Origin of the sequence: Flavobacterium silvisoli (genome assembly GCF_004329815.1) — a bacterium.
GTDB lineage: Bacteria > Bacteroidota > Bacteroidia > Flavobacteriales > Flavobacteriaceae > Flavobacterium > Flavobacterium silvisoli.
This window is the reverse complement of sequence record NZ_SJPE01000017.1, coordinates 1-54,625: the sequence shown is the minus strand read 5'-3', so window position 1 is coordinate 54,625 and position 54,625 is coordinate 1. Positions and strand designations below refer to the sequence as shown.

Genomic DNA, 54,625 nt, shown 5'->3' with positions numbered 1-54,625 from the left:
GGGAGCAGCGCTCTTTGTTAAACTTTGTTTTTTTCTTTATCTCAGTATGTTAAGATATTAGCGGCTATGCCGCGGTTGATAGTTGATGGTTAGTAGTTGATGGAAACACCAACAACCAAGAACCAACAACCGACAACCAAAAGCTTAAGGTGGTTATTGCGTCGGGGCTCACCTCTTCCCATCTCGAACAGAGAAGTTAAGTCCGACTGCGCAGATGGTACTGCAGTAATGTGGGAGAGTATGTCGCCGCCTTTTTTTGGAAACCCTTACTAGAAATAGTAAGGGTTTTTTGTTTTATGCAAATTCTCTGTAAAAACAGTAAAAGAATAGAATGGATAGCCCGGTCCCCTTCGGCCAGGCTCAAGGCAGGCCAAGGGGACACGTCATAATTATGTAAATTATAGTTGTAGTTCTGTAAAAAGGCGTTCTTAGTTTATGTCGAAATTTACCGTATTGTTTTTTATGAAGCAGCAAATTATAGGCAATTAACTTAAGACAGAAACTATGAAAAAAGCAATTTTAATCATCGGAATGGTTACGTTTGTTGTAACAAATGCCATAGCACAGACTGATCAGTTGCCAACGGCAGACAACCGTGACAAGATGTTCATGGGGATAAAGGGCGGAATTAATTTATCTAACGTTTATGACTCAGAAGGGAAGGACTTTGTGGCGAATTCAAAATTTGGTTTTGCTGCCGGAGGGTTTATCGTTATTCCTATAGGCAGGTATTTTGGGGTGCAACCCGAAGTGTTGTTTTCTCAAAAGGGGTTTAAATCGACGGGTACATTCTTAGGGAATAGCTATGAAATGACCAGAACTACAAATTATATTGATGTGCCGCTTTTGGTAGCTTTTAAGCCTGCTGAAACTGTTTCACTTTTATTTGGACCTCAATTTTCTTATTTGTTGAAACAGAGGGATAATTTTAAAGGCGGTACCATTTCGTCAACTCAGGAGGATGAATTCAGTAATGACAATATTCGTAAGAACATTTATGGTCTTACGGGAGGAGCCGATTTTAACGTAGATCATTTGGTGATTGGTGTCAGAGCCGGTTGGGATGTAAAGCGTAATAATGGCGATGGCACTTCGACAACACCGAGGTATAAAAACATGTGGTATCAGGTCACCCTTGGTTACCGATTTTAGAGAATACTTTTCATATATATGAAAAAACCTCCTGAATTTCAGGAGGTTTTTCTTTTATTGTTTTTCAAGCCATTCCCGGGCATTGACAAAGGCTTCAATCCAAGGGGATACTTCGTCTTTTTGACCGCGGTCAGGATAGTAGGCCCAGTTCCAAGGGAACGTAGAACGCTCAATGTGAGGCATCATGACCAAATGTCTTCCGGTTTTATCGCACAACATGGCCGTGTTATAATCAGAACCGTTGGGATTTGCCGGATAGCCTTCGTAGGCATATTTGGCCACGATGTTGTATTGGTGTTCTTCATAAGGCAATTGGAATTTCCCTTCGCCATGAGAAACCCATACGCCAAGTGTAGTCCCGGCTAAGGTTTTGAGCATGACCGAATGGTTCTCTTGAACGGTTACCGAAGTAAAAATACTTTCGTGTTTGCGGCTGTCGTTATGAGCCATTTTACCATGCACTTCGTGCTCCGGATTGATCAATTCTAATTCCATAAACAACTGACAACCGTTGCAGATACCAACCGATAACGTGTCTTCTCTCTGGAAGAAATTCTTTAAGGCTTGGTTGGCTTTTTCGTTGTATTTGAAAGCGCCGGCCCAACCTTTGGCAGAGCCCAACACATCCGAATTCGAGAAACCACCCACGGCACCAATGAATTGAATGTCTTCTAAGGTTTCACGTCCCGAAATCAAATCGGTCATGTGTACGTCTTTGACTTCAAAACCGGCCAAATACATTGCATTGGCCATTTCACGTTCGGAATTACTGCCTTTTTCACGAATGATGGCTGCTTTCGGACGCGGTTTACTCTGGTCAATAACTGGTTTTAAACCGGTAAAATGATTTGGGAATTGGTAGTGTAGTGCCTGATGACTGTAATTGTTAAAGCGCTCCCGGGCTTTATCGTTTTGGGTTTGTTTTTGATCGAGTAAGAATGAAGTTTCAAACCAATCGTCCCGTAATGCCGGGATATCAAGTATCATATCTTGAATACGCAAAGTTGCGGAAGACACTACTTTTCCAATTTTGAAATACTCGATACCGTCTAATGCGTTTTCAAATGTGGCATCATCCTTGGCCTGAAGAACCAGACCAATATTTTCGGCAAACAAAATCTTCACTAAATCTTTTTCGGGCAATGCATGGAAATCGATTTCAGCGCCCAGATTCACATCGGCAAAACACATTTCCAGTAGTGTAGTGATTAAGCCACCGCTTCCAATGTCATGTCCGGCCAAGATTTGCCGGTCTTTGATTACGTCTTGTACCGCATTGAAGGCGGTTTTGAAAAAAGTAGCATCTTTGACGGTTGGTGTTTCGGTACCAATTTTATTTTGCGTTTGGGCAAACGAACTGCCGCCCAGTTTGAAATCGTCTTGTGATAAGTTGATGTAGTAAATAGATCCCCCGTTTTTCTGGAGTACCGGTTCCACCACTTTGGTAATGTTGGAACAGTTTCCGGCTGCCGAAACAATCACGGTACCCGGCGCGATGACTTCCTCATTCGGGTATTTTTGTTTCATCGAGAGTGAATCTTTTCCGGTCGGAATGTTGATGCCCAGTTCAATGGCAAAATCCGAACAAGCGGCAACGGCTTCGTACAAACGCGCGTCTTCGCCTTCATTTTTACACGGCCACATCCAGTTGGCGGATAAAGAAACACTTTTCAGGTTGTCTTTTAACGGGGCAAAAACGATGTTTGATAAGGCCTCGGCTATGGCATTTCGACTGCCGGCTTTCGGGTCGATTAAAGCGGAAATCGGCGCGTGGCCTATAGACGTTGCAATGCCTTCTTTACCGTTAAAATCCAGTGCCATCACTCCCACATTGTTTAGCGGTAACTGTAACGGCCCCACGCATTGCTGCTTGGCGACTCTACCGCCCACACAGCGGTCGACTTTATTGGTTAACCAATCTTTGCAAGCTACCGCTTCTAATTTTAAAACATCTTTTATATAGTCCTGAATATAGTCTTTTGAATATTCTAATTCGGTGTAATTTCTTTCTATGGTTTTGTCGGCCATGATGGTTTTGGGCGAACTGCCAAACATGTCTTCCAAGGCCAAATCCATCGGTTTGAAACCGGTTTGGCTGCCTTCAAAAGTGAAACGTTTGTTGGCGGTGACTGCTCCCACTTGATACAACGGTGCCCGTTCTCTTTCGGCAATGCGTCGCAAGGTATCGATGTCTTTTGATCCAATGACCAAGCCCATTCTTTCCTGAGATTCGTTGCCAATGATTTCTTTGGCTGAAAGCGTGGGGTCGCCCACCGGTAATTTATCCAAATCAATTAACCCGCCGGTTTCTTCTACCAATTCGGAAAGACAATTTAAATGTCCGCCTGCGCCGTGGTCGTGTATGGAAACAATCGGGTTGGTAGCGCTTTCCACCAAACCGCGAATGGCATTGGCGGCTCTTTTTTGCATTTCGGGATTGGAACGTTGGATGGCGTTCAACTCAATACCCGAACCAAAGGCTCCGGTATCGGCAGAGGAAACCGCGGCACCGCCCATTCCGATTCTGTAGTTTTCCCCGCCGAGAATAACGATTTGATCTCCTTCGCTCGGCTTCTTTTTGAGGGATTGGTCTAATTTTCCGTAACCGATTCCCCCGGCTTGCATGATGACTTTATCGTAACCTAATTTTCTGTTTTCTTCTTCGTGTTCAAAAGTTAGAATAGAACCGGTAATGAGCGGTTGCCCAAATTTATTCCCGAAATCGGAAGCGCCATTCGAAGCTTTAATTAGTATATCCATCGGCGTTTGGTACAACCAGTTTCGTTCCGGCATGCCGTTTTCCCAAATTCTGTTTTGGTTTAAACGCGAATAAGCTGTCATGTAAACAGCTGTTCCGGCTAAGGGTAGTGAACCTTGTCCGCCAGCTAATCTGTCGCGAATTTCACCTCCCGAACCTGTTGCTGCGCCATTAAACGGCTCAACAGTAGTGGGGAAATTATGGGTTTCCGCTTTTAATGAAATCACCGAATCGAATTCTTTGGTTTCGTAAAAGTCTGGTTTGTCTGCGCTTTTGGGGGCAAATTGGGTCACTTTCGGACCTTTGATAAAAGCTACATTATCTTTATATGCTGAAACAATATCATTTGGATGTTCGGCGGAGGTTTTTTTGATGAGTTTGAAAAGTGACATTGGTTTTTCTTCACCGTCAATCACAAAGGTTCCGTTGAAAATTTTATGGCGGCAGTGTTCCGAATTCACTTGGGAGAATCCGAACACCTCAGAGTCGGTTAATTTTCTGCCAATTTTTGAGGCAACAGCATTCAAATAATCAACTTCTTCCTGACTTAACGCTAACCCTTCCTGTTGGTTGTAAGCGGCTATGTCGTCAATTTCCAGAATCGGTTCCGGTTGGAGGTTGATGGAGAAAATATCCTGATCGAGTGCCGCGTATTTTTGCAAAAGCATCGGGTCAAAGTCGGTGAAGCTTTCGGCTACTTTTTGGAATTCTTCAATTCGGATGATGCCTTCTATCCCCATGTTTTGGGTGATTTCGACCGCATTGGTACTCCAGGGTGTAATCATGGCGGCCCGGGGGCCAACAAAAAAATCCGTCAGGACGGATTTTTCTATTTTATGAGCGTTGCCAAAAAGCCAGTTTAATTTTGAGAGGGTTTCTGTCGAAAGTTCGTTTTGCGCTTGTACGGCAAAAACAGCAGCACTTCCGTTTCCGAAGAAATGAATCATTGTGTAGTTATTAGTTGTTGTTGTAGTTGCAAATTTAGGCTAAAAAAATGAATCCTAAAATCTCTTTTAAAAATTAATTTGTCGGGAAAGTAATGTGCTGATAAGCACCCAAGTCAATGTTGGGAGAAACTCTTGTTGTGTTGATTAAATCTTTAGGAACACCAACATTGGTACCAAATCCGTTTCCGGCAGATAATTCTCCAATCATTAATTTATTCTTGTACACGCTTTGAAAATCAGTTTTTCCATTTTTAATAATGTTACCTGTATCGTTCAGAAAAGCATAATTAGGATCATTGGTATACGCATTGTTACTATTGTTAAATTTGATTTGACAACGGCTGAATAATGGCGCTGTCCAGTTGGTATCTGGATTCACAGTACTTTTCAGCATCAGCATTTCTATTTGGTTAGAACCAAAAATGATACAGTTGTAAAAATCGGCTTGCTCTAAATCAAAGGCTACCTGCTGGTTGTTTTCATCTTTATAATAATTGTCAATGAGTACCGCCAGCTGATTGGAGCTCGACCAATTGTTATTGAAAGTACAATGTTTAAACTCGTAAGCGCCGCCCAAGGAGCAAGACAAAGCATATTGCCCGGCATTGTTGATGACAATGTTTTCTCCTTTTATTTTAGCTGTTTTGGCATAAATTCCCCTGAGTGAAGAATCATAAATTTGAGTGTTTTTGATGGTCATGTAATTGCCGTCATTGTGGTCAATTAGTAAACCTACGGTGGCATTTTTGATGGTTAAATGATTGATTTCATTATTGGTGCTGCCATCGGTTAGCCAAATGGTTCCCCATTGTCCGGGGACATCGGAATACTCGGGTTCGAGCCGATCACCTTCAAAAATGACTTCATTTTCTAAAGCTGCCGTAGTCGAATAGTCTCCATTTACTTTCAAAGTTGCCCCATTGCCTACAATCAGACCGGAGTCTGCATGAAAATGAATTCGGGCTCCCGGCATTACGTTTAAAGTCTTGCCACCGGGTACCGCGGCATAGCCATAAATGACATAAGGTTTATCATTACCCCATACGTATTCATTGCCGTTAATCGGGTCATTTTCATCCAAGAAAAAACCATAGATTTCTTCATTTCCTATTGGCAGTGTTTCGGTAGTACCGTCGTCAAATTTTTTGGGATACAGGAAATATGCATCCTGAATCAGCGTAACCAGCTCCACTTTTTGGAAATTGGCTCCGGTATCAAACTGAATTTGGTCGGTATACAGGAACTGTGTCGGATTGACATTAGGTACATTATTAGTGATTTCAATGAAAATAAATAAACTGTCTTTGGCTAATAATTCAACGTTGTGAAAAATACGGTTGTTGTCTCCGGTCATGCCGTCTACGGTCATGCGGTACTTTGAATCCTGTCCTTTTCCTAATTGGATAATCGGGATTTTAATATCCTTATCACTGTGATTGTACACCTTCAAAGTATAAGTACTTGAGCCAATAGTGTTGAAAACAGTATCTAAATAAACCGTGTCTTTTGAAAAAGTTAATCCTCCGGTGCTTGGTTCAAACACAAAGTCCTGACGACAAGAGCTGACAGTAATGGCTAAACCAATAAAAAAAAGAATAATAAGTTTACGCATTGGTATCTTGAATTTTTACTTCGTACAATTCGACCTAAAGGTCTCTGGTGGTAAATGTAGGTATTAATTTCAAAATTTCGAAATGTGTGTCATTGAAAATAAGCTACACTTCATAACGAATAAAATTCAATTTTAGTATAAATGAAAGAATAAGGAATCTTAAAATTGTTTTACAAAGTCAAATAAATAGTAATTTTACAAAAAAAAGATATGTCTTTTGATAAAGAAAAAATGCTTCAACTCTGCAACGATTGGAGCAAAAACACCTTAATGGAAACCTTGGAAATTGAATACATAGATGCCGGCGAAAATTTCCTTACAGCCAAAATGCCGGTCAACCCAAGAGTACACCAACCGATGGGATTGTTGCACGGTGGAGCCTCGGTAGCTTTGGCCGAAAGTGTCGGCAGTGCCGCTTCCATGTTGTTTATCAATCCTGAAAAGCAAGAGGCTAGAGGAATTGAAATTTCTGCCAATCACCTGAGAAGTAAAAGAGAAGGGATGGTGTATTGCACAGCCAAAATTCTGCATCAGGGGAGAAGCCTTCATCTTTGGGAAATCAAAATTACCGATGAAAACGGCAAATTGGTTTCGCTTTGTAAATTGACGAACATGATTTTACCCCGACGCTGATGACGGACTTATTCCTAAAAATCAGGATTCACCAAGAACAGCAATTACCTTTTGTATTGTTCTGCAAACCCAATTCGGAGAGTATGGTGGGGCTTTTTCAAAACAATGACCATCTTTATTTTCTGGAGGATTTTCAGGAAACCGGTTTTGTGTTTGCTCCTTTTGATGGTGAGGCTATTCCGTATATTTCTCAAAAATATTCCGATGTCATGGTAGAACGAATTTACCACACCAACTATCATGTCGAGAGTGATAAATCGGTCAATTTTGACGAAAAAGCAAAAAATGATTTTGAAGCTTTAGTGCAAAAAGGAGTTGAAGCCATTGAAGATAACCGATTTCAAAAAGTGGTCTTGTCGCGCAAAGAGACGGTAAAGCTCAGCTCGTTCAATTTAGAAATTGTTTTCAGAAAGTTGACGCAGCATTACCCATCAGCATTTAAATATTGTTTTTTTCACCCGAAAATAGGCATGTGGATGGGTGCTACTCCGGAACAGTTTTTAAAAATTAACGATAAAAATATTCAAACCGTTGCACTTGCCGGAACCCAATTGGCCGCCAATGAAACCCAATTAGTGTGGCATCAAAAAGAAAAAGAAGAGCAACAGTTGGTTACTGATTTTATTTTAGACGGATTGCAAAATTGGGTAACCGAGCTTACTTTTTCCAGTCCCTATTCGGTGCAGGCGGGTACTATTTGGCATATTAAAACCGACATTTCAGCCAAAGCTAAATCAAAAAAATCGCTTTCAAACATTATTGCAGCACTGCACCCTACTTCGGCAGTATGTGGTTTGCCTAAAGCTTCAGCCAAAGATTTTATAGTGAAAAATGAAGGCTACCATCGGGAATATTATTCGGGATTTTTGGGAGAGTTCAATATCGATTTGGCCAGTTTCAGGACCCGTCAATCCGATTTGTTCGTGAATTTACGTTCTATGAAAATTGTTGGTGATACGGCCGAACTTTTTGTTGGTTGCGGCATTACCAAAGACAGTATTCCGGCTGATGAATACGTGGAAACAGTCAACAAATCAATGACGATGAAAAAAGTACTGGATTTTTAAAATGTTGGTTTTTTATTTACATTATTTTTGTATCCACAAATTATGAAACAATGAAATTAGATATACTTGCTTTCGGGGCACATCCCGATGATGTTGAATTGGGTTGCAGCGGAACCTTGTCCAAAGAAATTTCGCTGGGTAAAAAAGTGGGAATAATTGACTTAACCCGCGGCGAACTCGGTACTCGTGGTTCTGCTGAGATAAGAGATGCCGAAGCATGTCTGGCTGCCGAAATATTGGGAGTTGCTGTCCGTGAAAACCTTAATATGCGCGATGGTTTTTTCGTAAATGATGAAGCTCATCAGATGAAAATCATCAAAATGATTCGCAAATACCGCCCTGAGATAGTCTTGTGCAATGCTGTTGATGATCGACACATCGACCATGGCAAAGGCAGTAAACTGGTTTCTGACGCCTGCTTTCTATCCGGTTTACGACGTATTGAAACCGAACTTGACGGGGAAGCTCAGGAAGCCTGGCGTCCTAAAGTGGTCTACCATTATTTGCAATGGAAAAACCTGGAGCCCGATTTTGTAGTCGATATTTCGGATTTTATAGATAAAAAGAAAGAGTCTATTTTGGCTTATGCTTCTCAGTTTTATTCCGAAAATTCTAAGGAACCGATAACGCCTATTGCTACCAAGAACTTTTTAGACAGCATTCATTACCGCACTCAGGACTTCGGAAGATTGGTTGGAGTGGAGTATGCTGAGGGCTTTACAGTAGAGAGATACGTGGCTGTCAAGAGCTTAGGAGATTTGATTTAAAAAAAGAAAAAAATCTTTGCAAAAGATAACTTTTACACTATATTTGCACTCGCAAATGAAGCTACGGCTTTTCTTGTAAAACAAATGGTGATTGTAGCTCAGTTGGTTAGAGCGTCGGATTGTGGTTCCGAAGGTCGCGGGTTCGAGACCCGTCTTTCACCCAAAAAGCAAAAGCCTCCGGTATCGGAGGCTTTTTTTGTTTATATAATTTCGCAGTTTTCAATTCGGTTATTCGTCTTTTTTATCTACTACCAATTTATCTTTTCGGTTAGCAATTTCCCAGACAATGGCAAATCCGTATTGAGTTCGTTTGGTCAGCGCATCAAATTCTATTTTACTTACTTCATCCGTAGCTTTATGATAATCGGCGTGAGTACCGTTGAATAAAAATACCGACGGGATGCCGTTTTTGGCAAAATTGTAATGATCCGAGCGGTAATAAAAACGATTAGGATCTTTTTTGTCGTTGTATTTGTAATCCAAAGTGAGGTGAGTGAACTCTTTATTTACGCTTTCGCAAATGGTGTACAAGTCGCTAGACAAGTAATCAGAGCCAATAACATAAACATAATTATTCGAATCTTTATGAAAATCATCGCGGCGTCCTATCATGTCAATATTGACATCGGCAACGGTATTGGCAAGCGGAAACAATGGGTTTTCGGAATAATAACGCGAACCGTGTAAGCCGTGTTCTTCGCCCGTAACATGCAGAATCAGGATTGAACGCTTAGGACCATGTCCTTCATTTTTAGCTTTTTGAAATGCTGCTGCCATTTCCATAATAGCAACCGTTCCCGAGCCATCGTCATCGGCACCGTTGTATATTTCCCCGTTTTTGATGCCAACATGGTCATAATGTGCCGAAATTACAACTACTTCTTCCGGTTTTTCAGAGCCTTCTATGTAAGCCCAAATGTTCTCAGAATCCGGTAAGCCTTCGTTGCGTTTTGCGTTTAAGAAAGCCGCTGGTATGCGTTGGTAGTAATCAGTGGCTCCTTTCGGAAAAGAGATGCCATGACTTTTATAAAAATCAATCATATAACGGCCGGCTTTTTTTTGCCCTTCACTACCGGTTTGACGCCCTTCCATTTCATCAGAGGCAATAACGGTTAAATTTTTTTGCAAACTTTCGGTTGAAATGGTGTTGATGTACTTGGCTACCGATACAGCCGAATTTTTGGAGGATGATTTTTGTGAAGTACAATTTGTAAAAAGGCCTGTCAATAAAAACAGCACCATTATTTTGCTCCAATTTGATTTCATAGTTTAATGTAAGTTAATGAAGGTATAAAACATGAAGGTTAGTAGCAAAATGCTCATCATAATTACATTAATGACAAACATAGCGATACTTTTCAGGAAAGATATTATTCGGGTTTCTCCGTAAAAACGATGATGTGCCGGGAAGAAATAGTAAAACATCCAAATATAACTGGCGCCCAATCCAACATATCGGATTGTATCGGTAATGCTGTTTTCAACAAAACAGTTCATGATTTTATTGAAAAAGAAAATCAGCAGTATCGAGAGCAGTAAAAACGAAAAATAATGCAAGGTGAAAATACCATGGTCAAAATAATACCAACGTTTTTTTCCGTGAAAGAGCCACAGTACAAAAGCAAACAATGGCATGTAAATGAAGAGCGTTTTTGGAAAATCATGACGTAACTGTTCCAAGAATTTCTCCATTAATTCCTGTTTGGTGTTTTTTGCTTTTACGAGTAACGATTTTTTGATTACGTTATATTCCCAATCTGTAAGTTTTTCATTAGCCGGACCGTATTTTTGCATCGAGTCGAGTTCTCTGATGTTTCTGTAACCAAAATTTAAAAAGTTTTCATTTGCTTTTTCATTGGTAAGATGTTGCTCTTTTTGTAGAGCGTCTTCCGCTTTCAAAATCTCGGATATTTTTATCTTTTTAACCGAAATCACACTGTCTTTGAGTACACCGTTTTTATCTTTAATTTGGACAGTTTGAGTTTCATTTCCGCTGAGTAATTCTTCTTCGTTTCCGGGAAAAGCCGTGATGATGAAGAACGTCACAAAACTGATAAAAATGTACAAACGCACCGGAGCCAAATAGGACAAACGCTTGCCCGAAAGATATTCCTTAGTAAGTGATGCCGGTTTGAAGAATAAGTTTTTGATGGTTTTCCAAAAGGCATTTTCGTAATGCGTTAAATCTTCAAAAAAGTGAACAAACAAATGATGAAATGTCTTTCTGGTATCGGTATTTTCCTGTCCGCAATTCGGACAAAATCGGTTTTCTACAACGTATCTGCAGTTCAGGCAGGTTTTATCTTGGCGTAACGGACTTTTGGACATGGCTTTGTAATAAAATTCGACCCGTAAATCTATTAAAATTATTTCTATTTTTGAGGAACAAAAAAAGAACTATGCAATCTAAAGCCCTCACCCCGCAAGATTATTTAAACGAATTGCCTTCGGACAGAAAAACCGCCGTTGAAAAACTCCGCAATACCATACTTCAAAATTTACCGGAAGGATTTCAGGAAGTCATAGGCTATGGCATGTTAGGCTATGTAGTGCCTCATAGTATTTATCCCAAAGGTTATCATTGTGATACAAAATTACCCTTGCCCTTTATAAATGTAGCTTCGCAAAAGAATTTCATAGCGTTGTATCATATGGGAATTTATGCCAATAAAGCACTATTGGATTGGTTTGTGGCTGAATATCCCAAACATTGTAAAACTAAGTTAGACATGGGCAAAAGTTGTATCCGATTTAAAAAGCCTGATGATATTCCCTATGATTTGATAGCTGAACTAATCCGAAAGATAACAGTTCAGGATTGGATTACAACTTATGAAAGTGCCTTTGTAAAAGCATAAGATGATGCACATAGAAAGAAATCAAGACGATGAATTTAAAGATATAAGAGCCATTGCTCAAGAAGTTTGGCCTATAGCTTACGGTAGTATTTTGAGTCAGCCGCAACTCGAATACATGATGGAAATGATGTACAGCGTACCTGCTCTCAGACAGCAGGCTGAGGAGAAAAAACATCATTTTATTTTGGTCAAAGACCATGATGTTTCGGTTGGTTTCGCTTCCTATGAATTGAACTCCGGAGATACACATAAAACCAAAGTTCATAAAATTTACATACTCTCTACCCGTCAAGGAGAAGGAATTGGCAAATTACTGTTAGATTTTATTCTGAATGAAGCTAAAAGTCAAAATGAAAAAGCAGTTTTTTTGAATGTAAACAAATACAATCCGGCTCAGCATTTTTATCAAAAATTAGGATTCAGTACTGTAAAAGAAGAAGTCATCGACATTGGCAATGGTTATGTTATGGATGATTTTGTGATGGAAAAATCAATTTAAATGTAGTCATGGAATTCCTTAAAAAAATAAACAGCAGGGCAAAAGCCGAAAATGATACCGGTTTTGGAACCAATGCATCCAGTTACGGTGGTCGATTCGTCAATAAAAGCGGCAATGCCAACATCAAAAAAACGGGAATTGGTCTTTTTGACAGTATTAGTTGGTACCACACGATGTTGAATATCCCAAGATGGAAATTCATGATGATTATAGTGGTTTTTTATTTTTTGGTCAATTTTATTTTTGCGGGTATTTACTACGCCATAGGAGTTGAGCATTTAGTTGGAGTCGATGCCACATCAAGATTAGATAAATATGGGCAGGCTTTTTTCTTTAGTGTGCAAACATATACCACAGTGGGTTACGGGCATGTGAGTCCCAGTGGTTTTTTAACCAGTTTCATTGCTGCTGTAGAAGCGCTTTTCGGATTGTTGAGTTTTGCAATTGCTACAGGCTTGTTTTACGGAAGATTCAGTAAGCCCAAGGCTTTTATCCGTTTTTCACACAATGCTCTAATTGCGCCTTACGGAAAAGGTACCGGATTAATGATCAGAATGACACCTTATAAAAATACCAATTTAACCGATGCCGAAGTGAAAATCATGTTAGGAATGATAGTAGAGGAAAATGGTGCATTGGTCAATAAATTTTACAGCTTAGATTTGGAACTGGCCAAAATTAATTCATTAACCTTGAGTTGGACACTAGTACACCCGATAACTGAGAACAGTCCATTGTACAACTTTACTAAAGAAGATTATGAAAATATAAATGGTGAAATATTGGTTTTTCTTAAAGTTTTTGATGATATGTTCAGTACTACAGTGGCTAAACGCACCTCTTATACTTTTTCGGAAATTGTATTTGGAGCCAAATTCATTCCGATGTATTTTAAAAGCTCGGATGACAATAAAACAGTCCTTGACATTGATAAACTCAACGCTTTTGAAAAAGTACCATTATGAAAAAGTCCCGAGTAATCGGGACTTTTTTATAGATTGGATTGAAATTACTATTCTTTTATAAATTTTTGCGAGTAATTCTTTTCCTGAGCATCTTTCAGCAATAGAATATAAGTGCCGGTAGCTAATTTATCAACGTTTAGAGTGTTACCTTCAAATTTACTTTCCAACACTACTTTACCATTCATATCAAATACTTGGGCCGTTTTAAACTCAACCGGATTGTTAACATTTAAGCTGATATTGAGGTTGTGTTTCACAGGATTCGGATACAGGCTGAAAGCCGTATTGTTAAACGAATTAACTGCTAAGGTGGCACCTTCCACAACTTTAAGCATTTGATTTGGCGTTACATTAGTGTAGGTGTCTACAATTCCTGAAGGCCATTTAATCACTACTTGGTCAATAATGGTGGCTTGTCCTATTCCGAAATGAGCGTTAAGTGAACTCATGTATTTAAATCCTTCACCACTTCTGATGTCTCTGATTTGTTTACCCCAAGTACCGTAAATTTCAATTCGGGCTCCAATTCCGTTACTGTTACTTTGAACGCCTTGCAGGGCTACTTTCAACCATTTGTTTGTGTTAGGAACTGCATATCTGATAGTAGAGCCACTCTGAATATCCAGGAATCCATCATTATTTAAATCACCGACAGCTCCTACTGCAATACCGCTGTAACTTACAGGAGCAAAAGTGCCATTCCCTTGGTTGAACATAATTTTATTACCTCCTCCAAGTACGTCTATGAATCCGTCGTTATCAAAATCGTAGGCTATATTGTCAATATTAGTTGATGTGTTTGTGTCCCAACCCGAACCTGAGGTTATGTTGGTAAAGGATCCTAAAGTATTGGTAGTTTCAAAGTTGTTTCTAAAATATTTATGAGTACCTGTACTGGCTGTGATGATAATATCCATATCTCCATCATTGTCAAAATCGGCAATGGCTGATGACCATGTTTGAATCGGAGTTACATCAATTCCGGCAAGTGATGAAACATTGGTATAAGTATTTCCTCCGTCATATCTGAATAATTGGCAAGGTGGTCCTGAGCATTTAGAGATAAAGACATCGGTATCGCCATCATTATCAAAGTCAGTAAAAAGTGTAGCATAATTACCTCCGCCTGAACTGAGATTCATGGCTCCTGCAGTAGTGTTCGATTGATAATAAGTTAAGTTAGCATTTCCATCATTCAGGTAATAAACATTTGGGGCCACATCATGACATGAGAAAATGTCCAAATTACCATCTTTGTTTAAATCGGCGAAATTTGTTCTTTGGCAAAAAATATATTCACCGGGTGTAATGCCTGTGTAAGCAGTTCCTGTATTGTTTGACCTTATAATCGAAAGCCCGTTGGTATTTCCTAATGCTAAGTCATTAAACCCGTCTTTATTGTAATCTCCTGCTGCCATGCTCCAGCCGGGCATATAATTAGCACCGGTTATAGGGAAATCAGTAACAGTAAAAGCGTTTGGTGTGCTTCCTTGAAAATGAATTCTCAAGTTATTTGAACTAACACCTACAATATCATCTAGGTTGTCATTATTCATATCTACAACACAAATATTGTAGGTACTGTTAATGGTTGATAGCGTTTGTGTTGTATAAGTTATAGGGGTGGGAGGTGGTACAACAATGGGAGCTTCAATTAATTGAAATGAAAATCCGGTATTTTTTGCAGTCGATAACCACCTGTTGTCCCAAGCTATGTAATAAGTTGTTCCGGCAGTTACATTGAATATACAAACGGAAGAATAACTGCTTCCGCTATCATCATCCCCGGCATAACAGGTTAATGCACCACACGTTCCGGTATATACATGAACACGGGTATCTTTTCTTGGGGTATTAGCTGCAATGTCTGAAGTAACGGTTACAGTTAAATCCTGTGTTGGGGTATATGCATACCATTCTCCCGCAGGGATATTTGCGACCGGGATACTTCCATTGTTAGCACAAATGGGAGTAGGAACATCGGTACCGTTAATGATACCTACTGAATATATACCTCCGGTAGTCAGAGGAAATGCAGAAGCACAAGTGTCCTGTGCATTACTATGCAGCCCTAACAGCAGCAAAGAAATAATTAGAGTAATTTTTTTCATATTTTAAGTTAGTTGTTTTTAGATGTTCTACGGACAAGTTTGTAACGAATTTATCCAGTTACCAATAAGTTCAACACCTTCAGTATGAATGAGTGTTCTTCCATGCAGAGGCATTCTGTAATTTTCATTATCAGTGTCTAATCGATAATACAACATAGACCGGTCCGGATTCCCTGGTGTAATTATTTTACTCAAGGCAGGTGGAAAATCTTGTGTGTCCTGTGTGTCTACACAAACACCCATATTAGCAAGATTGTTTTCTGTTTCAGAAAAAGGGAATCGCATAGGTCTGTAATCACAATGTCCGTTAGCATTATGACAATGAGCACAATTGATATCAAAATACGAACGAACTCTTAATTCCAGCGGTTTACTGGTGTCATTGTAATTAACAACGGTATTTTGAATACTGGGCAAACTGAAATTATTTGCCAAATAACCCACCTCAATCCATTTTGTCAATTGATTTTTGGTTTCTGTGCCATAATTGAAATTGAAATTCAAATTTTGAGGCTTTATTCCAATGGGTTCGTGTCTTTCAACGTAATTGTTATCAATGGTCTCTTTATATTTGTGACAAACATTACACTGAACTTCGTTCGGAATTCTGTAATTAGCACTTTTAATAATGTCATTTTCGTCCTTCCAGCTTAGTGCTACATTGCTGCCGTTCAAATCTAAATAAGCCTCTGTTTGATCTTCATTCCAAACATAATCGGCAAAAATCCATCCCGTTGTTTTTCTGATCATCAAACGGGTTTCTATGATGCGGGTAGTATTCGAAGGCTGTACATTATCGTAATAAAAAGTTTTGATTAAAGCAGCACCCACAGGTAATTCTAAAATTTTACCGTCAGCAACAAAAGTTCCTTTAGTCCCTTCGGGCATCCATACAAATCTTTTTTTGTGTGCGTAATCTGTAAAAAGACCACTGGCGGGTTCGTAAGGTAGAACATTCAGGGCAGGAATCTGATTTTTCATTTCACCAACGAAAAATTTGTAATCAGATAACTTCGCATAAGGAACCTGAGTCAAATCAACCGTAACCGGCGAAACGGGAATGTATTCGTCATCGGTATCAGAACAAGCCCAAAATAGTATTATTGATAAAAGTGCAAAAGGAAGTAGTAGGTAGTGTTTTTTCATAAGTTTTTAATAATGCAAACCAAAAATAGCAAATTTTTTATAAAATACTATTAAATAGTTTGGTGCTGTTAATAAAAACTTATTTTTAATGAATATTATTCAGTTATATTCTTAAAAAGCATTTAGCTTAATTCTGTACGTTTTTAATTGTTCCAAGGCAGATTCCGATTTGTAATCAAAAGATTCTTCATGCTGATTTCTGTCTTTTTTCAACGAAATCATCTTAATGCAATTGCAAAAACGTCTTACTTCTTCTTCGTTTGATAAAATCAATCCGGGAACTTCTGTGTTTGTTCCGTTGTCATCTTTAGCAACCATCGTAAAGTAACTCGAATTGCAATGCTTTACTTTTCCGGTTTGAATATTCTCGGCTTCTACCCGAATTCCTATAATCATCGAGCTTCTGCCTACATAATTTACGCTGGCTTTCAGGGTTACCAACTCTCCAACTTCAATCGGATTCAAAAAATCTACTGTATCTACAGAAGCAGTTACGCAGTAATGCCCCGAAAATTTTGAAGCACAGGCAAAAGCAATTTGGTCTAAAAGAGATAACAGATAACCACCGTGAATTTTGCCGCTAAAGTTGGTATGCGAGGGCAACATCAACTGCGAAATGGTAATTTGTGATGATTTTACGGTTTTAAATAATTCACTCATCTTTTTCAGCTCGGGTTAAAATATTATCGGGTAATGATTTTTTAGCTTTGGCTCCCATTTTTTTCAACTTTTCTACACTGGTTACGAGGTTGCCCTTTCCGTCAACAAGTTTGTTCATAGCGCCTTGGTATTCTACTTTCGCTTCATCCATTTTCTTTCCTATTTTCACCAAATCGGAAACAAAACCTTCAAACTTATCGTATAAAGCCCCGGCCTGACGCGCTATTTCTAAGGCGTTTTCCTGCTGTTTTTGGTTGGTCCACATACTGTCAATGGTGCGCAATGTGGCCAAAAGAGTAGAAGGGGTGACGATTACGATGTTTTTCTCAAAAGCTTTGTTGTAAAGTGTAGTATCTTCATTCAAAGCCAAAGCAAAAGCCGATTCAATCGGAACGAATAACAACACAAAATCCGGACTTTCCATTTGGTATAAATCCTGATAATTTTTTTCGCTTAGTTGGTCTACATGACGTTTTAATGCGGTAACGTGTTCTTTCAAATGTTGAGTCTTTGCTTCATCGTCTTCTTCATTAATATAGCGCTCGTAGGCAGTTAAAGTTACCTTCGAATCCACTATCATTTTTTTGCCGTCGGGCAAATTAATCACCACATCCGGAAATAAGCGGTTGCCCTCTTCGGTTACAAAACTTTGTTGTACTTCATATTCCCGGCCTTTCTCTAAGCCCGACTTTTCCAATACCCGTTCCAAAATCAACTCACCCCAGTTCCCCTGCATTTTGCTGTCGCCTTTGAGAGCTTTGGTCAGATTCAGGGTTTCTTTGCTCATTTGTTCGTTCATTTCGCGTAAGCCCAAAATTTGTTGGCGTAACGCAGCATGATAATCAATGCTTTCTTTGTGAGTGTCTTCTACTTTCTTTTCAAAAAGTTGAATTTTATCCTGTAGCGGAGTTAAGATATTTTTGAGGTTTTCTTTATTTTGTTCGGTAAATTTGGTGGTTTTCTCCTCCAAAATTTTGTTGGCCAAATTTTCAAATTCTTTGGTGAATTTTTCCTGAAGTTGTTCCACTTCTGCCTTTTGCTCTTTGTTGCGTTCCCAAAGATTTTCAAAATCAGTTTCCTTTTTCGATAATTGAATGGCTAAAGCCTCTTTCTCGGCGCGAATGGCTTCCCGTTCCTGAATGGTTTGACTAACCTGATTTTTGAATTGCTCAATTTGTTGCAGCAATCCGTTTATTTTCTCCTCCAAAGAAGCTTTTTCCGATTTCGAATTTGCGGCAAATAATGTTTTTCCTAAATAAATTCCAATAAATAGGGCAAGTATAAAAACTCCTATTATCAATATGGTATCGTTCATAAAAGTAATAAAATAAAGAGTCTAAATATAATCAGATTTGACCAAAAAACTCATGGTCATTTCAAAATGTTTTTTAATTTGGCACCGTTTTTGAAAATGCAGAAATCTGATAGCATAAAACAAACCTTTAACACTATTAACCAATGATCAAAAAAATTACTTTTTTAGCAGTTTTATTTATTTCAACATTGTCTTTCGGACAACTGGGTCCTGTGGGACACTTAACAATTTTTTCCGAAGACGGAGATAAATTTACATTAATTCTCAATGGTGAAGTAATTAACGACACCCCACAAACAAACCTGAGAGTAGAGGATTTAAACCAACCTTATTACAACGCCAAGATTAAGTTTGCCGATCAATCACTACAGGACATTACCAAAAACAATTTGATGTTAACCGATGTTGACGGAGTATTTTCGGATGTGACTTACAAAATCAAAAGAGATAAGAACAACAAAACAAAGATGAAGATGAATTATTATTCATCCATTCCGGTGCAGCCTAACTTTATTCCGGCCTCAAATGTTCATGTAATTCATTATGGTCAGCCTGCGCCGCCACCGGTTACCGGTAGTGTTTCGCAAACCACTACCACTACTACGCAAACTAACGGCGTAAATGTGGGAGTTAACATGGGCGGCATCAGCATGGGGGTTACCATCAATGATAATATGGGAGGTGGAGCCGTTACTCAAACCACAACCACTACCACCACGCACACTTCCTCTTCTTCGGGTCATCATCACGATGAGGAACCGGTTAGAGGCTGTGGCGGAAAATATGCTATGTCAGCCGGAAATTTCAGTGCTGCTTTAGCTACTATAAAAAAACAGAGTTTCGAAGATGCTAAGTTGAAAACAGCCAAGCAGGTAGTAACAGCCAACTGTTTGAATGTCGACCAAATCATGCAAATGGCTAATACGTTTAGTTTTGAGGACAATAAATTGGAGTTCACTAAGTTCGCATATGATTATTGCACCGAGCCTAAAAATTATTTCAAATTAAACGGTATATTCTCATTCAGTTCCAATGCGGAAGCTTTGTCTGATTACGTTCAAAGTCGTCAATAAATAAGGTCATATTGATAAAAAAGACCGTCCGGATTGGATGGTCTTTTTATTTTTGTTAAATGAAAGAAACGCACCGCCACTTCCTGCTTCACAAACCCCACGGCTATTTAAGTCAGTTTGTTTACGAAAAAAAGCGACATAAAAAGTTGCTGGGTGAACTCTATAATTTTCCCAAGGGAACGATGGCTATTGGCCGTTTAGACGAAGACTCCGAAGGCCTCTTACTGCTCACTACAGATGGCATGATGAGCGAAAAGGTAAGAAGCAAAACAGTCGAAAAAGAGTACTACGCTCAGGTTGACGGGCTAATCAGTCAGGAAGCAATAGAGCAATTAAAACAAGGTGTCGAAATTGGTTTCAAAGGCATTCGTTATACCACCAAAAAATGCGAAGCCCATATTGTTACTGAGCTTCCGAAATATATAGGTGAGGGGAGAAGAATCCGCAATGAACGCCACGGGCCCACCAGTTGGATTTCCGTCACTGTAACCGAAGGCAAATTTCGGCAAGTGCGAAAAATGACTGCTGCCGTAGGATTTCCAACACTTCGACTCATCAGGATTCGGGTAGGAACTCTATCTTTGCAACTCAAAGCCGGACAAGTAATTGAAGTCGACAACTTTGATACGCTTAGCTTTTAGATAATCAGAAATCTAAAAATATTACAATCCAATAATCCAACAATCTAATAATCCAACAATCTAATAATCCAACAATCTAATAATCCAACAATCTAATAATCTAATAATCCAACCACCTAAAAATGCTTAACATCGTTTTAGTAGAACCCGAAATCCCCAACAATACCGGTAATATTGGTCGTTTGTGTGTGGGCACCGAAAACAGATTGCACCTCATAAAACCCTATGGGTTTGAAATTACCGATAAAAATCTCAAGCGTTCCGGACTCGATTATTGGGTACACCTCGACTGGAAAGAATACGACAATGTAGCACAGTGGATAGCTCAAATCAGCGATAAGTCAAGAGTATTTCTGATGAGTTCTCATGCCGAAAAATCTATTTATGAAGCAGAATTCCAGGACGAAGACTGGCTGGTTTTTGGCAAAGAAAGCGTAGGGTTGAGCAAAGAAGTTTTAGATCAATTCGAAAATCATTTAACAATCCCAATGTCAAAACGGATTCGCAGTTATAATATTGCGAATTCGGTTGCGTTTGTGGTAGGCGAAGCTAAAAGACAATTATCAATCAAATAAGCAATTGTTAATTAACAACAAACCTCCCTTTCTCACCATCAAAAACAATTGAGGCATCTTTGAAAAGAGTATTGAAAACTCCCTTCGAAATTAAATTACACGGTTGGTCCTGAACCACTGAGGCCTCGGTCATCACTATCATTTCGTCGGAGAGTTGTATCGCCAAGTCAATATCGTGAGTCGAAAATAAAATGCATTTTCTGGTTTCCAGCGATAGTTTTTTCAGAAGCTTAAACACCGAAACCTTGTGCAACAAATCCAAATGCGTTGTCGGTTCATCCAATATAATCAGAGGTGTGTCTTGTGCCAAAGCTCTTGCTATCAGTACAATTTGAAGTTGTCCGTCGCTTATTTCGTGATGCTTTTTGTTGAGCAAATGTTCAATATGCGTCAGTTCAACGGCTTGGGTTATTTTTTCATAATCAATGCCCGAAAGTTTTCCCAACCAATTTGTATAAGGCTGTCTGCCCAAAGCAATCAGCTCAAAAACAGTCAGGTTGCTCGGAGGAAGTTTTTCGGTCAAAACCAAACTTAAATTTTGAGCCAGATCTGTAGCTTCATACGAATGGATTTCTTTTTCGTTTAGCATCACTTTGCCGGCCAGAGGTTTCTGTATGCCGGTCAAGGTTCGAAGTAATGTCGATTTCCCGATGCCGTTTCCGCCCACCAGTGAAACCAATTGTCCTTGCTCTAATTTTAAATTCAAATGTTCAGCAATGGTATTTTTACCCTTCTTAGACGTATAGCCTATGGTTAAATTTGAAGTTTGAAGTATGTTGGTGTGAAGACTCATTCTTTTACTGAATACTTTTCTTTTTAACAATTAACCAAATCACCACCGGTGCCCCTATGATTGAAGTAATGGCATTGATAGGCAAAGTAAAATCAAAACCCGGCATTTGCGCTACCGTGTCGCAAAAAAGCATGATAATTGCCCCTTGGATTACTGTACCGAAAAACAAAATCTTGTGATTACTCGTGTGGAATAACAATTTGGCCAAATGCGGAACCGCCAATCCCACAAACGCTATCGGACCGGCAAAAGCAGTGATGCTCCCGGCCAAAATACTGGTGGCCAAAATAATGATATACCTGGTCCGTTGCAGGTTCAATCCCATGCTTTTAGCATAATTTTCTCCCAGCAACAAAGCATCCAAAGGTTTTAACGATGCCACACTTATTAGCAATCCAACAATAACACAGATGGTCAGTATAACAATGTTTTGCCACGATAAATTACCAATGCTACCCATCGACCAAAAGGTATATTTCTGCAATTGTTCGGCCGAACTGAAATAAGTAAACACACTTACAATAGCTCCGGTAAAACTGCTGAACATCAACCCTACAATCAATATCGACATAGTATCGCGCAACCGTTGTGATACAATCAAAATCAGTAGTAAAACCAATAAACTTCCCAAGCACGAAGCCAATATAATACCATACGACGACAACATAAATTGCGAAAAAACCGCCGGCAACATACCCGCTCCCAAAATCACAAAGGCCACTCCCAAACTCGAACCCGAACTCAGTCCCAACACATAAGGGCCGGCCAGCGGATTCCTGAAAAGCGTCTGCATCAACAACCCGCTTACCGATAGGCCTATACCTACTAATATGGCGGTAATAGCTTTGGGTAATCTGAAATTTACGATGATGTATTCCCAGGTGTCTTTTGAAGCCTGTCCTCCAAACAAACTTTTAAAAACTTCTTTAATGGGTATGGCAACCTGTCCTTCGGCAATATTCAACAGCATAGCGGCCAACAAAGTGAATGACAGCAGGGCAAAAAGAAAGGTATTTCGGTTTTGGTTTTTCAACTAGCGTAATTTTTCAAAGAAAAAAGGTTTGTAACTGGGCAACAACTCAGGATGCAGAATTTTAACAATGTCTTTCAACACTATATCCGGACGGTTTGGTGCCAATTCATAATACAAAATACCGCCTGTTTTGCCCTTTCTTGCATTGAACGAATACACATTTTTATTCCCAAAAGCTTTAAATTGGGCATAATGCGGATTCTTATCCGTCATTTCTTTTAACGAAGAAAACTGACCCGAGGTAAACCACACATCTGCATCTTTAGCTTTTTCAAAAACAGTTTCAAACGACAACGACAAACTACCGGTACCGGTGGTTTCCTGCCACAGATAATTTGAATTAGCTTCTTTCAGCAACAAGCTTCCCCAACTGCTCCCTTTCGGCAAATACCATCGGTCTTCAAACATATCACCGGCTAAAATGGTTGGCGTAGTGGCAGCATTTTTCGCTATTTCAATCGTCTTTAAATAGTCTTTTTCAATTTTTGAAAACAAGGTGTTGGCCTGTTTTTGCTTGCCGTATAAAGCTCCGAAAAACTTAATCCACTCAGCTTTGCCCAATGGGGTTTCTTCATTCCAATCGCCGTTCAGCATTACTTTTAACCCGCTTTTTTCCAAATTGTCCAGCGTAGGATTGTTGTTGTCAATGCCATAACCAATGATGATATTGGGTTGTAAATCAAGCAAAACTTCCGTGTTGAGGTTTTGGTTCATGCCCAGTTCTTTGACTTTTCCGGCTTCAATTCGGGCCCTTACTTTTTCCGAAGAAATATAATCCGTATGCGGAAAACCTACCAGTGAGTTCACTTCGTCTAGCATTTCCAACGAAGGAATATGCGTGGTTGAGGTAACTACGATAGTCTTTATCGGAACAGCAATCGTAACGTTTTGTTTCAAACTGTCAGGAACGATTCCGTTTTTTTCTTTGAGGATGTACGTATAGGTTTTGGTTGCTTTTGGCCACGGATTTTTTACGGTTATAATGGAATACCCACTATAGTTTTTAATGGAAAACCCTTTGGCGTAGACGATTTCATTTTTTACAGGAAAGGCTATTTCCGGTTTTGTTTCGGTTTTGCAACCCAAAAAAGAAATTAAAAAAAATGATAGTAAAAGTTGTGATGGGCAATATTTCATAGATACCATTTTGCATGTGGGGCAAAGGTAAAGCGAAACACAGAAAAAATAAATTTTTATTTTTTGACTAATTTATGATTAACAGTTTGACCGTTTTCAAATTGAAGGTTTAGGATATACATGCCCGAACTCAATTGCGATGTTTGTGTATCAAATTCATTTTTTGAAAAGGTATTTACTACTTTTTTTCCGGTCACGTCAATAATGTTGAATTGCTTAATCGACTGTTCGGTTTCGATGTTGAAAGTCGTTGAAAAAGGATTGGGGTAAATAAGCGTATTGACAGCGCTAAAATCAGGATTGCTCAACATAGGAACCCAAACCTGCCAAGTACTGTTTATAACCAAATCAAGTCCGTCTAACGCTTCTTTCAAACCGGTAATATCCCCCTCAAAGTAAATTTCATAATACACAGAGTTAGGAATAGATAGTGTCATTGCTGTCACCTGATAGGTTTGGAATAGTGCATTAAGTGAAGCATTGTTGGTAACTATAATATTTCCATTAACCCCCGTTGGATTTCCGTCGGTAGCAGTTAAAAGCATAATTCCTAAGGTGTCCGCATAGGAATACCCTCCTATATTTGGATCACTATAGCAATTTCTTACTCGTGTGACATTAGCATTCGCTAAAAGGTCATTGGTAAAACCGACCAGATTTGTACCAATATAATCTGCAAATATTATACTGTGATTTCTATAGCTTTCAGCACAATGACTTATACCGTGATTGGAAAAAATTTCATTTATTTCAGCATTACTAGTTGCAGTTCCTTCTTGTGGATACATGATGTTTTGACCCGATACACCAATGTAAAAATTGTCTGCAAAATCAATTTGTACACGAGTAGCATAGGAATGAGAACACATTAAAATTATGAAAGTGAGGATTAATTTTTTCATAAAAATCTATTTTAAGATAGTATAAATATAAGAAAAAGTTTCAGATTCAAAGCTATTGGTTATTTATTTTTCTATTCTATATTTGCGCCCGAATTAAGGTTGCGATTTCTGTTTTTCAAAATCGCATTAAAAGGGAATCAGGTGATTGAAGATTGAAGAGTAACGATTTAAGATTTCAGAAGTGTTCTGAAATCAAAAGTCAACATTCAAAAATCAAAAATCCTGAGCTGTTCCCGCAACTGTAAGCTATCAAGCTTGTTGTTAACTACAACACCACTGTCTTGGAATTTAAGTATTTAGAATCAGAAATTGGGTTTTTTTAAATCCTTAATCTGAAAATCTCAAATCCGGATGGGAAGGTAAACAACAAGACGCAAGCCAGGAGACCTGCCTAATTCATCAGAGTAACAAACTTTCGGGAAAAAAGGTTTGGGTATGGGTAAATTCTATGCTTTTCTCCCAGCAGTATTAAATTTAGTGTTTAACTAAAAATGAAAAAAACAGTCAAAGCAGCGGCATTCATCGCCATGCTGAGTACTTGTGCCTATGCACAGGTAAAAGAGTCTTCTAAACCAAAGTATGATTTTGTAGACAAAGCTACAGGAATTGAAATTTTAGATGAGGTAGTCATTTCTGATACCAAGTTTGCTCAAAGCAAAGAAAAATCAGGAAAAGTTATCGAAGTCATTACGGCCAAAGACCTCGAAAACAAAGCCGGCCAAAATTTAGCCAACGTTCTCTCACAGGTAGCCGGGGTCGAAATTAACGGCAACCAGTCTGCCAACGGTAAGAATCTCGGCTATTACATCCGCGGAGGCAAAAACCGTCAGATACTTATCCTTATTGATGGTATTCCCGTGACCGATGCTTCCGGCATCAGTTTAGAATACGATTTGCGTTTGCTTCCCGTAGAACAAATCGAGCGCATCGAGGTTATGAAAGGAGCAGCCAGTACACTGTACGGTACGGGTGCCGCTACCGGAGTCATCAACATCACCCTCAAAAAAGCAGGCAAGCAACCTCTTCAAGGCACTGCTTATGTTAATATAGGCTCTAATAACACAGCCGACAATCACAAATACAACGGTCAGGATTTCAATCAGGGGTTTTCGGTCAACGGCCAATACCAAAAGGTTAACTTCTTTGCCGGTCTGAACAGCACTGAAACCAAAGGGATGTCTCAAATTGCCGGCGAAAACTACGAACCCGACAGTTTCTCAAGACAAAACATCTTAACCAAATTCGGGTATAACGCCACCCGTAAACTCACCCTCGATTTTTTTGGCAACTACGACAAAATCAGCAACAACTACGATCAGCCTTTTGACAATACCGGCTTTAATGATGTGGCTTTAAACAAGACCGCTTCAGAGCAGTTTCGCTTTGGTTTCGCTCCTAAGTACAAGTACAACAAAGGAGAGCTTAACATCAATTCGGGCTTTACCAAAATCAAACGCGATTACAGCGAGTTCAATTCCTACACTTCCGGAACCGATTATTCCCTCTACGAGTCCCGCAGCGCCGTGGTTGATGCCTTCAATAAGTACAAATTCAGCAACACCTTTTTTGTTGTGGCTGGTACCAATTTCCAGTTTCACGACATGGCCAGCCACACTCCCTACAGCACCATCAACCGCGAGGATACGCGTTTCAATATGATTGACCCTTACCTCACATTGGTCTACGACGCTCCTTTTGGACTCAATCTTAATTTAGGCTCGCGTCTCAACATCCACAGCGAGTATGGCAACCACACCGTTTTCAATATCAATCCCTCATTCAACTTCCCTACGGCCTTTCCTCTCAAAGTGTTGGCTTCATACAGCACCGCCTATATTACGCCAAGTTTGTACCAGCTCTATTCAGAGTACGGAAACACCAAGCTAACCCCCGAGGAAAATACCACCATCGAAGCCGGTTTTGAAACCGAATTGGCAGACAAGAAAATCAAACTGAATGCCGTTGGGTTCTACCGCGACCAAAAAAACTCTTTCGATTTCTACTACGACAGCACCAACTTTCAGGGTTATTACATCAATATCGACGGAAAAAATAAAGCCAAAGGACTGGAAACCGATTTGATCATCAACCTCACTTCAAAACTAAAAATCAGCGGAAACTACACCTTCACGCAAGTCGACAAAGCCTTAGACCGATTAATCCCTAAGCACAAAGTCAACGCAGGAGTAGAGTACCAACCAACAACCCGAACCTTTTTTAATGTAAGTTACCAGTACTTTGACGCGCGCAACGACGCCTTTTTTGACGGCAATACCTTCGGCACCAGCCAGGTCCAATTAGATTCATACCAACTCCTAAACGCTTTGGTAAAATACACACTAATCAAAAACCGACTTACGGTTTTCGGAGCCGCTACCAATATATTCAACAAAGACTTCACCGAAAATATAGGGTATTCCACCCGAGGCAGAAATTTCAAAATTGGGTTAAACATCATTTTGTAATTCAGAAAAAGGCTAACCGAAAGGTTGGCCTTTTTTAATAACCGCCACCCAAAGCTCATCAGTTCAAACAATCATATCAACAATAACCCCGTCAGTTTGAGTGATTTTCACAAAGTAAAAATGGTATTGAAACCCATCAACAATAAGCCCGTCAGTTTGAGTGATTTTTACGAAGTAAAAATTGTATCGAAAACCCAACACCAAAAAAACCGTCAGTTCAAGTGATTTTTCAATAAAGTACAGTACCTAAGCACCACCGCATCCGGTCACAGGAGTATACCCGATGCGTAATACCAAAAAGAGAACTTACCACAAAACTCGCAATTGCGAGAAACGGTTGTTAGCACTAGTTTTTATTATTCGGTTAGAAATTTAGAAATCTGTTTATTCATGTCCGGAATCTTGTTTTTCATTACATCCCAAACAATAGTATAATTAACACCCATGTAATCGTGAATCAACCTATCTCTCATTCCTGCCATGTTTTTCCATTGGATGGTATTCCATTTTACTTTTACATCAGCAGGTATTTTCTTTGTAGCTTCTCCAATAATTTCCAGACTTCTCACAACAGCTCTTTTCAGAGTTTCGTCGTCTAGGAAATCTTCGTATTTCAGATCTTTACTTACTGAAATGATATACAAACATTCATCGTTAATATGTCTCAAGTATTCTTTCGGCTCTTTAGACATACTGAACTTCATTTAATATTTTTGGGCCAATATATGGACTTAAGCCATTTTTGGTAACAACTTCAATTTTTTCGTTTTTGAATATTTTTTCAAATAAATCGCAAACCGCCATAAAGTTGTCAAAATTTTCTTTTTCAGGTTCAAAGTCAATCAGCAAATCAATATCACTTTCGCTAGATTGTTCACCACGAATGTATGAACCAAAAAGGCCAACACTACGAATGCCAAACTTCGTTAGTTGCAGCTTATTTGATTTTAGCGTTTTTAATATGTTCTCTCTGGTTGTCATTTTGAAACTTTTTTTTCAAATATACAAAAGTTTGTCTTTTGAAAACTTTGGTGGTCAAAAATTAGTGCTAACGTTCCGGCGCTTGGCGAGCTTGTAAACTTCGGAACCGACTATTTTCTTTTAAAGGTAAAAATTCTTGCAAAATGCAAACGTGAACTTACCACAAAACTAGCTATAGCGTAAAACCACTGTTAGCAGCAGTACTCTTATGGAACTGTCCAATACCAACTTGTTTTATAAAATGTTTCGTAACTTCCATTGTAAAGTACTCTATATGCTGTCCACATATCTACTTTCACATCTTGACCAAAGTAATTTTTCTGTGTTCCATATTTTACATCGTCATTCAAATTGCTATAAACATAACTTGAAATCCCAATATATTCTGACGCTTTACATTCATCACTAATGACAACAGATTTATTTACTGGATTACCAATCCATATCAAATCTTTAGTATTGGCATCTCCACCAACACCTACTTTTACACATAAAATCTTTCCATCGTCTAAACCAATGCCAAAATCTACAGCAGAGTATTTCGCTAATAAAGTATTGATGCCTGATTCTGAATGAGCAATCATATATCTAATTTGCATCGCAGCTTTTACGGCATTACTTAATGTAGTTTTAGTTGTTCCTTGAAAAAAAGCAAGTACACTATCACCATTAAAACTTCGAACTTCTCCGCCAAGCGAAGTAGCTATTTTTACAGTGGTAAATAAATAAGCTTTATGAATTTTAGCAATAGTTGTCTTATTATGCTTATTTAAAATCTTGGTTGAATCTCTTAAGTCTATATATAAAACAGTAGCCTCAAACTGTAAACCTTTGTTTCCAAAAGTTAATTTACTATCTCCGATTTCTGGAACGTAATTGATGTCTTCTGTGGTAAAATCACTGTCTAAAATGTCTTTTACCTTTTGTGTTATGTCATTTTTAAGTGCCATTATTTGTCTTGATCTAAAAAGAGTTTATAAATTATATAACTCAGAGGTGTTAATAATCCCATAAACATTATTGTAATCGCAATATTGTATAATTTAAATTTTCGCGCAGCAATTTGACTAGTTATGATTACTTGATTTGCTAAATCTTTTTCGTGATTTTCGTTTGAACGTTCACATTCGTACGATTCGGAAATTTTTTTTATTAGTTCATCATCAGTCATGTGTGCGAGGGTTGCATAAAAGAGCAGATTATTGCTGCGATGAAGTGACATATTATTTGGCGAATGTTTGATTTTAGCAACCAAGGCAGAGAAGCTAATGAATATTGTAATACAAGACATCGCTATAGCATAATATAAATAGTAGCTTAAATAAGGGTTAATCGTGTCTGTAATTAATTTTGAAATACCAACAATAATTGCTCCGTTGAATGCGATTAACGCAATATTTTTCGCTTCACCAAATTTGAGCATTTCAAAAGCATGACCATATTGTTTCTCCAAATAATCGATTGTTTTCATGTTTAGGGGTTTAGTATTGCCACTAACAAACAAACACCTCCAACTATATATAACAGTCTCAGCATTTAAACACGAAATATATAAAAAAGAGTACAAAAAAGATTAAAACAAGCCCTACAAATAGACCATCGGCAAAAATCACCGCTCAAAAGAGCAAACACAAAAAATACCCGTAAATATCCTCCGAACGCTATAACATCACGTTTCCCCACCCGAGAGAAGCGATTCCCCGCCCTAGAGAAGCGATTCCCCACCCGAGAGACGCGATTCCCCGCCCTAGAGAAGCGATTCCCCGCCCGAGAGAAGCGATTCCCCACCCGAGAGAAGCGTTTCCCCGCCCAAGTGACGCGTTCCCCCGTTAGAGCACAATCAAAAATAATTTCAGGAGTAAAACGTGGTGCCAAAGCACACCACCGGCGCACTCTGGCAGTGCACAACAATAGGGCAGTAGCCCCGTTTTTTAGTAAAGTAGTTCCGCTTATTTCGGGTCTATGTACATTTCAGTACGCAGCGGGTTCATCGCTTTAGCATCCGTAAAAGGTTCGTTTACAACCGGCACTTGCGGCATCAGTTTGCCGTTAGCCAGTATTAAGCTAATCGCTTTTTGAAACAAAGGCTCATCAGTTTCCCCTAAAACCCCCAGAGCATTAAAATTCTCTTTTTGTTCATAAGTAGGCACCAACCCCAGCGGGTAATCGCCAAACTCATTCTTATTAACCACCTTCGAAACTATAGGTTGCATAGCATATTTATGACTCGGGTTCACATTCGATTTCCCAAACGTAGGCGAATCATACAACGTTACCGAAGCCACATTCTTACCCGTAGTAACATCGCCTATCTGCACCACGTTTATATACGGTTTCAAACAATTAATCACCAGTTCACTCGCCGAAGCCGTCCCTTTAGCCGTCAAAACATACACCTTATTCAAATGCAAACTGTTAACACTGCCGTCAAACACATAACTCGAAGCTCCCGAGAACGCTTCAACCTTTGCATTCCACTTAAGCTTGGCAAACAACTGCCCGGTAAACTGTCCCGTAATCATACTGGCCAGTTTCGTAGCACTCGTAACAGCCCCGCCCGAGTTATACCTCAAATCCAGCACCAGATCCGTCACATTTTGTGAAGCAAAATACCCAAACGCATCATTCAGTTGCGCATCATAATTAGGGTAAAAACCATTATACATCAAATACCCAATGTTGTGAGTACCCTCAGTAATAACCTTTCGTACATAAACAGGATTCTCAGAAATATTAGTCTTAGTCAACGTAATCGATTGCCCGTTAGGGGTAATAGCACCGTTATTGTAATCAGCCAAATTAATCGTGAAAGTAGTTTTGGCAAAAAGCCCTCTGTAATTATCAACCGTCAGCGGAGTACCATCAATCGCATAAAAAATCATGCCTCTCGTAACATTCTTAGCCGCTGCGTCAGAGTTAGGCAACACATACCTAACCCAGCCAAAAAGATCCGTACTGCTGTTAGGCTTGTAATTCAAACCATGATCAAGGCCGTTGTTCAAAGTAGTTCCCGCCAGTACACCCTCCAAAACAGTATAATCACTGTATATCACACTAAAGCGGTCAGTCGTAGCATCCGTTCTAAGGTGGTTAAACAAATCAGTAGGATTCGCATAAGAATCTAAAAACGAAAAATACTCCCCCTCATTATCATCCTTATTATCCGCCAGGTCGGGCACATCAGCCTGCCACAAATAGTATAAATTCATACCCTTCCACACAAAGTCGTTAATCTCCAGCTTAGAAGGCACCGGATGATCATCCCTGTCCTCACACCCAAAGCAAACAGCAATAAACAACAACAATAATACAGATTTGGCAAAATTCCTCATAGCAGCTTTTTTAGGTTTAATAAGTGTAAATTTACTAAGTTTTAAAACAATTAAATAATTTGTTGTAACAAATAAAAGCCTGCCTCGTCTTGCTCATATAACCACAAACTAAAGTACCGTTTCAATGAACCAAAAAGAGTTTATGCAGCTCGTCACCCCATTCAAGGATAAGTTATTCCGAATGGCAAAACGCCTACTCGTTAGCACAGAGGAGGCCGAAGATGCAACTCAGGAGGTTCTGGTAAAATTGTGGAACAAAAACGAATCACTAACCCAATACAAAAGCATTGAAGCCGTAGCAATGACAATGACAAAAAACTATTGTTTAGATCAGCTCAAGTCAAAGCGCGCCAACAACATGAAAATCGTTCACAACAACTTCACCGACAGGGAAGCAAGTGTGCAACAAAAAGTAGAGGATAGAGATACATGGAATTGGGTCGAAAAAATAATGAACGACCTCCCCGAACAACAAAAACTAATCGTTCAAATGCGAGACATCGAAGAGATGGAGTTCGAAGAGATTAGTAAAATATTAGAAATGAATGAGTCGGCCATACGCACGGCACTTTCAAGAGCCCGAAAAACAATAAGAGAAAACATGACTAAAACACACCATTATGGCATTGGATAGAATAGAAAAACTAATAGAAAAATACTTCGAAGCCACCACAACAATAGCCGAAGAAAAAGAACTCAAAGCCTATTTCACTTCCCCCGATGTTGCGCAGCATCTGGAACACTATAAACCTATCTTCGGATATACAGTTCAGGCAAAACAAGAGCAGTTCACCGCAACGATTCCACTACAACCACAAAAACGAACAACAGTACTTTGGTTATCAGTTGCCGCCTCTGTAGCAGTTTTGCTCAGCGTAAGTTTACTTACTTTTAATCATTACAATCAGCCAAAGCCACAGGAGCTGGGCAGTATTAATGACCCCGAAGTAGCCTTCAGAGAAACTCAAAAAGCACTAGCTATGATCTCAGAACACGTAAACAAAGGCATCGGAAGTATGAATTATTTAAATGAATACGAACAATCAAAACAAAAGATTTTTAAATAAAAAAAACACAAGAAATCATGAAACCAACGATTCACAAATACCCAAAAAACAATTTCTTAACCATGAGTAAAAAGATAATCTTAACCCTGGTAATGGTATTAACAGCCAATACTTTTTTCGCCCAATCAGCCTTCGATAAATTCGACGGTTTAGATGATGTAACAACAGTCATTGTCAATAAAAAGATGTTCACCTTATTAAGTAAAATGGATGTCAAAGACAAAGAAACACAACAGTATGTAAATCTCATCAAAAAGTTAGACAACTTAAAAGTATTCGTAACCCAAAGCGATAAAAGAGCCGACGAGTTAAAAGCTACTTCAGATAAGTATCTTAAATCTGCCGCGTTAGACGAACTAATGCGCGTAAATGAAAAAGGCAAGAGCGTAAAAATCTATGTAAAATCAGGAGCCACCGACTCGCAAATAAAAGAGTTGTTAATGTTTATAGACGGCACCGGAAAAGAAGAAACCGTATTAATGTCATTAACCGGTAACTTCGATTTAGACGAACTTTCCGTTCTAACCGATAAGATGAAATTACCCGGTGGCGATGATTTGAAAAAGGCATCAAAAGGTTCCAAAGGTTCAAAATAAAGAAAGATGAAACTCTCAGTTATAATCGCTGCATTGCTCTCATTCTTACTGTTAAGTTGCAACAGCGAAACCACACTTCAAAAGTATTTCGTTGAAAACTCCGAGAAGAAAGGCTTTATCGCATTAGATATTTCACCAAGTATTTTAAACATCGATAAAACCAAACTAACGGCCGAGCAAAAAGCAGCTTTAGAGTCTTTTGACAAAATGAATATCATCACATTTCAGGCAAATGACAAGAACCAGGCGCAATATGATGCCGAAAGCAAAAAAGTAACGGCTATCTTAAAAGGAAAAACCTATCAGGAGTTAATGAAAGTAGGTTCCGGCAAAGACGGAGCTTCCATAAGTTATGTAGGCGATGAAAATGACATTGATGAGTTTGTGCTATTTGCCAAAAGAAAAGAAAACGGCTTCGCGGTAGTTCGCATTCTCGGGAATGATATGAACCCGAATAACATCATGAACATGCTCTCCCTGTTGAAAAATGCCAACGTTGATATGGAGCAATTAAAACCATTACAAAGTTTGATTAAATAATTTAGAGGTTAGTTATTAAAAAGAAAAGTCCCGGATTATCCGGGACTTTTTTATTTCTTAAAGTATTTAAAAGGAACAACCAGCATACCAAAACATTCGCCATCTTCTTTCCCGACGTGTTTGTGGTGCATCTTATGAGCCCTCCTTACAGCTTTTGCATAACGATTGTTTGCATTTCGGAATAATTTAAACCGCTGATGGATAAAAATATCATGAACAGTAAAATAGGCCAATCCATAAGCAAAGATTCCTAATCCTATAGCCAAACCAATTTCGAGTATGTCATGTTGCCAAAGCAAAAAGAAACCGATGCTAACTACAGCATAAAAGATAAAAAAAGCATCGTTCCGTTCAAACCAGGAGTCATGATCTTTTTTGTGATGGTCAGCGTGTAAAGACCACAGGAAACCATGCATTACGTATTTATGACTAAACCACGCCATAAATTCCATGATGCAAAAAGTGAGAATGAAAACAAGAATGTGTAACAACATGATTCTATAATAAGTTTAGACGGTAATTTACATAACATTTGGCCAAAAGCCCTAATTTTTCATAATCAGGAACTCGTATACGGGTGTTTTTAATTTCCATAGAAGGCGTCTTTTTTAATTTGTGTAACAGCTTTTTATAGTACACATAAGCGGTGTATACTCCGAATTTAGCTTCCAAAGGAAGTTTTACGATGCCTTGAAAACCGGCTTCAAAATCGGCTTCGATTTCTTTAATTATAGCATTTTTTGAGTGTTCGTCTAAGCGCGATAAGTCAGTGTTAGGAAAATAACTTCGATTCAAATCTTCATAATCGGCTTTCAAATCGCGCAGGAAATTCACTTTTTGAAAAGCAGAGCCCAATCGCATGGCGGGTTGCTCAAGTTCTTCAAACTTTTTTACGTCTCCGTTGACAAAAACTTTCAAACACATCAAACCTACCACATCAGCAGAACCATAAATATAATCATGGTATTCGTTGAAAGATTGGTAATTTGTTTTGTGTAAATCCAAACGCATACTTTTCATGAAAGCGGCAATCATAGTATGTGGAATCTGGTATTTGTGTACGGTATGCTGAAACGAGTTCAAAACCGGGTTTAAACTGATTTTATTTTCCAAAGCGCTTGCCAAATCTTTTTCAAACATTTCAAACAATACTTCTTTGTTGTAATCGTGAAAGGTGTCGACTATCTCGTCGGCAAAGCGAACAAAACCGTAAATGTTGTATATGTCCTGACGGATGCTGGGGGCTAACATTTTTACGGCTGCAGAAAATGAGGTACTGTATGATTTAGTAACATTTTTGCTGCATTCAAACGATATGGTATCAAAAAGTGATTTCATAAAACTATAATTATAGGTTTTTGGCAATAAGGTCAGCTACCAGTTTTCCGGATATCAATGCCGGAGGGACTCCGGGGCCGGGAACGGTTAATTGTCCGGTAAAATAAAGATTTGATACTTTTTTACTTTTCAATTTAGGTCTTAAAAAAGCGGTCTGCAGCAAGGTATTGGCTAACCCATAGGCATTCCCTTTGTACGAATTATATTCTTTGATAAAATCGTTTACACAAAATGATTCTTTAAAGATAATAGATTCTTTTACAGTCTGTTGTGTTAGTCTTTCAAATCGGGTGATTATTTTTTCAAAATATTCTTCTCTCACTTCGGGTATATCTTGTAATCCTGGAGCTAACGGAATTAAAAATATTCCGGCTTCCTTTCCTTCTGGCGCTGCATTAGAGTCTGTCTTAGAAGGAAAACTTGCATAAAACAAAGGCTCTTCCGGCCATTTTGGATGATCGTATATGTCTTTTGCGTGTACATCAAAATCGGTATCAAAAAACAATGAATGATGTTCTACGTTTTCTATTTTTTTATCAAAACCAACATAGAAAAGGAGTGAAGAAGGAGCAAATGTTCTGTTCTCCCAATATTTTTCAGAGTAAGCACGGTATTTTTGGTCTAGCAAGCTCTCACTGTGGTGATAATCGGCTCCACTGACTATGATATCGCCTTTTACAGTTGTTCCATTAACTGTCAGACTCTCTGCAATATTATTTTTTACATTAATTTTTTCAATATTAGCATTTGTAATAATGGTTACACCAAGCTCTTTAGCCAATTTTTCCATGGCCAAAATAACACTGTACATACCGTTTTTTGGATGCCAGGTTCCTAAACCAAAATCGGCAAAATTCATAAAGCTGTAAAACGAAGGAGTGTCTGATGGCTTCGCTCCCAGGAAAAGTACCGGAAATTCAAGTATTTGTATCAGTTTGGAATTGGTAAATCGTTTGCGGATGTCTTTTGAGATGTTCCCGAAAAATTGATTCACTTTTTTGGCTGTTTCCAAAGTAACCAATTCAAGCGGAGAAACTCCGGGACGGTATACTAAATCTTTTATGGCAATGTCGTAATTGCTTTGAGCTTCTTTCATGAAGGCCTCCAACTTTTTACCGCTTCCTTTTTCAATTGCTTCAAAAGTTTGGATTATTTGAGGAAGGTTATCAGCTATCGTTACAAACTCATTTACTCCAAAATATACTTGATATGCCGGAGACAGTTTGATGAGTTCGTAATAATCAGATGGTTTTTTCTTGAAATCGGCAAAAAAACGCTCAAATACGTCAGGCATCCAATACCAAGTGGGGCCTATGTCAAAGGTAAATCCCTCTTTTTTCAATTGGCGCGCTCTTCCTCCTATAGACGCGTTCTTTTCATAAATAGTAACATCGTGTCCTTGTTGCGCCAGATAGCTGGCTGCAGCAAGTGATGAAAATCCGGAACCGATTATTTTAATTTCTTTTCTCATATTGTTTAACAAAAATATTAAAAAGTTAAACAATAAAAAAATATTTACGCAATTATATGTAATCGACCAGTGATTTAATAGAGTTAAAGATGCTGAATTTTTGATCTAACTGCCCTTTTTCTATATATTCTGTGGCCCTTCCGATAGCCCAAAGACTGGAAGATTCATCTAAAATTTCTTTTTTCGCTTTGATAATGTAGTCGGTTGCTTCAGTTCGGGTAGGTTCTACGGTCATGTAGCATACAAATGTGATGTTATCAAAATATTTCTTTAGGTCTTTTAAACTGTCTAAAGGAACGCTTTCACCCAGATAAATCGTTTTGTAGCCTTGGCTTAGGATTTCATAATTCAAAAACATCAGGCCTAATTCATGCACTTCGTTCATGGGTAAGTATAAAACAAAAACTCTATCGTCTTTGATTGGCATTTTAGCTTGAACTTCTTCTGTATTGGTCAGGAGTTTTTGCTTAATTAAATGAGATATAAAATGCTCGTGAGCAGGAGTAATAGTGTCGGTTTGCCAAAGTAATCCGACTTCTTGTATTAAAGGTATAAAAACATCATAAAAAACTTCTCTGAACGACCTTTCTGAGAGCAATCGGTCATAAGTATTGAAAAACAGAGTTTGATCAAAGTTCATCATGGCCATTTTAAAAGAACTTATAGCATGATGCTTAACACTTTTGTCTGATATGATTTCGTTTACCAATTGCGGGATACGTTCCTTGGATAACTTAGAAATTTTCGAAATTTTATAGCCGTGGTTATGTAGTAAAGTTATGTTTAAAAGTTTCTGAAGATTTTCTAAATCATATAAGCGGATGTTAGTTTCTGTTCGCATGGGCTCCAATACATTGTATCTTTTCTCCCAAATACGAATGGTGTGCGCTTTGATTCCGGTAAGATTTTCTAAGTCTTTAATGCTAAAGACACTTTTAACATTGTTCATTATTTCGCTTAATTAGTTAAACAAAATTAACAAAATAAAATTAACACAATGCTTTTTGCGGATAAACTTCATAAAAAAAAGAGCAAATTCGTCTGAACTTGCTCTTTAAAAGTGACCACGATCAGATTCGAACTGACACGCTTTGCAGCACCACCCCCTCAAGATGGCGAGTCTACCAATTTCTCCACGTGGCCTAAAACAAAAAAAGTCATTCGCTTTGACGAACAACTTTTTGTGACCCGACTGGGGCTCGAACCCAGGACCCCAACATTAAAAGTGTTGTGCTCTACCAACTGAGCTATCGAGTCTTTAGCATCAAAAATAAAGAAAAATTGTGACCCGACTGGGGCTCGAACCCAGGACCCCAACATTAAAAGTGTTGTGCTCTACCAACTGAGCTATCGAGTCTTTTTCTTTTCTTGAATGCGGGTGCAAATATAAGGCCTTATTATTTATATTTCAAAGCAATTTTATCATAAATTTACCTTTTTTTAATAACGCTGCTTAACGGCTTAATTTATAGGGTTTTATTTCGATGCAAAAAATAATTTTGATCGGTTATATGGGGGTAGGTAAGACTACTGTTGCACAAATATTGGCTGAAAAGCTTAATTGGGAGTGGGTAGATTTGGATAAAATCATCGAATCCAAAGCTCAATTATCCATCCCGCAAATTTTTGAAAAGTACGGAGAAATCTATTTCAGAAAGTTGGAACATGAACTTTTTAAAGAAGCAGTACAAAGTGAAAGGCAGCTCATCATTAGCACTGGTGGCGGAACTCCTTGCTATGCTAATAATCATTTGCTTTTAAACGGAAAAGGAATTGAATCTATCTATCTCAAGGCATCCATTGGCGCTATTTTTGACCGATTGAAGACCGCTAAAAATAACAGACCATTGATAGCTAATCAGACAGATGAAGAGCTTAAGGAGTTTATAGCCAAAAACCTATTTGACCGAAGCTATTTCTACATTCAGGCAACCCATAAAGTTGAAATTGATGATAAGAGTCCGGCTACTGTTGCAAATGAAATCCTCGAACGATTACACTAGATAAGCGTAACTGTTATCTGCTTCAAACACTACATGTACGTGCTCTTTTGAGGATGTAGAAAGTGAAATGCCCTTGAAATCAGCTTTTACCGGGAATTTTTTGTGGTTTCGGTCTACCAAAACAACTGTTTTAAATTTTTTGAGAGGAACCTCTAAAAAATGTTTAACGCCATAAATCAGAGTAGTTCCTGAATTTAATACATCATCAATCAGGATAATACTCTTGTTGCTGTACAATTCTTTAGGGACACTGGTGGTAATAGGATTGAAAGGATGTGGTTTGTCTATTTTTACTTCACAAAGCGTTACTTTTAAAGAAGAAATTTCTTTTAATACAGCAGCGATTTTTTCAGCCAAAATATAACCGTTGTTAGTTATCCCGGCTAGCAAAATTTCTTCCTCATCGGCAAAAGTTTCATAAATCTGATAGGCAATTCTTTTTATTTTGTACTCTATCTGTTGGTGATTTAAGATAATGTTTAGTTGCATGTTTGTGGTGTTGTTTATTCTTCGTCTTCAATAAAATCGATTTCAAAATCATCAATATCCCGTCTGTCTTTTTTGGTGGGTCTTCCCGTACCGGCTCTTCGGTAGTGCTCTTTGGATAGCTTTAAAAGTTCCAAATGGGCAAAAGCTTCAGGTGGAGTATCATCTTTTCTGTAAATATCGACCAATTTTGCACCAATCCGGTTAGGAGGAATGTCTAAAACGGTTATTTGATAAGTAATTTGGTCTTTTCGGAATGTAATTTTATCCGAAGGGAAAACTTCTCGCGATGCCTTGGCTACCTGTCCGTTTACCGTAATTTGATTTTTACGGCAGGCCTCTGTAACCATGTTTCTGGTCTTGTAATACCGAACACACCATAAATATTTATCCACTCTCATTTTTTTTCCAAAATCAACGTTAAATTGTTCACAAAAATAAATCAATATTGTATCTTGCACGCTTAAAAATTAAATAAAAATGAATAATTTTTTGAAGCCGATTGTACTTTTTTTCTTTTGTCTTTTGGTTGTTTCCTGTTCTAAGAGTGACAGCAGTAGTGAACCGCTTCGCGATTACACAGAACAATACACCAAAGACATTGCCAATATAGAAACGTTCATGAAAACACACTACATGACTGTAGTGAACAATCCAAACGGAGAAGACGATTTGGATGTGACTTTTACTAAAATTACAGCCACAAATAATCAAGTTTCCATTTGGGACCAAACCCAGTATCCAATCAGAACCCGTGAAATCACTGTCAAACAGAACAATGTTGACGTGGCTTATAAAATTTATTACATACCGCTCAGAGGAGAAGTAAACAGATCCAGTTCACCGGCAGCGGATTTAGCCAAAGCCCCGTGTAATGTAGATCAGGTTTTAGCCGCTTACCGAGGAGAATACATCTACAATGGTAGCGAAGGTATTATTTCAAAACAGTTCGAGGAGTCAAAAAATCCGGAAACATTTTTCAATTTATACGGAGGTGTAATCAGAGGGTGGTCTGAGGTTTTTCCTAATTTCAGAGCCGGTAGCTATGCTGAAAATCCGGATGGAACTGTTTCTTTTTCTGATTTTGGAGCTGGGATAATGTTCCTTCCGTCTGGATTGGCCTATTTTTCTGGAACAGGTTCTCAAGGAGGAGCATTTCCATCGTATTCGCCATTGATTTTTAGTTTCAAACTAATAGAAATTAAGAGAAACGATCAGGATAAGGACGGAATACCTTCTTATTTGGAAGATTTGGACAATGATGGTTATGTGGCAACTTTAGCAACCGGAGTAGCCAATCCGGATAACTCTGACGGCGTTGCAGTTTTAATGCCAAACGGAAAATATACCAAAACAGATGAGATTCCTGATTTTCTCGACGTAGATGATGATAATGATGAAGTCATGACCAAGATTGAGATAAAAAATCCACTAACCGGAATTGCTTACCCATTTGCAGATATTCCAACCTGCGGAGGCGGAAACGGAAAGAAAAAGTATTTAGACCCAAGTTGTCACTAATAAAAAAAACCGCTCATTAGGGCGGTTTTTTTTATTAGTATGGTATTCTTATTTTCTTTTGATAACCTTTTCAACAGCGGTAACAATTGCCTGATGGTTTAGTTGGTATTTCTCCATCAATTGTTCCGGAGTTCCGCTTTCTCCAAAACTGTCATTTACTGCTACAAATTCCTGTGGTTTTGGATTGTGAAGGGCTAAAACTCTGGCCACACTTTCGCCTAAACCACCTAGGATGTTGTGCTCCTCAGCTGTTACCACACAACCGGTTTTGGCAACCGATTTTAAAATGGCCTCTTCATCCAATGGTTTAATGGTGTGAATGTTGATTACTTCAGCCGAAATACCTTTAGCTTCTAATGCTTCAGCTGCAATTAATGCTTCCCAAACTAAATGTCCGGTAGCGATAATTGTCACGTCTGTACCTTCGTTCAACATGATTGCTTTTCCAATTACAAATGGTTCATCAGCAGGAGTGAAGTTAGGTACAACAGGTCGGCCAAAACGCAAATAAGCCGGTCCGTGATGATTAGCCAAGGCAATCGTGGCCGCTTTGGTTTGGTTATAATCACAAGTGTTGATTACGGTCATCCCCGGCAGCATTTTCATTAGACCGATGTCTTCCAATATTTGGTGTGTTGCTCCGTCTTCACCCAGTGTTAAACCGGCATGTGAAGCACAAATCTTAACATTTTTATCGGAGTAAGCTACTGACTGACGAATTTGGTCATAAACCCTTCCGGTAGAAAAGTTTGCAAATGTACCCGTAAACGGAATTTTACCTCCAATAGTCAAACCGGCAGCAATACCAATCATGTTGGCTTCTGCAATTCCGATTTGGAAGAAACGCTCCGGATGGTTCTTTTTAAAATCGTCAAATTTTAATGACCCAATCAAATCGGCACAAAGCGCTACTACATTTTCATTTTTTTGCCCCAGCTCGGTCATTCCTGCCCCGAACCCTGAACGGGTATCTTTACTTCCTGTATTTTCGTATTTTTTCATAATTTTAATAATCTCCTAAAGTTGCCGGATTTTGAGCCAATCCATTAGCTAATTGTTCATCGTTTGGTGCTTTTCCGTGCCACGCATGAGTGTACATCATAAAATCAACACCATGGCCCATTACAGTATGTAACAATACACAAACCGGTTTTCCTTTTCCGGTTCTGTTTTTGGCCTCTTCCATACCGGTTACAATTGCTTCAATGTTATTTCCTTCTTTGATTTCAACAACATCCCAGTCAAAAGCAATAAACTTGGCTTTCAAATCTCCCATGTTCAGTACTTCATTAGTTGAACCGTCTATTTGCTGACCATTATAATCGATGGTTGAAATTAAATTATCCACTTTTTTTGCAGAAGCATACATAATAGCTTCCCAGTTTTGCCCTTCCTGCAATTCACCGTCACCGTGGAGTGAATAAACCAATTGCGTGTCACCGTTAAGCTTTTTGGCTTGAGCAGCACCTATGGCTACTGACATCCCTTGCCCCAGTGAACCGGAAGCAATTCTAACACCCGGTAAACCTTCATGGGTTGTAGGGTGACCTTGTAAACGGGTGTTTAGTTTTCTGAATGTTGCTAATTCACTAACAGGGAAATAACCTGAACGTGCTAAAACGCTGTAGAAAACCGGCGAAATATGACCGTTTGACAAGAAGAATAAATCTTCTCCGATGCCATCCATATCAAAATTGGGGTTTCTTTTCATTAGGTGTTGGTATAGCACCGTAAGGAATTCGGTACAGCCCAAAGAACCTCCAGGATGTCCCGAGTTTACGGCATGTACCATACGAAGAATATCTCTTCTGACTTGTGTTGTGAAATCTTGTAAATGTTGAATGTTAGCCATTACCTGTAGTTAAAATTATTTGCCCTCAAAAGTAATTCTATTTTTTACGAAAGGCAAAAGTTTTGCAAATTAGTTATTAAGGAGTTGTAAATGAAAAGGTGCCGTTGCAGCGTTGAAATTATATAAGAAAGGAAGGGGATTTTGTAAAAACATAAGATGGAATTGTACTATTTTTACAATCTCAAATCTACATAGCTATGAAAGAATCGCAAACAATCTATTATTTGGATGATGATCTGGATGATCTCGAATTTTTTAAAGAAGTTGTTGAAAGCCTTGGGCATACGGTTAAAGTGTTTTTAGACGGAAGTAAAATGCTTTTTATTCTGGAAAACATTGATGAAAAACCGGATGTGATTTTTTTGGATGTTCACATGCCTATACTCAACGGAGAAGAGATTCTGAATGTTATTAAACGATCAGATAATTTAAAAAACATTCCGATTGTGATGGTCTCAGGAGCCTATCCGCGAAAAATGGTCAAAAACTTTATGGAGTTGGGGGTTAATTACCTGATGAAAAAACCGCACATCAACGATTACAAAACGGCTGTTGAAGAGGTATTACTCAATTATCTGCAAAACGATCAGGCCGCAGGGTAGAGGTGAAATCAAATTTTGACGTATTTAATCAGCCAAAGAGCTTCCTGTTTAACAGTAAACCCCTCGTTTTCTTAATACAAACAAAGAATTGCTAACAGAAAATTTATCTTGAACGAGTATTAAGGTAATTTATCGATTTAATGATGCTAAAACGAAACAAAGAAATAGTTTTACACCACAATTGACAAAGATACTTACTTAATTAAAGATAATACGTCAAAAACAAAAATCAAACACTTTTAAAAAGCCGTCTCAACTGAGAGGGCTTTTTATTTTAAGATTCCTGTAAATTTTGACCATTTTTCAATCACACCGTTAATTTCTTCAGAAAGCTTAGTTTTATAAACCAGAACTCCATAAAGCACCGTCACTAACGTTGATTTTAAAACAATATTTATTATGGTGTGGAATGGGAAATCCCAAAAATAAAACAGCAAAAAACAAAGCAGTAAAATACCCAGCGATTGGAGTGTTTTATAAGTAAACGGAAATAAATCCATTTTTTTGATTACAAATAAAAGTTTGGTGGTATTGTAAATTACTACGGTAATCAGTGTGGCAAAAGCGGACCCTTCGATGCCGTACAACGGAATGAAAATTATGTTCAGAATAATCATCAGTGCAACCGTAGCAATTCCGAATAATAAAACCAGTCGGTAGTATTTGGTGTTGACAATAATCGAATTATTATTTCCCAGAAGTACATCATAAAATTTTGATAAGCCAATCATGAACACCACGGCAATACCTCCGCTGTAATCCTTCGGAATGAGGTGGTACATTTCTTTGATGTTGACAAAGATGAGTATCATGATAAAACCACCAATGATTTGGAGGTTAATAGCACTTCTTTTGTATAAATCATTGAGCTCGTCGTGTTTTTGTTCAACCATCAGTTTGGCAGTGATGGGAGCTACAATTTGTGTCATGGCACGGCTTGGAACCACAATTACAGTAGAGATAAATATAGCCACCGAATACAAAGCGTTTTGACTTACATCAAGGTATTTGGCAATCATTACTTTGTCAAAATCAATTAGCATCACTGCCACACCGCCGGATACAATAATGAAACAGGAGTATTCTACTATACTTTTTAAGTTTTCAGGAATTACAAACCGCAACACCGGCATTTTTACCGAAATGGCATACAGTTTCATACCTATCAGTTGTCCCAAATATGCCAATGCAACACAATACACAAAAGTGTCTTTTGCCAACCAATCAAAATGTACGGCAATCAATAACACCATGACAGTTAACCTTACCAACACTTCACTGATGAAATTTCCGGTGACCGATTTCATATGTACTTTAGCCCAAGCATAAAATACCTCGAAATAGGCCATAAACAAACCAACAACCGGAATCAGCCAAAAGAATGGTTTTAAAGAAGGATTTTCTTCAATCCAACTGTGTGAAATAGTATCATAGCCAAAATAAAAAATCAATCCCAACGGGATAATCAAGGCCAATGGCAATAACAGCATAAAGGTCAGAAATTCATCGCGTTCTTGCTGTGTTTTGTAATGCGAGAAAAAACGAATCAAAGTGTTTTGTGCGCCAAATGCCATCAGGGGCATCATAATATTAGCACCCGAGAGTACAGTAGCTACGATTCCGTAATGCAATTTCCCCAAAAAGTTGGTGTAAAAAAATAAGGCATTAACAGCACCAATTCCGAAACCCAGAAAGGTGATAATGGTATTCTTTATCGATTGGTTTTGAACGATGCCCATGCGATGACTCAGAATTTAGAAATTACGATTTAAAATCTGAACTAGTTTTTCAGTCAAACTCTTTCTCGAATACTGCTGCAAACCAACGGCGTGTACTTTCAGATTTCTATTTTGATATTCCTGATAGTATTTAAAAAGTAACTCTTTTAATCTCTCTTTTTCATCATAAGTAAAGAAAACACCGGTATTGGTTGAGGTAATGATTTCGGCAAAATCAGATTCTTCAGGACCAAGAGCAAGTATGGGCCTTTCAGAAACCATATATTCAAACAGTTTTCCTGGAATGATGCTTTTAGTTTCTTCTGAGTTGATTTCGATGAGCAACAAAACCTGTGATTTGCGCTGGTGTTCAACTGCTTCACGGTGAGAAAGGTATCCCAAATTCAATACATAATCTGTAAGTCTGAATTCCGATATCGTATCTAACACTTCCTGACTAACCGCGCCTATGAGTTTTAATTGAAAATCGTTTCTGAAATCGGCATGTTCTTTCACCAATTCTTTCAGGGCTTTCCACAATATTCTCGGATTACGTTCGGATAAAAAAGAACCAATATGAGCTAAAGTGAATTTTTCGTCCAGAGGTTGTTTGGTTATTTTTTCTACATCATAACCGTTGGTAATTACCTCAATAGGTTTGGGAGTAATGGCTTGAAATTCTGTTTTGGTTGTTTTGCTGGTCACAATTATGGTATCAGCAGCATTCAGTACTTCTCTCTCCAATGCTTTGTGTTTTTTTTCGGCATATGTGGAGAGTTTTAAGGCTTTGTGATATCCTATAGTTGTCCAAGGATCTCTGAAATCAGCAAACCATTTCAGGTTTAATTCTTTTTTAAGTTGTAAACCAATTAAATGCAAGCTGTGCGGCGGTCCCGAGGTCACAATGGCATCGATATTATTTTCTTTTATGTATTGTTTCAAATAGTTTACCGAAGGTTTAACCCAAAGGAACCGGGCATCGGGAATAAAAATATTACCGCGTACCCAAAGCAACATTTTTTCCAAAAAAGATTGTTTTTTCTGATTTGGAATAATCCCGGAGCTGATTTTCTGAGTTTTTTTCTTTGAAAAAAAAGAGGCAAACTGATAGGGTTCAACGATTTTATGTTTGAGGATTATGGCTTTATCCGAGACTTCGCTCTGCAAACCTTCATCAACAATGGGATAGGTAGGATTTTCCGGGATGTAGGCTATGGGCTGTACATCGAAATCGGGTAAATATTTCACAAACTTTAACCAACGCTGTACTCCGGGCCCACCGGCTGGAGGCCAATAATACGTAATGATTAAGAGTTTTTTAGATTCGGTCATTAGTCCTGCTTCTTTTTCTTTTGGTCAAAATAAACACCACCAATAATTACCAATACCATTCCTATGGAGCTGAATAAAGCTATAGTGCTCCCGGTTTTTACCACTTCGGGTTCAAATTTGAATTCGATGGTGTGTTTTCCTTTCGGAATGGCTAATCCGCGGAGTACATAATCAACTCTGAAAATAGAAGCTTCTTTTCCATCAATAGTGGCTTTCCAACCATCTTTGTAATAGGTTTCAGAGAACACGGCAAAGCCGTCGTTAGCATTGTTTGATGTATATTCGATATGATTTGGCTTATACACATTTACTTTTATCGAAGCTGTACTGTCTTTTGTAAAGCTGTGTGGTTTAGCTTTTAACCAAGAACCAAATTCATATTCATTTAAAACTGCCACATTTTTGGTGTCAATTTTGTCCAAGGCTTTCATTTCTCCATCAGCATTAGCAACCATTTTCAATTCAGAAACAAACCACGCATTGCCGTTGATAAACGGGTTGGTAATCGGTACACTTTGTCCGTATTTTACTTCTACCAATAAATACTTGATGTTTAGAGCATCTAAAATAGGAATGCTTTTAGTTAAGGATAAAGTTTTTGGGTCAATGTTACTGCCCAAATCAGCCAGTTTTTTATCTACAATATAATCAAATAATTGATCGTAACGGCGGGGTCTTACAGCGCTGTATCCGCCAACAGACTTGTGGAAGTATGAAGTTCTTCCCTGCAATCTTCCCTGTAATTCATAAACCCGGTAAATCGATTTATCCTTCAAAATTTCTTCATCGGCCGGAGTAGGTTCAAATGGCTGGTCTACTTCGCGAGCACTTCGGAACTGGTGAGGTGTGTTGCTTACGTAATTTTTATCCACAAAAAACAAATCGCCAACCATGAAAATTCCAACGATGATGATGGCAGTTGTTTGAGCCAATTTTCCTTTGAGATAAAACCATAAAGTACCAAAAGCTACCAGCATAAAAAATCCGGAACGCAACAAATCAGCTTTGTATAAACTGGCTCGGTCGGCTTTCAGAGCTTCTACGAATGCAGTTCCCATTTCTTTACCATAAGCTTGAACGTAATAGCCATCGTTTTGAGTAGTAAATGAGAACATTCCTTTGGCTAAAAACAGGAGCGCTATGATGCCTATAGAAGTGGCGGCAGTATACAACAAAGATTTTTTCTGATTTTCGGTTTCTTTGAAGAAAGATTGTAACCCCATTATTGCTAAAACCGGGACACATAATTCCAAAATTACCTGTATAGAAGAAACGGCTCTGAACTTGTCATAAAGCGGTACGTATTCGATAAAGAAATTGGTTAAACCCGATAAATTTTTTCCCCAAGACAACAACAACGACAACAATGCTCCTGCTAAAAACGCGTATTTTATTTTACGTTTGTCATGATACAAAGCTAATATGCATAGGAAAAAAACAATAGCGCCAATGTAAGCCGGAGCCGCCACTATAGGCTGATTACCCCAATAGGTGGGAGCTGATTCTGCAAACTGCTTGGCATCTTCATCTGAACCGCCCTGATTGATGATGAATTCATATAATTTACTGTCTTTTCCAACATTTTCAGTATTAGAGCCTCCAAAGAGTCGGGGAGCAATGAGGTTTAAACTTTCGGCTATCCCATAACTGTATTCGGTGATATAGTCGTGTGACATCGAAGCTGTTGTATTGTTTTTGGAACCGTCAGCATTGAAACTAAGTTCACTTTTGCCCCGCATACTGAAATCAGTATACTCCTTTGTAGCCAATAAACTGGAAGCATTTACACCAATGGCTAAAATCAGAGCGACAACAAAGGTTCCTGCAATTTTGGGCAACGACTTAAGGTCATTTTCCTGGATTAGTTTGTATGTCAAATAAATGCCCAAAACCAATAAAAGGAATAAGAGGTAATAGGTCATTTGAAAATGGTTCGCATTAATTTCTAAAGCAACCGCCAACATCGTAAGAATACCGCCGTGTAAATACCTTTTTCGGAAGACCAAAATAAATCCGGCTACAACCAGCGGCATATAGGCTATAGCGTGTGCTTTGGCATTGTGTCCCACGCCTAGTATGACAATCAGGTAGGTGGAAAATCCAAAAGCTAAGGCACCAAAAAAAGCTTTTAGCGGATCGATTCTGAAAACCAATAACAACGCGTAAAATCCTAAAAAGTACAAGAACACATAATCGGCCGGTCTCGGCAGAAAACGCAACGCATCGTCTAATTTACCAATGTAATCATGAGGGTAATTGGCTCCCATTTGGTAGGTAGGCATTCCGCCAAAGGCCGAGTTGGTCCAATACGGCTCGGTGTGGTATTCGGCTCTGAAATCGTTTTGTTCCTTAGCCATTCCGGTGTATTGTACAATATCTGACTGAAAGATTTTTTTACCTTGCAGTACCGGATAAAAATAAATTAATGAAATGAGGATAAAACCAAGAATGGCTAAAAAATGCGGATAAAATTTTTGAAGTTGCTTCATTTATTTGGTTTGAAGGGAAGGTTGGATTAATTATTCAATTTCTTCGAAATCAACATATTCACCTACGACTTTCTTTTCCTTAGGTTTTTCGGTAGGAGTATGTTGAGCGTTGCGTTGCTGTTGGTAATTTTGCTGTTGCTGCTGAAATTGATCGGCGGCTTTTTCCACCATTTTTTGCGCCATTATCGGCAAAAACAACTGCGCCAAAAACTTTACAATATAGTAAAAAGCAAAGATAAATAAGATGGTTTCTAAAAGACCACTAAAAGATGCGGTTTCCATTGTGTAAATAAATTTTTGTCAAAAATACTAAATTCCTCTATGTAATTTTCCCTTTGAGTTCTTAAATAAATAATAAAAAATACTACTTTTGAAACACTAAGTTATCCCGCGTAATTTTGACTACTTATGACAAAACTTAAAAGATTTTTTATTGCCGGTTTTCTACTGATTTCCGCTTCACAATACGCTCAGTATACGGATATTATTAATTCCAACCGTCCCGGAAAATCGATGTCGGCATTCTCTGTCGGAAAGACAGTGATTCAGGCAGAAGGCGGAGTTTATGGCATAAGAGAAAAACACGATTTAATGCGCTATCAGGCTAATGGTTTTGGCACTGAATTAGACGTTCGTTACGGTGCTTTTTTTGATCAGTTTGAGTTTGATTTGAATACTCAATACCAGTACGACTGGTATCAGGCTCCGCTGGTTGATGATACAAGAGGAGGTTTGAAACAATTTACAATTGGAGCTAAATATTTGGTTTATGATCCGTTTATCAAACAAGATAAGCCCAATTTATACAGTTGGAAAGCCAATCACAAGTTTAGTTGGAAACAATTCATTCCGGCTGTCGCTGTATATGGTGGGTTGAATTTAAAAATAGGTCCTAATCCGTTTACTTTTGAAGAGGATAAAGCCATCAGCCCGAAAGTGATGGTTATAACTCAGCATCATTTTGGGTCAAAATGGGTTTGGGTCAATAATATTATAGCCGATAAATATTTTACGAAGTACCCGACTTTGGGATGGATTACCACCATGACCAGAGGGTTTAACATGCGATGGTCCGCTTTTTTAGAAATGCAGGCTTACAAGAGTGATTATTATGCGGATAATGTTTTCAGGTTGGGTGCTGCTTATTTGGTCAGAGAAAATATTCAACTCGATGCGTCTTTGAGTAAAAACGTGAAAGACACCCCTTCATTATTATCAGGAAATGTTGGACTCTCCTGGCGTTTTGACAGTAATTATGAAACGAATTACAAGCGTATCAAACAGGAAAAAGATCCTAAAGACAAAAAAGATAAAAAATCGAAAAAAGACAAAGGCAAAAAACGCAAAGACGAAGTAGAATTAGAAAATACCAAGCCATAATGATTACCATAGTTGAAGCCAACAGCAAAAAACTGCTGAAAGAGTTTGTGAAATTTCCGTTTGCCTTGTATAAAAATCACCCCTATTGGGTTCCACCTTTGATAAACGATGAGTTGGATACGTTTGATAAATCCAAAAATCCGGCTTTTACTTCAGCGGATGCTCATTTTTATTTGGCCTACCGCGAGGGTAAAATAGTGGGTAGGATAGCGGCCATTATTAACTGGAACGAAGTAAAAGATCAACAAAAAAACAAAGTGCGTTTTGGTTGGTGGGACGTGATTGATGATATAGAAGTTACTAGGGCTTTGTTGGAGAAAGTTTATGAATTCGGAAGAAATAACAATCTCGAATATGTTGAGGGGCCTATGGGATTTTCTAACTTAGATAAGGTTGGTGTTTTAACCGAAGGTTTCGATGAAATAGGATCAATGATTACTTGGTACAATTTTCCTTATTATAAAGAACATTTGGAAAAATTGGGTTATGTCAAAGAGAAAGAATATCTCGAAAACCGCTTTACCATGAACAATGTAGATCCTGCTTTTTTTCTAAAGGCTCAGGATATGATTAAAAGAAGGTATGAACTAAAAGCACTTAATTTTACCAACACCAAAGACATTTTGCCTTATGTAGATAAAATGTTTGACCTTTTTAATTCGAGTTATGCTGGCTTATCTTCCTTTGTTGCTATTACTGAGGTTCAAAAAGAGTATTTTAAGAAAAAGTATATCAGTTTTATCAATCCCGAATACATCAAGTTTATTATGGATAAACATAATAATATGATTGCTTTTAGTATCGTAATGCCGAGTTTTTCTGAAGCATTGCAGAAAGCCAACGGGAAGTTATTTCCTTTTGGATTTTATCATTTGCTTAAAGCGAAGAAAGAAAGCAAGGATGTACTCTTTTATTTAATAGGTATCGATCCCGAATACCAGAGCAAAGGCGTTACCGCCATTATATTCAATGAATACTACCAGGTTTTTAAAGAAAAAGGCATTCAGAACTGTATCCGCACACCCGAATTGGAAGACAATCATGCGATACACAACATGTGGAAGCATTTCGACCCGGTGACCTTCAGAAGAAGAAGAACCTACAGAAAAGAGTTGCTTTAATCGTTTAATCGGTTAAAAATCTTTGTTTTATAGTTCGTTTTCACTACTTCAAATGCAGTTTTCTAACAACAAGTACTAATTAATTTTGTCGATTTATGTAGTTTGTCGATGAAATAGAATTGTTTGTAGAAAAGTTATGTTAATTTTAACATTTACTTGTATTAATATCTAATTTTATACTCCCAATAGAAATCTGTCACACGATCTTTTGTTAAATGTTTGTATAAAATACATTCATTAATCTAATGCTGGTCCCAAAAATACCGGAAACCAAAACTTACTCATGATGTGGTATTACTAAATACTTAACATTATGAAAAAAAGTACTTTATTTAAAGACTTAAGATTTTCAGGCTGTGAGAGTTCGGATTTTGATACAGCAGAAAGTAGTCTTAAGTTAGATTTTTCCAAAACAGAAAGTTTAGGAGAAATTGGTACAAAAAGAAGTAATTCAAAAACACAAAGTATGATCAGTATTGTGTTGCTGTTTATACTTTTTTTGTTTGCTAACTTTTTGTCGGCACAACCTTGTACACCACAGTCATGTGGTGAACCTATTTGCTTAGATGGTGATCCTAGCGATTGGGCAATTGCCTTATCGGCTTCAGGAGGGATTAAGGATCGAATAATTGATAAAACTGACGGAACGGATGATATTTGGACAGGAGGTTCAAAAGATGTTCAGCAGATAAGTCAGTGGGTTTGGACCACCAATAGTGCCAATGATAAAAATAATATGGCCAACGTAGGGTATTTACTTTGTGGTACTAAGTTGTATTTTTTTGCTGACAGACGAGCCAACAATGGGGATTCAGCCATAGGATTTTGGATTTTGCAAGGCTCTGTTGAAAAGGCAGGAACTACCGGAGGAGGATTCACAGGAAGTCATGTTGATGGAGATATTCTAATGATTAGTCACTTCGTTAATGGAGGGGCTGTAGCCCAAATTCAAGCTTTTAGATGGACGAATGGAGCTTTAGACCCAACTCCAATTCCACTACCAACTTCAGGATTAGATGCACGAGTAAATATAACTACAGTAAATGCACCATTGTCTTGGGGGTATACACCTAAATCAGGAGCTGCCAATACTTATCCGTCAGAATCATTCTTCGAAGGGTATATAGATTTAGCCAGTGTGAACTTCAATCTAAGCGTTTGTTTAGGTACTTTCTTGGCTGAAACACGTAATTCACAATCACTAACCGCTTCATTAGAAGATTTAGCCCGTGGAAGATTTGGTTCAGTTCCAGCTCCAAAAACACTAGTGGGTAGTACGTTTTGTACCTCTTCTCCAAATAGTGGTACAATAACTATGGCTAGTTCTGAAAATATGATAAGTTACCAATTGAAAAATAATTCTAATGATAGTAATGTACAAGCAGCTCAAATAGGTAATGGAGGTACCCTGACATGGAGTAATCTTCCGGCAGGAAGCTATTATGTTGTAGCAACCAATTTAGAATCGGGTTGTACTTCAGAGATGGGAAGGCCGACAACAGTAACTACTGTTCAGGCTCCGACAGTCACGGTGAATTCCCCAACGGCTACTTGTATAGGAGAAAGTGTTACGGTCACTGCTACAGTTGATCCGCCAGGTACTTATACATATGTTTGGACGGTACCAGTAACTGCTGTTAACCCTGGCAATGTTTCCAGTTTCAGCACTTCTATTGCAGGAAGTTACGCTGTTGTAGTTAATAATGCTGCAAATTGTCCTTCAAATTCTACTACCGGAGTTGTTACGGTTCCAACTAAAGTCGAATTGACGGCTAACGGCACCAACCCATTGTGTTTTGGTGGCAGCGGATCGATTACCTTCAGCGCAACGGGAGGAACAGGCACTAAAACCTTTACGGTAAACGGAAACTCAGCTACCTCGCCATTCTCGGCTTTAGCTTCAGGAACATACACCATCGTGGCTACCGATGCCAACGGCTGTACCGATACCAAACAAGTAACCATCACCATCCCAACTAAAGTCGAATTGACGGCTAACGGCACCAACCCATTGTGTTTTGGGGGCAGCGGATCAATTACCTTCAGCGCAACGGGAGGAACAGGAGATAAAACCTTTACGGTAAACGGGAACTCCGCTACCTCGCCATTCTCGGCTTCGGCTTCCGGTACGTATACTATTGTCGCTACCGATGCCAACGGCTGTACCGATACCAAACAAGTAACCATCACCATCCCAACTAAAGTCGAATTGACGGCTAACGGCACCAACCCATTGTGTTTTGGGGGCAGCGGATCAATTACYTTCAGCGCAACGGGAGGAACAGGCAATAAAACCTATACGGTGAATGGAAACTCCGCTACCTCGCCATTCTCGGCTTTAGCTTCAGGAACATATACCATCGTGGCTACCGATGCCAACGGCTGTACCGATACCAAACAAGTAACCATTACCATCCCAACTAAAGTCGAATTGACGGCTAACGGTACCAACCCATTGTGTTTTGGTGGCAGCGGATCAATTACCTTCAGCGCAACGGGAGGAACAGGAGATAAAACCTATACGGTGAATGGAAACTCCGCTACCTCGCCATTCTCGGCTTTAGCTTCAGGAACATACACCATCGTGGCTACCGATGCCAACGGCTGTACCGATACCAAACAAGTAACCATCACCATCCCAACTAAAGTAGAATTGACGGCTAACGGCACCAACCCATTGTGTTTTGGTGGCAGCGGATCGATTACCTTCAGCGCAACGGGAGGAACAGGCAATAAAACCTATACGGTGAATGGAAACTCCGCTACCTCGCCATTCTCGGCTTTAGCTTCAGGAACATATACCATCGTGGCTACCGATGCCAACGGCTGTACCGATACCAAACAAGTAACCATTACCATCCCAACTAAAGTCGAATTGACGGCTAACGGTACCAACCCATTGTGTTTTGGTGGCAGCGGATCAATTACCTTCAGCGCAACGGGAGGAACAGGAGATAAAACCTATACGGTGAATGGAAACTCYGCTACCTCGCCATTCTCGGCTTTAGCTTCAGGAACATACACCATCGTGGCTACCGATGCCAACGGCTGTACCGATACCAAACAAGTAACCATCACCATCCCAACTAAAGTCGAATTGACGGCTAACGGTACCAACCCATTGTGTTTTGGTGGCAGCGGATCAATTACCTTCAGCGCAACGGGAGGAACAGGAGATAAAACCTATACGGTGAATGGAAACTCCGCTACCTCGCCATTCTCGGTTTCAGCTTCCGGTACGTATACTATTGTCGCTACCGATGCCAACGGCTGTACGGATACCAAACAAGTAACCATCACCATCCCAACTAAAGTCGAATTGACAGCTAACGGCACCAACCCATTGTGTTTTGGTGGCAGCGGATCGATTACTTTCAGTGCTACAGGTGGAACAGGAGCTAAAACGTTTACGGTTAACGGTAACGCAGCTACTTCACCATTCTCAGCATCGGCTTCAGGTACTTATACCATTGTAGCTACTGATGCTAACGGATGTACAGATGCTAAAACAGTAACCATCACTATTCCAACCAAAGTTGAATTAACAGCTAATGGAACTAACCCATTGTGTTTTGGTGGTTCAGGTTCAATTACATTCAGCGCTACAGGCGGAACAGGAGCTAAAACGTTTACGGTTAACGGTAACGCAGCTACTTCACCATTCACAGCATCGGCTTCAGGTACTTA

50 protein-coding genes, 4 tRNA genes, 1 rRNA gene and 1 riboswitch are annotated in these 54,625 nt (G+C 38.8%); of the genes, 23 read left to right on the top strand and 32 right to left on the bottom strand.

All coding sequences use genetic code 11. The features are described 5' to 3' along the window. The first annotated feature begins 145 nt into the window (after positions 1 to 145). Positions 146 to 255: ribosomal RNA gene (gene rrf / locus EZL74_RS11765) — 5S ribosomal RNA — on the top strand. Positions 256 to 504: 249 nt separating this feature from the next. Continuing rightward, positions 505 to 1,152 carry a porin family protein gene (locus EZL74_RS11760; protein WP_131476815.1) on the top strand — a complete coding sequence of 216 codons (648 nt, stop codon included), beginning with the start codon at positions 505 to 507 and terminating at the stop codon, positions 1,150 to 1,152. A 54-nt stretch (positions 1,153 to 1,206) separates the two neighbouring features. On the opposite strand, the gene purL is transcribed toward EZL74_RS11760, so the two are convergent. Together purL and EZL74_RS11750 are read right to left on the bottom strand one after the other, a co-directional pair. Next, the gene (gene purL, locus EZL74_RS11755) at positions 1,207 to 4,857 is read right to left on the bottom strand and encodes a phosphoribosylformylglycinamidine synthase (protein ID WP_131476814.1); all 3,651 of its coding nucleotides are present in this window, start codon (positions 4,855 to 4,857) and stop codon (positions 1,207 to 1,209) included. A gap of 73 nt (positions 4,858 to 4,930) precedes the next feature. Next, entirely contained in the window at positions 4,931 to 6,469 is a 1,539-nt protein-coding gene (locus EZL74_RS11750; RefSeq protein ID WP_131476813.1) for a hypothetical protein, read from the bottom strand. A 210-nt stretch (positions 6,470 to 6,679) separates the two neighbouring features. Here EZL74_RS11750 and EZL74_RS11745 point away from each other — a divergent pair, with 210 nt between their 5' ends. The 4 genes from EZL74_RS11745 (at position 6,680) to EZL74_RS11730 (ending at position 9,098) form a co-directional block, all read left to right on the top strand. Then, complete coding sequence (locus EZL74_RS11745) at positions 6,680 to 7,102, top strand: PaaI family thioesterase (RefSeq protein WP_131476812.1); 423 nt, start codon at positions 6,680 to 6,682, stop codon at positions 7,100 to 7,102. Continuing rightward, entirely contained in the window at positions 7,102 to 8,169 is a 1,068-nt protein-coding gene (locus EZL74_RS11740; protein ID WP_131476811.1) for a chorismate-binding protein, read from the top strand. The genes EZL74_RS11745 and EZL74_RS11740 overlap by 1 nt, the downstream gene beginning before the upstream one ends. Positions 8,170 to 8,219: 50 nt before the next feature. Next, positions 8,220 to 8,936, top strand: a complete 717-nt coding sequence (gene bshB1, locus EZL74_RS11735; protein ID WP_131476810.1) for a bacillithiol biosynthesis deacetylase BshB1 — start codon at positions 8,220 to 8,222, stop codon at positions 8,934 to 8,936. An 86-nt stretch (positions 8,937 to 9,022) separates the two neighbouring features. Beyond that, a tRNA-His gene (locus EZL74_RS11730) sits at positions 9,023 to 9,098 on the top strand. Positions 9,099 to 9,164: 66 nt separating this feature from the next. On the opposite strand, the gene EZL74_RS11725 is transcribed toward EZL74_RS11730, so the two are convergent. Then, positions 9,165 to 10,202, bottom strand: coding sequence for a M28 family metallopeptidase (locus tag EZL74_RS11725; protein ID WP_131476809.1), 1,038 nt, complete (start codon positions 10,200 to 10,202; stop codon positions 9,165 to 9,167). A 3-nt stretch (positions 10,203 to 10,205) separates the two neighbouring features. Then, positions 10,206 to 11,264 (bottom strand): DUF3667 domain-containing protein, encoded by a 1,059-nt coding sequence (locus tag EZL74_RS11720; protein ID WP_131476808.1) that lies wholly within the window; start codon positions 11,262 to 11,264, stop codon positions 10,206 to 10,208. Positions 11,265 to 11,335: 71 nt separating this feature from the next. Here EZL74_RS11720 and EZL74_RS11715 point away from each other — a divergent pair, with 71 nt between their 5' ends. Genes EZL74_RS11715 through EZL74_RS11705 form a run of 3 tightly spaced genes read left to right on the top strand, consistent with a single transcriptional unit; the run spans position 11,336 to position 13,258 of the window. Then, positions 11,336 to 11,794, top strand: a complete 459-nt coding sequence (locus tag EZL74_RS11715; RefSeq protein ID WP_131476807.1) for a DUF1801 domain-containing protein — start codon at positions 11,336 to 11,338, stop codon at positions 11,792 to 11,794. A 1-nt stretch (position 11,795) separates the two neighbouring features. Beyond that, positions 11,796 to 12,293, top strand: a complete 498-nt coding sequence (locus tag EZL74_RS11710) for a GNAT family N-acetyltransferase (RefSeq protein ID WP_131476806.1) — start codon at positions 11,796 to 11,798, stop codon at positions 12,291 to 12,293. An 8-nt stretch (positions 12,294 to 12,301) separates the two neighbouring features. Further along, complete coding sequence (locus tag EZL74_RS11705) at positions 12,302 to 13,258, top strand: ion channel (RefSeq protein WP_131476805.1); 957 nt, start codon at positions 12,302 to 12,304, stop codon at positions 13,256 to 13,258. A 47-nt stretch (positions 13,259 to 13,305) separates the two neighbouring features. Here the strand turns inward: EZL74_RS11705 and EZL74_RS11700 are convergent, their stop codons facing one another. The 4 genes from EZL74_RS11700 to rmuC all read right to left on the bottom strand — a co-directional run bounded on the left by EZL74_RS11700 (position 13,306) and on the right by rmuC (position 18,490). Continuing rightward, positions 13,306 to 15,369, bottom strand: coding sequence for a CRTAC1 family protein (locus EZL74_RS11700; protein WP_131476804.1), 2,064 nt, complete (start codon positions 15,367 to 15,369; stop codon positions 13,306 to 13,308). Between the two features lie 27 nt (positions 15,370 to 15,396). Beyond that, complete coding sequence (locus EZL74_RS11695) at positions 15,397 to 16,515, bottom strand: hypothetical protein (protein WP_131476803.1); 1,119 nt, start codon at positions 16,513 to 16,515, stop codon at positions 15,397 to 15,399. Positions 16,516 to 16,626: 111 nt separating this feature from the next. Then, positions 16,627 to 17,175 (bottom strand): acyl-CoA thioesterase, encoded by a 549-nt coding sequence (locus EZL74_RS11690; RefSeq protein WP_131476802.1) that lies wholly within the window; start codon positions 17,173 to 17,175, stop codon positions 16,627 to 16,629. Further along, positions 17,168 to 18,490, bottom strand: coding sequence for a DNA recombination protein RmuC (gene rmuC, locus EZL74_RS11685; protein ID WP_131476801.1), 1,323 nt, complete (start codon positions 18,488 to 18,490; stop codon positions 17,168 to 17,170). The genes EZL74_RS11690 and rmuC overlap by 8 nt, the downstream gene beginning before the upstream one ends. Positions 18,491 to 18,633: 143 nt before the next feature. On the opposite strand from rmuC, the gene EZL74_RS11680 reads away from it, so the two are divergent. The 3 genes from EZL74_RS11680 to EZL74_RS11670 all read left to right on the top strand — a co-directional run bounded on the left by EZL74_RS11680 (position 18,634) and on the right by EZL74_RS11670 (position 20,779). Beyond that, positions 18,634 to 19,563, top strand: a complete 930-nt coding sequence (locus EZL74_RS11680; RefSeq protein ID WP_131476800.1) for a DUF4476 domain-containing protein — start codon at positions 18,634 to 18,636, stop codon at positions 19,561 to 19,563. 59 nt (positions 19,564 to 19,622) lie between these two features. Continuing rightward, positions 19,623 to 20,204, top strand: a complete 582-nt coding sequence (locus tag EZL74_RS11675) for a pseudouridine synthase (protein ID WP_131476799.1) — start codon at positions 19,623 to 19,625, stop codon at positions 20,202 to 20,204. Positions 20,205 to 20,326: 122 nt separating this feature from the next. Next, positions 20,327 to 20,779 carry a tRNA (cytidine(34)-2'-O)-methyltransferase gene (locus tag EZL74_RS11670; RefSeq protein ID WP_131476798.1) on the top strand — a complete coding sequence of 151 codons (453 nt, stop codon included), beginning with the start codon at positions 20,327 to 20,329 and terminating at the stop codon, positions 20,777 to 20,779. 7 nt (positions 20,780 to 20,786) lie between these two features. Here EZL74_RS11670 and EZL74_RS11665 read toward each other — a convergent pair whose 3' ends face one another. From EZL74_RS11665 to EZL74_RS11650, 4 genes are read right to left on the bottom strand one after another with little or no spacing between them, the layout of a single operon-like run. Continuing rightward, the gene (locus EZL74_RS11665; RefSeq protein ID WP_131476797.1) at positions 20,787 to 21,572 is read right to left on the bottom strand and encodes an ABC transporter ATP-binding protein; all 786 of its coding nucleotides are present in this window, start codon (positions 21,570 to 21,572) and stop codon (positions 20,787 to 20,789) included. A gap of 4 nt (positions 21,573 to 21,576) precedes the next feature. Further along, on the bottom strand, positions 21,577 to 22,605 hold the full coding sequence (locus EZL74_RS11660) for an iron ABC transporter permease (RefSeq protein WP_240034594.1): 1,029 nt from the start codon (positions 22,603 to 22,605) through the stop codon (positions 21,577 to 21,579). Further along, positions 22,606 to 23,742, bottom strand: coding sequence for an ABC transporter substrate-binding protein (locus EZL74_RS11655; RefSeq protein ID WP_131476796.1), 1,137 nt, complete (start codon positions 23,740 to 23,742; stop codon positions 22,606 to 22,608). A 56-nt stretch (positions 23,743 to 23,798) separates the two neighbouring features. Continuing rightward, positions 23,799 to 24,644, bottom strand: coding sequence for a T9SS type A sorting domain-containing protein (locus EZL74_RS11650; protein WP_131476795.1), 846 nt, complete (start codon positions 24,642 to 24,644; stop codon positions 23,799 to 23,801). A 79-nt stretch (positions 24,645 to 24,723) separates the two neighbouring features. Then, positions 24,724 to 25,053, top strand: a riboswitch (cobalamin riboswitch). 82 nt (positions 25,054 to 25,135) lie between these two features. Between EZL74_RS11650 and EZL74_RS11645 the strand changes: the two genes are divergently transcribed. Continuing rightward, entirely contained in the window at positions 25,136 to 27,109 is a 1,974-nt protein-coding gene (locus EZL74_RS11645; RefSeq protein ID WP_193553765.1) for a TonB-dependent receptor plug domain-containing protein, read from the top strand. A gap of 356 nt (positions 27,110 to 27,465) precedes the next feature. Here the strand turns inward: EZL74_RS11645 and EZL74_RS11640 are convergent, their stop codons facing one another. From EZL74_RS11640 to EZL74_RS11615, 5 genes are all read right to left on the bottom strand, one after another. Beyond that, complete coding sequence (locus EZL74_RS11640) at positions 27,466 to 27,801, bottom strand: HepT-like ribonuclease domain-containing protein (protein WP_131476794.1); 336 nt, start codon at positions 27,799 to 27,801, stop codon at positions 27,466 to 27,468. After that, positions 27,794 to 28,090: a nucleotidyltransferase family protein gene (locus EZL74_RS11635; RefSeq protein ID WP_131476793.1), complete on the bottom strand. Its 297-nt coding sequence runs from the start codon at positions 28,088 to 28,090 to the stop codon at positions 27,794 to 27,796. Before EZL74_RS11635 ends, EZL74_RS11640 begins: the two co-directional genes overlap by 8 nt. A 206-nt stretch (positions 28,091 to 28,296) precedes the next feature. Beyond that, a complete protein-coding gene (locus tag EZL74_RS11630) occupies positions 28,297 to 29,040 on the bottom strand; it encodes an adenylate/guanylate cyclase domain-containing protein (protein ID WP_131476792.1) in 744 nt (247 codons plus the stop codon). Further along, positions 29,040 to 29,561: a Pycsar system effector family protein gene (locus EZL74_RS11625; protein ID WP_131476791.1), complete on the bottom strand. Its 522-nt coding sequence runs from the start codon at positions 29,559 to 29,561 to the stop codon at positions 29,040 to 29,042. Before EZL74_RS11625 ends, EZL74_RS11630 begins: the two co-directional genes overlap by 1 nt. Positions 29,562 to 30,039: 478 nt before the next feature. Continuing rightward, a complete protein-coding gene (locus EZL74_RS11615; RefSeq protein ID WP_131476789.1) occupies positions 30,040 to 31,422 on the bottom strand; it encodes a S41 family peptidase in 1,383 nt (460 codons plus the stop codon). A gap of 124 nt (positions 31,423 to 31,546) precedes the next feature. Between EZL74_RS11615 and EZL74_RS11610 the strand changes: the two genes are divergently transcribed. From EZL74_RS11610 to EZL74_RS11595, 4 genes are read left to right on the top strand one after another with little or no spacing between them, the layout of a single operon-like run. Next, a complete protein-coding gene (locus tag EZL74_RS11610; RefSeq protein ID WP_131476788.1) occupies positions 31,547 to 32,056 on the top strand; it encodes an RNA polymerase sigma factor in 510 nt (169 codons plus the stop codon). After that, positions 32,043 to 32,489 carry a hypothetical protein gene (locus EZL74_RS11605; protein ID WP_131476787.1) on the top strand — a complete coding sequence of 149 codons (447 nt, stop codon included), beginning with the start codon at positions 32,043 to 32,045 and terminating at the stop codon, positions 32,487 to 32,489. The genes EZL74_RS11610 and EZL74_RS11605 overlap by 14 nt, the downstream gene beginning before the upstream one ends. 17 nt (positions 32,490 to 32,506) lie before the next feature. Then, on the top strand, positions 32,507 to 33,085 hold the full coding sequence (locus EZL74_RS11600) for a DUF4252 domain-containing protein (RefSeq protein ID WP_240034593.1): 579 nt from the start codon (positions 32,507 to 32,509) through the stop codon (positions 33,083 to 33,085). Positions 33,086 to 33,091: 6 nt separating this feature from the next. Then, positions 33,092 to 33,625 carry a DUF4252 domain-containing protein gene (locus EZL74_RS11595; RefSeq protein WP_131476786.1) on the top strand — a complete coding sequence of 178 codons (534 nt, stop codon included), beginning with the start codon at positions 33,092 to 33,094 and terminating at the stop codon, positions 33,623 to 33,625. A gap of 50 nt (positions 33,626 to 33,675) precedes the next feature. Here the strand turns inward: EZL74_RS11595 and EZL74_RS11590 are convergent, their stop codons facing one another. From EZL74_RS11590 to EZL74_RS11560, 7 genes are all read right to left on the bottom strand, one after another. Further along, positions 33,676 to 34,119, bottom strand: coding sequence for a sterol desaturase family protein (locus EZL74_RS11590; RefSeq protein ID WP_131476785.1), 444 nt, complete (start codon positions 34,117 to 34,119; stop codon positions 33,676 to 33,678). A 4-nt stretch (positions 34,120 to 34,123) separates the two neighbouring features. Next, on the bottom strand, positions 34,124 to 34,963 hold the full coding sequence (locus EZL74_RS11585; protein ID WP_131476784.1) for a phytoene/squalene synthase family protein: 840 nt from the start codon (positions 34,961 to 34,963) through the stop codon (positions 34,124 to 34,126). Between the two features lie 10 nt (positions 34,964 to 34,973). Beyond that, positions 34,974 to 36,434 carry a phytoene desaturase family protein gene (locus EZL74_RS11580; protein WP_131476783.1) on the bottom strand — a complete coding sequence of 487 codons (1,461 nt, stop codon included), beginning with the start codon at positions 36,432 to 36,434 and terminating at the stop codon, positions 34,974 to 34,976. Between the two features lie 52 nt (positions 36,435 to 36,486). After that, positions 36,487 to 37,383, bottom strand: coding sequence for a MerR family transcriptional regulator (locus EZL74_RS11575; protein ID WP_131476782.1), 897 nt, complete (start codon positions 37,381 to 37,383; stop codon positions 36,487 to 36,489). A 112-nt stretch (positions 37,384 to 37,495) separates the two neighbouring features. Continuing rightward, a tRNA-Leu gene (locus tag EZL74_RS11570) sits at positions 37,496 to 37,577 on the bottom strand. Between the two features lie 41 nt (positions 37,578 to 37,618). After that, positions 37,619 to 37,691, bottom strand: a tRNA-Lys gene (locus EZL74_RS11565). A 27-nt stretch (positions 37,692 to 37,718) separates the two neighbouring features. Beyond that, positions 37,719 to 37,791: transfer RNA gene (locus EZL74_RS11560), tRNA-Lys, on the bottom strand. Positions 37,792 to 37,918: 127 nt separating this feature from the next. Between EZL74_RS11560 and EZL74_RS11555 the strand changes: the two genes are divergently transcribed. Then, positions 37,919 to 38,437: a shikimate kinase gene (locus EZL74_RS11555; RefSeq protein WP_131476781.1), complete on the top strand. Its 519-nt coding sequence runs from the start codon at positions 37,919 to 37,921 to the stop codon at positions 38,435 to 38,437. Here the strand turns inward: EZL74_RS11555 and EZL74_RS11550 are convergent. Together EZL74_RS11550 and EZL74_RS11545 are read right to left on the bottom strand one after the other, a co-directional pair. Beyond that, the gene (locus EZL74_RS11550; RefSeq protein ID WP_131476780.1) at positions 38,429 to 38,926 is read right to left on the bottom strand and encodes a phosphoribosyltransferase family protein; all 498 of its coding nucleotides are present in this window, start codon (positions 38,924 to 38,926) and stop codon (positions 38,429 to 38,431) included. The genes EZL74_RS11555 and EZL74_RS11550 overlap by 9 nt on opposite strands. A 14-nt stretch (positions 38,927 to 38,940) precedes the next feature. Next, entirely contained in the window at positions 38,941 to 39,324 is a 384-nt protein-coding gene (locus EZL74_RS11545; RefSeq protein WP_131476779.1) for an RNA-binding S4 domain-containing protein, read from the bottom strand. A 79-nt stretch (positions 39,325 to 39,403) separates the two neighbouring features. Here EZL74_RS11545 and EZL74_RS11540 point away from each other — a divergent pair, with 79 nt between their 5' ends. Further along, positions 39,404 to 40,444, top strand: coding sequence for an FKBP-type peptidylprolyl isomerase (locus EZL74_RS11540; protein WP_131476778.1), 1,041 nt, complete (start codon positions 39,404 to 39,406; stop codon positions 40,442 to 40,444). Positions 40,445 to 40,492: 48 nt separating this feature from the next. Here EZL74_RS11540 and EZL74_RS11535 read toward each other — a convergent pair whose 3' ends face one another. Further along, positions 40,493 to 41,446: a transketolase family protein gene (locus tag EZL74_RS11535; protein WP_131476777.1), complete on the bottom strand. Its 954-nt coding sequence runs from the start codon at positions 41,444 to 41,446 to the stop codon at positions 40,493 to 40,495. 4 nt (positions 41,447 to 41,450) lie between these two features. Continuing rightward, positions 41,451 to 42,296, bottom strand: a complete 846-nt coding sequence (locus EZL74_RS11530; RefSeq protein ID WP_131476776.1) for a transketolase — start codon at positions 42,294 to 42,296, stop codon at positions 41,451 to 41,453. A 197-nt stretch (positions 42,297 to 42,493) separates the two neighbouring features. Here EZL74_RS11530 and EZL74_RS11525 point away from each other — a divergent pair, with 197 nt between their 5' ends. Then, the gene (locus tag EZL74_RS11525) at positions 42,494 to 42,898 is read left to right on the top strand and encodes a response regulator (RefSeq protein ID WP_131476775.1); all 405 of its coding nucleotides are present in this window, start codon (positions 42,494 to 42,496) and stop codon (positions 42,896 to 42,898) included. 269 nt (positions 42,899 to 43,167) lie between these two features. Here the strand turns inward: EZL74_RS11525 and EZL74_RS11520 are convergent, their stop codons facing one another. From EZL74_RS11520 to EZL74_RS11505, 4 genes are read right to left on the bottom strand one after another with little or no spacing between them, the layout of a single operon-like run. Next, on the bottom strand, positions 43,168 to 44,637 hold the full coding sequence (locus EZL74_RS11520) for an oligosaccharide flippase family protein (protein ID WP_131476774.1): 1,470 nt from the start codon (positions 44,635 to 44,637) through the stop codon (positions 43,168 to 43,170). Between the two features lie 15 nt (positions 44,638 to 44,652). Next, positions 44,653 to 45,948 (bottom strand): glycosyltransferase family 4 protein, encoded by a 1,296-nt coding sequence (locus EZL74_RS11515; RefSeq protein WP_131476773.1) that lies wholly within the window; start codon positions 45,946 to 45,948, stop codon positions 44,653 to 44,655. Further along, positions 45,948 to 48,437, bottom strand: a complete 2,490-nt coding sequence (locus tag EZL74_RS11510; protein WP_131476772.1) for a YfhO family protein — start codon at positions 48,435 to 48,437, stop codon at positions 45,948 to 45,950. Before EZL74_RS11510 ends, EZL74_RS11515 begins: the two co-directional genes overlap by 1 nt. A 30-nt stretch (positions 48,438 to 48,467) precedes the next feature. Beyond that, on the bottom strand, positions 48,468 to 48,719 hold the full coding sequence (locus EZL74_RS11505) for a DUF4834 domain-containing protein (protein ID WP_131476771.1): 252 nt from the start codon (positions 48,717 to 48,719) through the stop codon (positions 48,468 to 48,470). Between the two features lie 126 nt (positions 48,720 to 48,845). Here EZL74_RS11505 and EZL74_RS11500 point away from each other — a divergent pair, with 126 nt between their 5' ends. From EZL74_RS11500 to EZL74_RS11490, 3 genes are all read left to right on the top strand, one after another. Next, entirely contained in the window at positions 48,846 to 49,817 is a 972-nt protein-coding gene (locus tag EZL74_RS11500; RefSeq protein WP_131476770.1) for a transporter, read from the top strand. After that, a complete protein-coding gene (locus EZL74_RS11495) occupies positions 49,817 to 50,938 on the top strand; it encodes a GTP cyclohydrolase (protein WP_131476769.1) in 1,122 nt (373 codons plus the stop codon). Before EZL74_RS11500 ends, EZL74_RS11495 begins: the two co-directional genes overlap by 1 nt. A gap of 313 nt (positions 50,939 to 51,251) precedes the next feature. Then, positions 51,252 to 54,625, top strand: a 3,374-nt coding sequence (locus EZL74_RS11490; RefSeq protein ID WP_394345866.1) for a beta strand repeat-containing protein, incomplete at its 3' end; no start/stop codon positions are given.

Coding starts and splice junctions, on each gene's coding strand:
- EZL74_RS11760 (WP_131476815.1), top strand. CDS start 505: ATGAAAAAAGCAATTTTAATCATCGGAATGGTTACGTTTGTTGTAACA.
- purL (WP_131476814.1), bottom strand. CDS start 4,857: ATGATTCATTTCTTCGGAAACGGAAGTGCTGCTGTTTTTGCCGTACAA.
- EZL74_RS11750 (WP_131476813.1), bottom strand. CDS start 6,469: ATGCGTAAACTTATTATTCTTTTTTTTATTGGTTTAGCCATTACTGTC.
- EZL74_RS11745 (WP_131476812.1), top strand. CDS start 6,680: ATGTCTTTTGATAAAGAAAAAATGCTTCAACTCTGCAACGATTGGAGC.
- EZL74_RS11740 (WP_131476811.1), top strand. CDS start 7,102: ATGACGGACTTATTCCTAAAAATCAGGATTCACCAAGAACAGCAATTA.
- bshB1 (WP_131476810.1), top strand. CDS start 8,220: ATGAAATTAGATATACTTGCTTTCGGGGCACATCCCGATGATGTTGAA.
- EZL74_RS11725 (WP_131476809.1), bottom strand. CDS start 10,202: ATGAAATCAAATTGGAGCAAAATAATGGTGCTGTTTTTATTGACAGGC.
- EZL74_RS11720 (WP_131476808.1), bottom strand. CDS start 11,264: ATGTCCAAAAGTCCGTTACGCCAAGATAAAACCTGCCTGAACTGCAGA.
- EZL74_RS11715 (WP_131476807.1), top strand. CDS start 11,336: ATGCAATCTAAAGCCCTCACCCCGCAAGATTATTTAAACGAATTGCCT.
- EZL74_RS11710 (WP_131476806.1), top strand. CDS start 11,796: ATGATGCACATAGAAAGAAATCAAGACGATGAATTTAAAGATATAAGA.
- EZL74_RS11705 (WP_131476805.1), top strand. CDS start 12,302: ATGGAATTCCTTAAAAAAATAAACAGCAGGGCAAAAGCCGAAAATGAT.
- EZL74_RS11700 (WP_131476804.1), bottom strand. CDS start 15,369: ATGAAAAAAATTACTCTAATTATTTCTTTGCTGCTGTTAGGGCTGCAT.
- EZL74_RS11695 (WP_131476803.1), bottom strand. CDS start 16,515: ATGAAAAAACACTACCTACTACTTCCTTTTGCACTTTTATCAATAATA.
- EZL74_RS11690 (WP_131476802.1), bottom strand. CDS start 17,175: ATGAGTGAATTATTTAAAACCGTAAAATCATCACAAATTACCATTTCG.
- rmuC (WP_131476801.1), bottom strand. CDS start 18,490: ATGAACGATACCATATTGATAATAGGAGTTTTTATACTTGCCCTATTT.
- EZL74_RS11680 (WP_131476800.1), top strand. CDS start 18,634: ATGATCAAAAAAATTACTTTTTTAGCAGTTTTATTTATTTCAACATTG.
- EZL74_RS11675 (WP_131476799.1), top strand. CDS start 19,623: ATGAAAGAAACGCACCGCCACTTCCTGCTTCACAAACCCCACGGCTAT.
- EZL74_RS11670 (WP_131476798.1), top strand. CDS start 20,327: ATGCTTAACATCGTTTTAGTAGAACCCGAAATCCCCAACAATACCGGT.
- EZL74_RS11665 (WP_131476797.1), bottom strand. CDS start 21,572: ATGAGTCTTCACACCAACATACTTCAAACTTCAAATTTAACCATAGGC.
- EZL74_RS11655 (WP_131476796.1), bottom strand. CDS start 23,742: ATGAAATATTGCCCATCACAACTTTTACTATCATTTTTTTTAATTTCT.
- EZL74_RS11650 (WP_131476795.1), bottom strand. CDS start 24,644: ATGAAAAAATTAATCCTCACTTTCATAATTTTAATGTGTTCTCATTCC.
- EZL74_RS11645 (WP_193553765.1), top strand. CDS start 25,136: ATGAAAAAAACAGTCAAAGCAGCGGCATTCATCGCCATGCTGAGTACT.
- EZL74_RS11640 (WP_131476794.1), bottom strand. CDS start 27,801: ATGTCTAAAGAGCCGAAAGAATACTTGAGACATATTAACGATGAATGT.
- EZL74_RS11635 (WP_131476793.1), bottom strand. CDS start 28,090: ATGACAACCAGAGAGAACATATTAAAAACGCTAAAATCAAATAAGCTG.
- EZL74_RS11630 (WP_131476792.1), bottom strand. CDS start 29,040: ATGGCACTTAAAAATGACATAACACAAAAGGTAAAAGACATTTTAGAC.
- EZL74_RS11625 (WP_131476791.1), bottom strand. CDS start 29,561: ATGAAAACAATCGATTATTTGGAGAAACAATATGGTCATGCTTTTGAA.
- EZL74_RS11615 (WP_131476789.1), bottom strand. CDS start 31,422: ATGAGGAATTTTGCCAAATCTGTATTATTGTTGTTGTTTATTGCTGTT.
- EZL74_RS11610 (WP_131476788.1), top strand. CDS start 31,547: ATGAACCAAAAAGAGTTTATGCAGCTCGTCACCCCATTCAAGGATAAG.
- EZL74_RS11605 (WP_131476787.1), top strand. CDS start 32,043: ATGGCATTGGATAGAATAGAAAAACTAATAGAAAAATACTTCGAAGCC.
- EZL74_RS11600 (WP_240034593.1), top strand. CDS start 32,507: ATGAAACCAACGATTCACAAATACCCAAAAAACAATTTCTTAACCATG.
- EZL74_RS11595 (WP_131476786.1), top strand. CDS start 33,092: ATGAAACTCTCAGTTATAATCGCTGCATTGCTCTCATTCTTACTGTTA.
- EZL74_RS11590 (WP_131476785.1), bottom strand. CDS start 34,119: ATGTTGTTACACATTCTTGTTTTCATTCTCACTTTTTGCATCATGGAA.
- EZL74_RS11585 (WP_131476784.1), bottom strand. CDS start 34,963: ATGAAATCACTTTTTGATACCATATCGTTTGAATGCAGCAAAAATGTT.
- EZL74_RS11580 (WP_131476783.1), bottom strand. CDS start 36,434: ATGAGAAAAGAAATTAAAATAATCGGTTCCGGATTTTCATCACTTGCT.
- EZL74_RS11575 (WP_131476782.1), bottom strand. CDS start 37,383: ATGAACAATGTTAAAAGTGTCTTTAGCATTAAAGACTTAGAAAATCTT.
- EZL74_RS11555 (WP_131476781.1), top strand. CDS start 37,919: ATGCAAAAAATAATTTTGATCGGTTATATGGGGGTAGGTAAGACTACT.
- EZL74_RS11550 (WP_131476780.1), bottom strand. CDS start 38,926: ATGCAACTAAACATTATCTTAAATCACCAACAGATAGAGTACAAAATA.
- EZL74_RS11545 (WP_131476779.1), bottom strand. CDS start 39,324: ATGAGAGTGGATAAATATTTATGGTGTGTTCGGTATTACAAGACCAGA.
- EZL74_RS11540 (WP_131476778.1), top strand. CDS start 39,404: ATGAATAATTTTTTGAAGCCGATTGTACTTTTTTTCTTTTGTCTTTTG.
- EZL74_RS11535 (WP_131476777.1), bottom strand. CDS start 41,446: ATGAAAAAATACGAAAATACAGGAAGTAAAGATACCCGTTCAGGGTTC.
- EZL74_RS11530 (WP_131476776.1), bottom strand. CDS start 42,296: ATGGCTAACATTCAACATTTACAAGATTTCACAACACAAGTCAGAAGA.
- EZL74_RS11525 (WP_131476775.1), top strand. CDS start 42,494: ATGAAAGAATCGCAAACAATCTATTATTTGGATGATGATCTGGATGAT.
- EZL74_RS11520 (WP_131476774.1), bottom strand. CDS start 44,637: ATGGGCATCGTTCAAAACCAATCGATAAAGAATACCATTATCACCTTT.
- EZL74_RS11515 (WP_131476773.1), bottom strand. CDS start 45,948: ATGACCGAATCTAAAAAACTCTTAATCATTACGTATTATTGGCCTCCA.
- EZL74_RS11510 (WP_131476772.1), bottom strand. CDS start 48,437: ATGAAGCAACTTCAAAAATTTTATCCGCATTTTTTAGCCATTCTTGGT.
- EZL74_RS11505 (WP_131476771.1), bottom strand. CDS start 48,719: ATGGAAACCGCATCTTTTAGTGGTCTTTTAGAAACCATCTTATTTATC.
- EZL74_RS11500 (WP_131476770.1), top strand. CDS start 48,846: ATGACAAAACTTAAAAGATTTTTTATTGCCGGTTTTCTACTGATTTCC.
- EZL74_RS11495 (WP_131476769.1), top strand. CDS start 49,817: ATGATTACCATAGTTGAAGCCAACAGCAAAAAACTGCTGAAAGAGTTT.